Annotated in this window: 52 protein-coding genes, 1 tRNA gene and 6 pseudogenes (2 of these 59 cut by a window edge); 30 read left to right on the top strand and 29 right to left on the bottom strand. The window is 64.9% G+C overall.

The features are described 5' to 3' along the window. Nucleotides 1-102, bottom strand: partial view of an acyl-CoA dehydrogenase C-terminal domain-containing protein gene (locus ACFQE0_RS00830; protein ID WP_378966176.1) — the start only. 1,689 nt of this gene lie to the left of the window's left edge; 102 of the gene's 1,791 nt are visible here — the first part of the coding sequence; it begins with the start codon at nt 100-102; its stop codon lies beyond the left edge, outside the window. Between the two features lie 383 nt (nt 103-485). On the opposite strand from ACFQE0_RS00830, the gene ACFQE0_RS00825 reads away from it, so the two are divergent. Then, nucleotides 486-3,512 carry a hypothetical protein gene (locus ACFQE0_RS00825; protein WP_378966174.1) on the top strand — a complete coding sequence of 1,009 codons (3,027 nt, stop codon included), beginning with the start codon at nt 486-488 and terminating at the stop codon, nt 3,510-3,512. 181 nt (nt 3,513-3,693) lie between these two features. Next, nucleotides 3,694-4,131, top strand: a complete 438-nt coding sequence (locus ACFQE0_RS00820) for a DUF3429 domain-containing protein (protein WP_378966171.1) — start codon at nt 3,694-3,696, stop codon at nt 4,129-4,131. Between the two features lies 1 nt (nt 4,132). Here ACFQE0_RS00820 and ACFQE0_RS00815 read toward each other — a convergent pair whose 3' ends face one another. After that, nucleotides 4,133-4,357: a hypothetical protein gene (locus ACFQE0_RS00815; protein WP_378966169.1), complete on the bottom strand. Its 225-nt coding sequence runs from the start codon at nt 4,355-4,357 to the stop codon at nt 4,133-4,135. Nucleotides 4,358-4,651: 294 nt separating this feature from the next. Then, nucleotides 4,652-5,866, bottom strand: a complete 1,215-nt coding sequence (locus tag ACFQE0_RS00810) for an NADP-dependent isocitrate dehydrogenase (protein WP_378966167.1) — start codon at nt 5,864-5,866, stop codon at nt 4,652-4,654. Nucleotides 5,867-6,039: 173 nt separating this feature from the next. On the opposite strand from ACFQE0_RS00810, the gene ACFQE0_RS00805 reads away from it, so the two are divergent. Continuing rightward, nucleotides 6,040-6,801 (top strand): RNA methyltransferase, encoded by a 762-nt coding sequence (locus ACFQE0_RS00805; RefSeq protein ID WP_378966165.1) that lies wholly within the window; start codon nt 6,040-6,042, stop codon nt 6,799-6,801. Between the two features lie 6 nt (nt 6,802-6,807). Here ACFQE0_RS00805 and ACFQE0_RS00800 read toward each other — a convergent pair whose 3' ends face one another. Beyond that, a complete protein-coding gene (locus ACFQE0_RS00800; RefSeq protein WP_378966163.1) occupies nt 6,808-6,996 on the bottom strand; it encodes a hypothetical protein in 189 nt (62 codons plus the stop codon). Between the two features lie 120 nt (nt 6,997-7,116). On the opposite strand from ACFQE0_RS00800, the gene ccmA reads away from it, so the two are divergent. From ccmA to dnaA, 4 genes are all read left to right on the top strand, one after another. Beyond that, nucleotides 7,117-7,767 (top strand): heme ABC exporter ATP-binding protein CcmA, encoded by a 651-nt coding sequence (gene ccmA / locus ACFQE0_RS00795; RefSeq protein WP_378966160.1) that lies wholly within the window; start codon nt 7,117-7,119, stop codon nt 7,765-7,767. Beyond that, the gene (gene ccmB, locus ACFQE0_RS00790; protein ID WP_378966157.1) at nt 7,764-8,432 is read left to right on the top strand and encodes a heme exporter protein CcmB; all 669 of its coding nucleotides are present in this window, start codon (nt 7,764-7,766) and stop codon (nt 8,430-8,432) included. The genes ccmA and ccmB overlap by 4 nt, the downstream gene beginning before the upstream one ends. Nucleotides 8,433-9,465: 1,033 nt before the next feature. Beyond that, nucleotides 9,466-9,732, top strand: a complete 267-nt coding sequence (rpsT, locus tag ACFQE0_RS00785; RefSeq protein WP_378966155.1) for a 30S ribosomal protein S20 — start codon at nt 9,466-9,468, stop codon at nt 9,730-9,732. 514 nt (nt 9,733-10,246) lie between these two features. Then, complete coding sequence (gene dnaA / locus ACFQE0_RS00780; RefSeq protein ID WP_378966153.1) at nt 10,247-11,779, top strand: chromosomal replication initiator protein DnaA; 1,533 nt, start codon at nt 10,247-10,249, stop codon at nt 11,777-11,779. Here dnaA and ybgC read toward each other — a convergent pair. The 3 genes and pseudogenes from ybgC to ruvB form a co-directional block, all read right to left on the bottom strand. Continuing rightward, on the bottom strand, nt 11,770-12,180 hold the full coding sequence (gene ybgC / locus ACFQE0_RS00775) for a tol-pal system-associated acyl-CoA thioesterase (protein ID WP_378966149.1): 411 nt from the start codon (nt 12,178-12,180) through the stop codon (nt 11,770-11,772). The genes dnaA and ybgC overlap by 10 nt on opposite strands. A 131-nt stretch (nt 12,181-12,311) precedes the next feature. Next, the gene (locus ACFQE0_RS00770) at nt 12,312-13,034 is read right to left on the bottom strand and encodes a DUF4142 domain-containing protein (RefSeq protein ID WP_378966146.1); all 723 of its coding nucleotides are present in this window, start codon (nt 13,032-13,034) and stop codon (nt 12,312-12,314) included. 352 nt (nt 13,035-13,386) lie between these two features. Further along, nucleotides 13,387-14,442, bottom strand: a pseudogene (gene ruvB / locus ACFQE0_RS00765) (Holliday junction branch migration DNA helicase RuvB). Between the two features lie 193 nt (nt 14,443-14,635). On the opposite strand from ruvB, the gene ACFQE0_RS00760 reads away from it, so the two are divergent. Together ACFQE0_RS00760 and ACFQE0_RS00755 are read left to right on the top strand one after the other, a co-directional pair. Beyond that, nucleotides 14,636-14,869, top strand: coding sequence for a hypothetical protein (locus ACFQE0_RS00760; protein ID WP_378966144.1), 234 nt, complete (start codon nt 14,636-14,638; stop codon nt 14,867-14,869). A gap of 94 nt (nt 14,870-14,963) precedes the next feature. Beyond that, nucleotides 14,964-15,353 carry a hypothetical protein gene (locus ACFQE0_RS00755; RefSeq protein WP_378966142.1) on the top strand — a complete coding sequence of 130 codons (390 nt, stop codon included), beginning with the start codon at nt 14,964-14,966 and terminating at the stop codon, nt 15,351-15,353. Here ACFQE0_RS00755 and ACFQE0_RS00750 read toward each other — a convergent pair. Further along, complete coding sequence (locus ACFQE0_RS00750) at nt 15,334-15,546, bottom strand: hypothetical protein (RefSeq protein WP_378966139.1); 213 nt, start codon at nt 15,544-15,546, stop codon at nt 15,334-15,336. The two genes, ACFQE0_RS00755 and ACFQE0_RS00750, sit on opposite strands and share 20 nt — an antisense overlap. Nucleotides 15,547-15,726: 180 nt before the next feature. Between ACFQE0_RS00750 and ACFQE0_RS00745 the strand changes: the two genes are divergently transcribed. Then, complete coding sequence (locus ACFQE0_RS00745; RefSeq protein WP_378966137.1) at nt 15,727-16,638, top strand: GGDEF domain-containing response regulator; 912 nt, start codon at nt 15,727-15,729, stop codon at nt 16,636-16,638. A 194-nt stretch (nt 16,639-16,832) separates the two neighbouring features. Continuing rightward, nucleotides 16,833-17,510, top strand: coding sequence for a LuxR C-terminal-related transcriptional regulator (locus ACFQE0_RS00740; RefSeq protein WP_378966135.1), 678 nt, complete (start codon nt 16,833-16,835; stop codon nt 17,508-17,510). A gap of 105 nt (nt 17,511-17,615) precedes the next feature. On the opposite strand, the pseudogene ACFQE0_RS00735 reads toward ACFQE0_RS00740, so the two are convergent. Next, nucleotides 17,616-18,689, bottom strand: a pseudogene (locus tag ACFQE0_RS00735) (DNA topoisomerase IB); the annotation flags it as partial. A gap of 125 nt (nt 18,690-18,814) precedes the next feature. Between ACFQE0_RS00735 and ACFQE0_RS00730 the strand changes: the two are divergent. The 4 genes and pseudogenes from ACFQE0_RS00730 to ACFQE0_RS00715 all read left to right on the top strand — a co-directional run bounded on the left by ACFQE0_RS00730 (nt 18,815) and on the right by ACFQE0_RS00715 (nt 21,973). Continuing rightward, the gene (locus tag ACFQE0_RS00730) at nt 18,815-19,957 is read left to right on the top strand and encodes a glycosyltransferase family 4 protein (RefSeq protein WP_378966133.1); all 1,143 of its coding nucleotides are present in this window, start codon (nt 18,815-18,817) and stop codon (nt 19,955-19,957) included. A 31-nt stretch (nt 19,958-19,988) separates the two neighbouring features. Then, nucleotides 19,989-20,617: pseudogene (locus tag ACFQE0_RS00725) on the top strand (class I SAM-dependent methyltransferase). Nucleotides 20,618-20,713: 96 nt separating this feature from the next. After that, nucleotides 20,714-21,312: pseudogene (locus ACFQE0_RS00720) on the top strand (NAD(P)H-dependent oxidoreductase). 91 nt (nt 21,313-21,403) lie between these two features. Beyond that, on the top strand, nt 21,404-21,973 hold the full coding sequence (locus ACFQE0_RS00715; protein ID WP_378966130.1) for a cytochrome b: 570 nt from the start codon (nt 21,404-21,406) through the stop codon (nt 21,971-21,973). Nucleotides 21,974-21,979: 6 nt separating this feature from the next. On the opposite strand, the gene ACFQE0_RS00710 is transcribed toward ACFQE0_RS00715, so the two are convergent. Then, entirely contained in the window at nt 21,980-22,900 is a 921-nt protein-coding gene (locus ACFQE0_RS00710; RefSeq protein WP_378966128.1) for an AprI/Inh family metalloprotease inhibitor, read from the bottom strand. Further along, nucleotides 22,897-23,865: a 2-hydroxyacid dehydrogenase gene (locus tag ACFQE0_RS00705; RefSeq protein WP_378966125.1), complete on the bottom strand. Its 969-nt coding sequence runs from the start codon at nt 23,863-23,865 to the stop codon at nt 22,897-22,899. Before ACFQE0_RS00705 ends, ACFQE0_RS00710 begins: the two co-directional genes overlap by 4 nt. A gap of 189 nt (nt 23,866-24,054) precedes the next feature. Here ACFQE0_RS00705 and leuC point away from each other — a divergent pair, with 189 nt between their 5' ends. The 5 genes from leuC to ACFQE0_RS00680 all read left to right on the top strand — a co-directional run bounded on the left by leuC (nt 24,055) and on the right by ACFQE0_RS00680 (nt 28,474). Further along, nucleotides 24,055-25,467: a 3-isopropylmalate dehydratase large subunit gene (gene leuC, locus ACFQE0_RS00700; protein ID WP_378966123.1), complete on the top strand. Its 1,413-nt coding sequence runs from the start codon at nt 24,055-24,057 to the stop codon at nt 25,465-25,467. A gap of 92 nt (nt 25,468-25,559) precedes the next feature. Continuing rightward, nucleotides 25,560-25,644: transfer RNA gene (locus ACFQE0_RS00695), tRNA-Leu, on the top strand. Nucleotides 25,645-25,730: 86 nt separating this feature from the next. Next, nucleotides 25,731-27,317 carry a tyrosine-type recombinase/integrase gene (locus tag ACFQE0_RS00690; protein ID WP_378966121.1) on the top strand — a complete coding sequence of 529 codons (1,587 nt, stop codon included), beginning with the start codon at nt 25,731-25,733 and terminating at the stop codon, nt 27,315-27,317. Between the two features lie 23 nt (nt 27,318-27,340). Next, nucleotides 27,341-27,700, top strand: a complete 360-nt coding sequence (locus ACFQE0_RS00685; protein WP_378966119.1) for a hypothetical protein — start codon at nt 27,341-27,343, stop codon at nt 27,698-27,700. A gap of 312 nt (nt 27,701-28,012) precedes the next feature. Further along, nucleotides 28,013-28,474, top strand: a complete 462-nt coding sequence (locus ACFQE0_RS00680; protein ID WP_378966117.1) for a DUF4145 domain-containing protein — start codon at nt 28,013-28,015, stop codon at nt 28,472-28,474. Between the two features lie 20 nt (nt 28,475-28,494). Here the strand turns inward: ACFQE0_RS00680 and ACFQE0_RS00675 are convergent, their stop codons facing one another. The 14 genes from ACFQE0_RS00675 to ACFQE0_RS00610 all read right to left on the bottom strand — a co-directional run bounded on the left by ACFQE0_RS00675 (nt 28,495) and on the right by ACFQE0_RS00610 (nt 42,041). Beyond that, entirely contained in the window at nt 28,495-28,893 is a 399-nt protein-coding gene (locus ACFQE0_RS00675) for a hypothetical protein (protein WP_378966115.1), read from the bottom strand. Between the two features lie 235 nt (nt 28,894-29,128). Then, nucleotides 29,129-29,371: a hypothetical protein gene (locus ACFQE0_RS00670; protein WP_378966112.1), complete on the bottom strand. Its 243-nt coding sequence runs from the start codon at nt 29,369-29,371 to the stop codon at nt 29,129-29,131. A gap of 520 nt (nt 29,372-29,891) precedes the next feature. Next, on the bottom strand, nt 29,892-31,016 hold the full coding sequence (locus tag ACFQE0_RS00665; protein ID WP_378966110.1) for a hypothetical protein: 1,125 nt from the start codon (nt 31,014-31,016) through the stop codon (nt 29,892-29,894). Next, the gene (locus tag ACFQE0_RS00660) at nt 30,976-33,681 is read right to left on the bottom strand and encodes a transglycosylase SLT domain-containing protein (protein ID WP_378966107.1); all 2,706 of its coding nucleotides are present in this window, start codon (nt 33,679-33,681) and stop codon (nt 30,976-30,978) included. Before ACFQE0_RS00660 ends, ACFQE0_RS00665 begins: the two co-directional genes overlap by 41 nt. Before the next feature lie 678 nt (nt 33,682-34,359). Beyond that, nucleotides 34,360-35,319, bottom strand: a complete 960-nt coding sequence (locus tag ACFQE0_RS00655; RefSeq protein ID WP_378966105.1) for a hypothetical protein — start codon at nt 35,317-35,319, stop codon at nt 34,360-34,362. 28 nt (nt 35,320-35,347) lie between these two features. Continuing rightward, the gene (locus tag ACFQE0_RS00650) at nt 35,348-35,611 is read right to left on the bottom strand and encodes a hypothetical protein (RefSeq protein WP_378966103.1); all 264 of its coding nucleotides are present in this window, start codon (nt 35,609-35,611) and stop codon (nt 35,348-35,350) included. 103 nt (nt 35,612-35,714) lie between these two features. Beyond that, nucleotides 35,715-36,152: a hypothetical protein gene (locus ACFQE0_RS00645; RefSeq protein ID WP_378966100.1), complete on the bottom strand. Its 438-nt coding sequence runs from the start codon at nt 36,150-36,152 to the stop codon at nt 35,715-35,717. Nucleotides 36,153-36,685: 533 nt separating this feature from the next. Then, complete coding sequence (locus ACFQE0_RS00640) at nt 36,686-36,961, bottom strand: hypothetical protein (protein ID WP_378966098.1); 276 nt, start codon at nt 36,959-36,961, stop codon at nt 36,686-36,688. A gap of 411 nt (nt 36,962-37,372) precedes the next feature. Next, nucleotides 37,373-37,984: a recombinase family protein gene (locus ACFQE0_RS00635; protein ID WP_378975179.1), complete on the bottom strand. Its 612-nt coding sequence runs from the start codon at nt 37,982-37,984 to the stop codon at nt 37,373-37,375. A 589-nt stretch (nt 37,985-38,573) separates the two neighbouring features. Beyond that, on the bottom strand, nt 38,574-39,002 hold the full coding sequence (locus tag ACFQE0_RS00630; protein ID WP_378966096.1) for a BRO-N domain-containing protein: 429 nt from the start codon (nt 39,000-39,002) through the stop codon (nt 38,574-38,576). Between the two features lie 166 nt (nt 39,003-39,168). Next, nucleotides 39,169-39,840 carry a hypothetical protein gene (locus ACFQE0_RS00625; RefSeq protein WP_378966094.1) on the bottom strand — a complete coding sequence of 224 codons (672 nt, stop codon included), beginning with the start codon at nt 39,838-39,840 and terminating at the stop codon, nt 39,169-39,171. Nucleotides 39,841-39,987: 147 nt separating this feature from the next. Beyond that, nucleotides 39,988-40,329, bottom strand: coding sequence for a BRO-N domain-containing protein (locus ACFQE0_RS00620; RefSeq protein WP_378966091.1), 342 nt, complete (start codon nt 40,327-40,329; stop codon nt 39,988-39,990). A gap of 312 nt (nt 40,330-40,641) precedes the next feature. Next, entirely contained in the window at nt 40,642-41,163 is a 522-nt protein-coding gene (locus ACFQE0_RS00615) for a hypothetical protein (RefSeq protein WP_378966089.1), read from the bottom strand. Next, nucleotides 41,160-42,041: a hypothetical protein gene (locus ACFQE0_RS00610; protein ID WP_378966087.1), complete on the bottom strand. Its 882-nt coding sequence runs from the start codon at nt 42,039-42,041 to the stop codon at nt 41,160-41,162. The genes ACFQE0_RS00615 and ACFQE0_RS00610 overlap by 4 nt, the downstream gene beginning before the upstream one ends. Before the next feature lie 743 nt (nt 42,042-42,784). Between ACFQE0_RS00610 and ACFQE0_RS00605 the strand changes: the two genes are divergently transcribed. After that, nucleotides 42,785-43,378, top strand: coding sequence for a hypothetical protein (locus ACFQE0_RS00605; RefSeq protein ID WP_378966085.1), 594 nt, complete (start codon nt 42,785-42,787; stop codon nt 43,376-43,378). A gap of 92 nt (nt 43,379-43,470) precedes the next feature. Further along, a complete protein-coding gene (locus ACFQE0_RS00600; RefSeq protein WP_378966083.1) occupies nt 43,471-43,923 on the top strand; it encodes an anaerobic typically selenocysteine-containing protein in 453 nt (150 codons plus the stop codon). 50 nt (nt 43,924-43,973) lie between these two features. On the opposite strand, the gene ACFQE0_RS00595 is transcribed toward ACFQE0_RS00600, so the two are convergent. Beyond that, nucleotides 43,974-44,537, bottom strand: coding sequence for a PepSY domain-containing protein (locus tag ACFQE0_RS00595; RefSeq protein ID WP_378966080.1), 564 nt, complete (start codon nt 44,535-44,537; stop codon nt 43,974-43,976). Between the two features lie 291 nt (nt 44,538-44,828). On the opposite strand from ACFQE0_RS00595, the gene ACFQE0_RS00590 reads away from it, so the two are divergent. The 7 genes and pseudogenes from ACFQE0_RS00590 to ACFQE0_RS00560 all read left to right on the top strand — a co-directional run bounded on the left by ACFQE0_RS00590 (nt 44,829) and on the right by ACFQE0_RS00560 (nt 53,470). Further along, a complete protein-coding gene (locus tag ACFQE0_RS00590) occupies nt 44,829-44,918 on the top strand; it encodes a K(+)-transporting ATPase subunit F (protein WP_378966078.1) in 90 nt (29 codons plus the stop codon). A gap of 22 nt (nt 44,919-44,940) precedes the next feature. Further along, a pseudogene (kdpA, locus tag ACFQE0_RS00585) lies at nt 44,941-46,650 on the top strand (potassium-transporting ATPase subunit KdpA); the annotation flags it as partial. A 245-nt stretch (nt 46,651-46,895) separates the two neighbouring features. After that, entirely contained in the window at nt 46,896-48,980 is a 2,085-nt protein-coding gene (kdpB, locus tag ACFQE0_RS00580; protein ID WP_378966076.1) for a potassium-transporting ATPase subunit KdpB, read from the top strand. Nucleotides 48,981-48,994: 14 nt separating this feature from the next. Beyond that, nucleotides 48,995-49,600 (top strand): K(+)-transporting ATPase subunit C, encoded by a 606-nt coding sequence (locus ACFQE0_RS00575; RefSeq protein WP_378966073.1) that lies wholly within the window; start codon nt 48,995-48,997, stop codon nt 49,598-49,600. A 3-nt stretch (nt 49,601-49,603) separates the two neighbouring features. Next, nucleotides 49,604-52,320 (top strand): annotated as a pseudogene (locus ACFQE0_RS00570) (ATP-binding protein). Further along, on the top strand, nt 52,317-53,018 hold the full coding sequence (locus tag ACFQE0_RS00565) for a response regulator (protein WP_378966071.1): 702 nt from the start codon (nt 52,317-52,319) through the stop codon (nt 53,016-53,018). The pseudogene ACFQE0_RS00570 and the gene ACFQE0_RS00565 overlap by 4 nt, the downstream one beginning before the upstream one ends. 2 nt (nt 53,019-53,020) lie before the next feature. Further along, nucleotides 53,021-53,470 (top strand): PTS sugar transporter subunit IIA, encoded by a 450-nt coding sequence (locus ACFQE0_RS00560; RefSeq protein WP_378966069.1) that lies wholly within the window; start codon nt 53,021-53,023, stop codon nt 53,468-53,470. Here ACFQE0_RS00560 and ACFQE0_RS00555 read toward each other — a convergent pair. The 3 genes from ACFQE0_RS00555 to ACFQE0_RS00545 form a co-directional block, all read right to left on the bottom strand. After that, entirely contained in the window at nt 53,467-53,700 is a 234-nt protein-coding gene (locus ACFQE0_RS00555; protein ID WP_378966067.1) for a hypothetical protein, read from the bottom strand. The two genes, ACFQE0_RS00560 and ACFQE0_RS00555, sit on opposite strands and share 4 nt — an antisense overlap. A gap of 136 nt (nt 53,701-53,836) precedes the next feature. Further along, nucleotides 53,837-54,229 carry a hypothetical protein gene (locus ACFQE0_RS00550; RefSeq protein ID WP_378966065.1) on the bottom strand — a complete coding sequence of 131 codons (393 nt, stop codon included), beginning with the start codon at nt 54,227-54,229 and terminating at the stop codon, nt 53,837-53,839. 3 nt (nt 54,230-54,232) lie between these two features. Next, nucleotides 54,233-54,937 (bottom strand): glutathione S-transferase N-terminal domain-containing protein, encoded by a 705-nt coding sequence (locus tag ACFQE0_RS00545; RefSeq protein ID WP_378966063.1) that lies wholly within the window; start codon nt 54,935-54,937, stop codon nt 54,233-54,235. 169 nt (nt 54,938-55,106) lie between these two features. On the opposite strand from ACFQE0_RS00545, the gene ACFQE0_RS00540 reads away from it, so the two are divergent. Beyond that, nucleotides 55,107-55,171, top strand: the 5' portion of a protein-coding gene (locus ACFQE0_RS00540; RefSeq protein ID WP_378966061.1) for a hypothetical protein. 184 nt of this gene lie beyond the right edge of the window; 65 of the gene's 249 nt are visible here — the first part of the coding sequence; it begins with the start codon at nt 55,107-55,109; the stop codon falls past the right edge of the window.

Here is a 55,171-nt window from a genome sequence, read left to right as displayed (position 1 = left end):
CGTCGCCTCTGCGAAGCCGCTGAGGTTCGACCGACCCTGTAGGCCAAGAACGTCGTTGAGGATGAACAGCGTGTCGTCTACCGGCGAACGGTATTGCGGCATGCGAATGTTTCCTGCCCTTGCGATTCGAATGGCGGTCGAAAAAGCCGCTTTCGATGCACGAACCTTAAACGTCAGCCACAGCTCGCGGCAACGTGCCGACCCTGCCGCAGGACGGGGGACGGCGGACATGCCGCACGATGTAAGTGATTGAAGCGGCTGCGTTCCTCGATCCTCTGCCCGCTTTAGGCGAGAGGTCGCACGCTATAGTTGCAATATCATTGTTCGAGCGGCAGGGGGCAATCCTGAGCCCACCTTAACCCGATGTTTACCAACAAATTTAATGGTTACCGCCAGGCGCCCCACAGGTTGCAGCGCCGGGGGCACGACCCCCGGCTCCAAACCGGTCGGGCGCCACGCTGCTCGCCGATGACGACAGGCCGACGATGAACCGCAACGCGACCTCGCACTTCGATAGTTTCGATCCGGAGGTGATCGAAGCCGCCCGCGATGTCGCGAGCCGCGCCGGCGTCCCTTTGGAGGCGTGGATCGCCTCCGTCGTCCCGCAGCACCTCGCGCCGGTTTCCGGCGCGACCGAACAGCTTTTTGCAGGGGAGCACGGCCGGATGCCTCTGGATCAGGCCCACGGTTCGGGCTCCGAAAGCCTTAAGGCGCTGATGGCACGCCTCGACGGCCTCGATCAGTCCGTGGAAGCCGAACGCCGTGCGGCCGCTCTCGATGAGCACAAGCGGCCCGAGGACATCGCCTTGCGTGTCGATCCGGTTTCGCAGGAGGGCAGTGCCCGTCCGGCGGCCAAGCGCGGCAAGGCCAGCGCCGCCGAAATGCGCGAGGCCGTGCAGGCCATCCGCCAGCGCCAGCGTGAACTCACGGAGCAGTCTCAGCCCGCCGGATCGGTCGCCACGATGCATCGCGACCTCGCCCGCCGCCTCACCACCGACGCTCTGGCCAAGGACGAGAACGGTCTTCCCGCCTACGTGACCGACGAATTGCAGCGCAACGCGGTCCGGCTGCGTGATCTGCTGGCTCCGCTCGCCTCCAACGCGGACGTGCTTGAACTCGAGAACGCGGTCGAGTCCATCGCCGCGAACATCGCTCGTGCGAAATCCGATGCCGAGGCTCCGGCCCTGGCGCTCCCGCTTGCCGTCGTCCGGACGCGGATCGATGAACTGAACGTCGGGGAGACCGAAGCGGCCCATGCGCAGGTCGCCATCGGCATCAAGCGGTTCAAGAACAGGCTCGACGTCGCCACCGCCTTCGAGGAGGCCGATGCCGACCGCGACCTGCTTCACGCCCTCTCGGTCGAACTGGCCGAAATCCGCGCCGCCGCCGACGAATTGGCGAAGCCGGCTCGGCTCGATGCCGTGGCCAGCCGCGTCCAGTCGCTGAGCGAGCAAATCGATCGCCTCCCTCCGGCCGAGGAGGCTCAGCCGGAGCCGGTTGTCAGCGAGGAGCCTGCTCAGAAGATCGAGCTGGCCGACGAGATCAGCGCGCTGGCCGAACGCGTGGACAGCCTTTCCGCCCGCGCCGATTTCGATGCGGATGCGCGCCGTCAGCAGGCGGCCCCCGCCACCAGCGGTGAGATGGCCTCGATCCAGGCGATGCTGCAGAGCCTCGCGGAGAAGGTGGACCGTGTCGGCCAGCGCAATGGGGCCGACGGTCTCGATGCCTTGGAAAAGCAGGTTCTGACGCTCGTCGACAGGATCGAGGCGCCTTCGGCGCTCGATCCGGCTCTCACCAGCCTCGAGCGTACGATGAACGACCTGATGCATCAGGTCGAAGCCCTTCGTGAGGTCGCCCCGAGCGACGCCGTCATCGAGCGCGCGGCCCGGCAGGCCGTCGCGGAAACCCTTCAGGGGGCCAGCGTCAAGGCGGACCCGACCGAGTTCGGGCTGCTCCGAGCGAGCCTCGCCGAGATGCAGGCTCGGCAGATCGCCTCTGACGAGCGGCTGAGCTCGACCCTCGAAGGCGTGCAATCCGCCCTCGACCGGTTGGTGAACCGCCTCATCTCCACCGAGGCTCCGGTCGCGGCGCGCGCCCCGTCCCTCGATGAGCGTCTGATGACCTCGACCAGCGTCGAGGCTCCCCGGCCCGCCCTTCGCCCGGCGCAGCATGAGGAGGCCGAGCCGGCTCCGGTCGCCTATTCCGCGACCAGCGTGCTGCTCGAGCCGGGCTCGCCGCGCCCGTTGCGTGCTCCGGCCGTCGCGGCCGAGAAGCGCCAGTCCGCCCCGAAGGCGCCCGCCCTCGACCAGGCTGCCGCTTCCGATGGCGACATCAAGACGAGCTTCATCGCTGCCGCCCGCCGCGCCGCGCAGGCCGCGCAGGCCGAGCTTGCCGCCGAGACGCCGATCGATCGCCCCCAGCGTTCCCGTGCCCCTCAGGCCTCCGCGCCGACGGTCGGTCCGATGACCCGCCTGCGCTCGGAGATCGACCAGCATCGCAAGCCGCTTCTCCTCGGCCTCGCCGCCATCGTCCTGACGCTCGGCGCCATCCAGGCGGTGAGCGTGAACAAGGACGATGCGGCCCGCGTGCCCCTGCTCGCCACGCCGCCGGGCCCCACGGCCGAAAAGATCTCCGAGTCGGTGAAGGCTGCCGAAGCACCGAAGGCTCCCGCGCAGCAGGCGGCACCGAAGGATCCGACCACGACGCAGACCGTGGCTGCCCCGCGTCCGCCCGAGACGCAGGATCCGGCGAAGCCCGCCGTACCCCAGGTTCCAAATATGGCCGGGCTCGCCAACGACCTCGCCACCGTGCCCGCCAACCTCGCCAAGACCAAGCAGGCCGCCCTCGACGGCGACGGTGCGGCGGTGTGGGACCTCGCGGTTCGCGAATCGGATGGCCGGGGCATGCCGCGCGATCTCGCCGCTGCCGCCAAGCTCTTTGAAAAGCTCGCGAATGTCGGCTACGCACCCGCGCAGTACAAGCTCGGTGCGCATTACGAGAAGGGTTCGGGCGTCGCCCGTGACCTCGCCCAGGCGAAGCTCTGGTACGGCCGGGCCGCCGAGCAGGGTCATGCCCGGGCCATGCACAATCTCGGCGTAATCTATGCCGAGAACCCGGCCGCCAACGGCAAGCCCGATTTCGTGTCCGCCGCCTCCTGGTTCCGTCAGGGAGCCGAGCACGGCGTTCGCGACAGTCAGTACAACATCGCGGTGCTCTACGCCCGCGGCCTCGGGCTGACGCAGGATCTCGTGCAGTCCTACGTGTGGTTCGCCGCCGCCGCCGCCCAGGGCGACGACGATGCCGCGAAGAAGCGCGATGACGTCGCGACGAAGCTCAGCGCGCCCGACCTCGCTCGTGCCAAGAGCCTCGCCGGTTCGTTCAAGCCGCGCCGTCTCGACCCGGCCGTGAACGAGCCCCCGGCCGTGAGCGATGCGGGTCAGGGGCCGGTCAGCCTGCTCGGCGCCCCCGTGCCGACCGCCGCCACAGTTTCGGTCTCGCGCCGACAGATCTGACAGGGTCGCCTCCGGGCGCCCCTCTGCTCTTGCGATCCAGACGAGTCGGGGTGGCTTAGCGACGCGGTTGGCGTTCAGAACTTGACCGCAGGCGCCGGATGCGGGACGCCTCGCTCGCAAGTGCGGTCGGTCCGGCCCGGTTAGGTACGGTCCCATGGCCGGGCATGGAACCGGAGGTTGGATGCCGCGCCTTCCCGCAGTGCCAATGAGCGCGATCGTGCTCGGTGTGGCCGGGCTGATTCCCTTTCTCGGTTTCGCGGCCTTGGCGGTCTCGGGAAGCGATGGCGGCCTCGGCACGATCGGCTTGTCGCCGCGCACCATCCTGTCGGCCTACGGCGCTGTGATCGCCTCTTTCCTCGGCGGCATCCGGTGGGGCGCCGCGGCCGCGCGTGGCGGCAGCGGGGGCGATTACTTCATCGCGATCGTTCCGTCCCTCGTCGCATGGGCCGCAATGGCCGCGCCCGCTCCCTGGGATCTCCGCATTCTCGGCGTTCTGGTTCTAGCCTGGGGGCTCGTCGATCAGGACCTCACCCGGCGTGGCCTCGCGCCCGTCTGGCTCGGGCGCCTGCGCCTCGTCCTTTCGGGAGTGGCCGGAGCGGCGCTCCTCGTTGCCGCCTGATTCAGCGGCGCTCGGACGGACGCGCCAGCGCGCGTAACAAAGAAACGACGGCCGCCCTCTGATCGGGTGCCGTGAGGCAACTGAACAGAAGGGCAGCTTCCGCTCGCTCCTTCGCATCCGGTCCTTCATCGAAAACGGACTGCGCGGCGCGAAAGGCGCTGGGAGGAACGTCGAGAGCGGACGCGATCCGCCTCAGATGTTCCTGGGTCTTCGGCGCCTCGAACACAACATCGCTCCCCTGAGCCGCTGGCCCCTCGAAAGCAGCCTAGCGCACCGATGCCGCGAATGTCACCTGAGGTTGTATGCTGAGCACCGCGTTGCGAGCGCCATGTTTAAGCGCGGCTGCTCTGCGTGAGAGAGATTGTTCCGCAATGTCAGAGTGTTGAATGGAAATCAGTCATATTCCGCTTGGGCGGGCCGCCATGCGACCCATTGCCCGCGATACAATCCCAAAGCGAAAAAGGCGGCGGGTGCCTTAGCACCCACCGCCTTCATCGTGGTTCCGGCGTGAGCCTCAGGCTCAGACGGACATCGCCGTCTTGAGGTTCTGATCGACCTTGTCGAGGAAGCCGGTCGTGGACAGCCACTTCTGATCCGGTCCGACGAGCAGCGCGAGATCCTTGGTCATGTGACCGGCCTCGACCGTGTCGACGCAAACCTTCTCCAGCGTGGCCGAGAATTTCGCCAGCTCGTCGTTGCCGTCGAGCTTGGCGCGGTGCGAGAGGCCGCGGGTCCAGGCGAAGATCGAGGCGATGGAGTTTGTCGAGGTCTCGCGGCCTTTCTGGTGCTCGCGATAGTGGCGGGTCACGGTGCCGTGGGCGGCCTCGGCCTCGACGGTGTTGCCATCCGGCGTCATCAGCACGGAGGTCATCAGGCCGAGCGAACCGAAGCCCTGGGCCGCGGTGTCCGACTGCACGTCGCCGTCGTAGTTCTTACAGGCCCACACGTAGCCGCCCGACCACTTGAGGCACGAGGCCACCATGTCGTCGATGAGGCGGTGCTCGTAGGTGATGCCGAGCGTGTCGAACTTCGCCTTGAACTCCTCCTCGTAGACCTTCTGGAACAGGTCCTTGAACCGGCCGTCATAGGCCTTGAGGATGGTGTTCTTGGTGGAGAGATACACCGGGTAACGGCGGGCGAGGCCGTAATTCATCGACGCGCGAGCGAAATCGATGATCGACTGGTCGAGGTTGTACATCGACATGGCGACGCCGGCCTCGGGGAACTTGAACACCTCCTTCTCGATGACGGTGCCGTCGTCCCCTTCGAACTTGATGGTCAAGCGGCCCTTACCGGGCACCTTGAAGTCGGTGGCGCGGTACTGGTCGCCATAGGCATGGCGGCCGATCACGAAGGGCTGCGTCCAGCCGGGCACAAGGCGCGGCACGTTCTTGCAGATGATCGGCTCGCGGAAGATCACGCCGCCGAGGATGTTGCGGATCGTGCCGTTCGGCGACCGCCACATCTCCTTGAGTTTGAACTCCTGCACGCGGGCTTCGTCCGGCGTGATGGTGGCGCACTTCACGCCGACGCCGTGGCGCTTGATCGCCTCGGCGGCATCCACCGTCACCTTGTCGGAAGTCGCGTCGCGATGCTCGACGCCGAGGTCGTAATATTCGAGATCGACGTCGAGATAGGGGTGGATGAGCTTGTTCTTGATCTCGGCCCAGATGATCCGGGTCATCTCGTCGCCGTCGAGCTCGACGACCGGGTTCGCTACCTTGATCTTCGCCATGGGCCGATTGCCTTCCCGCGCGCTGTCCTACAGGGGGCACGGCATGCAAGTGCCGTGCGGACGCGCCCGGCGACATAGCAAGGGGGCACCGGGAGCGGAAGGCTCGCGCTGTCATTGAGGCGGTGTCGTAACTGCCCCCTCGACGGGCCACCGGGCCCGTGCGAGAGGGCGGCATGACCCGCACGTCCGCTGAAAAGGAACTCGAACTCCCGCCGGGCACGGCGCCCGTCGTGATCCTCGTGGAGCCGCAGCTGGCCGAGAATATCGGCATGACGGCCCGCGCCATGGCGAATTTCGGCCTGTCGGAGCTACGCCTCGTCAACCCGAAGAACGGCTGGCCGAAGAAGGGTGTGCGCGAGGCGGCCTCCGGCGCCACGCACGTGCTCGACGATGCACACATCTTCGCGAGCGTCGAGGAGGCGATCGCTGATCTTCATTGCGTGTTCGCGACCACCGCCCGTGAGCGCGGGCAAATGAAGCGTGTCTTCGCTCCGGACGAGGCCATGGCGGATCTCGTCGGACGCGAAGGTCAGCGGTGCGGCATTCTTTTCGGACGCGAGCGCGTCGGGCTCACGAACGACGAAGTATCGTTGGCCGATGCCATCATCACCTTCCCCGTCTCGCCGGATTTCCCCTCGCTGAATCTCGCTCAGGCGGTGCTGCTGGTCGGCTACGAGTGGCGGAAGGCCAGCGGCCGGGCGCGCCTCCCGTTCTCGGGCGAGATGCTGTCGCCGCCCGCGACCCGCGAGGCGATGGTCGCCCTGTTCACGAACCTGGAGGCGGCGCTCGACGCGGCGGGCTTCTATCCGCCGGAGAAGCGCGGGGGCATCACGCGCAACATGCGCGACATGCTTCACCGCATGGCCCTGAACGAACAGGACGTGCGCACCTTCCAGGGAGCGCTGCGAGCGATCTCGCGGGCTATGAAGTCCTAAACGGACTTACGGGTTTTGCGGATCCGGCGGCTTGCCGCCGCCGAAGCAGCGGCCGACCGCTTCCCAGAAGGCGTTCTGCTCTTCCTTCGTGCAGCGGCCGACCCGCGCTTCGACCATGGCGAGGCCTTTCACCGCATCGTCGCTGGTGGCCACCTCCGCCTCGGTGGGTGAGGTCTGTCGATCATCCAGGCTCATGAGAATCCTCCCGGTGACGACAAGTGCGTGAGCCGCCTGTGCTGTTCCGTCGAGGGCTGCAATCGGGCATGGAGGCGCGCCGGACGCGTCCCGCGAGCCCGGTCCATCCTTGGGGGATCTGTGCGGCTCGACGTCGACAACCTCGCCTGCCGCCGATCCGGCCGCCGGATCTTCGCCGGCCTGACCTTCTCCCTGGGGGAGGGCGGGGCGCTGGCCGTTACCGGCCGCAACGGCGCGGGCAAGTCGAGCCTGCTCGCGATCCTGTCCGGGCGCCTCCGGCCGGATGGGGGGCGGATCGCCGTCTCCGATGTCGGTGAGTCGAGCCTGCCGGAATGCCTGCATGTCGTCGGCCACCGGGATGGGCTGAAATCCGCGCTGACCGCCGGGGAGAACCTGATCTTCGCCCGCGATCTCCTCGGTGCGCCGCGCCTGATGCCTCACGAGGCGCTCGAACGCCTCGGCCTCGGCCATGTCCACGACCTGCCGGTCGCGTATCTCTCGGCGGGACAGAGGCGGCGCGTGGCGCTGGCCCGGCTCCTCGTCTGCGCGCGGCCCCTCTGGCTGCTCGATGAGCCGACCGCCGCCCTGGACGTCGCCTCGCAAGACGTGCTGGCTGCGCTCATGGCCGAACACCGGGCCACTGGCGGCCTCGTGATCGCCGCGACCCATCAAGCCCTCGGTCTTCGAGACGCAATGGAGTTGCGCATCGATCGCGCGGCCGAGGCACCCGCAGCCGCCTCCGAGGCGGCCGACGCGGAGGAGTGGATATGATCCGCGCCGGTTACGCCCTCGTCGCCCGAGACCTGCGCCTGGCCGCCCGCGTCGGCGGATCGGGCACGCTGTCCCTCGTCTTCTTCCTGATGATCGTGGCGCTGGTGCCCTTCGCCCTGGGACCGGACCTCAACCTTCTTTCGCGCATCGGGCCCGCCATTCTCTGGCTCGCGGCCGTGCTCGCTACGCTGATTGGCCTCGACCGGCTGTTCCAGGCGGATGAGGAAGACGGTTCCCTCGATCTGATGACCGGCGCGCCTGTGCCCCTCGAAGGCGTCGTGCTCGCCAAGGTGCTCGCCCACTGGCTCACGACTGGATTGCCGCTTGCGCTTGCGAGCCCACTCTTCGGCCTCCTCGTCGCCCTCGACGGCACGGCCATGGCCGCGACCGCGCTGACGCTCGCGGTCGGTACGCCCGCCCTGAGCTTCATCGGCGCCGTCGGTGCGGCCCTCACCGCCTCGATTCGCCGGGGCGGCCTGATTCTCGCGGTGCTGGTTCTGCCGCTGATGATCCCGACGCTGATCTTCGGCGTCTCCGCCGCCCAGGCCGCGACGGGCGGGACCGTGCCGTTCCTCGTGCCGCTGGCGGTGCTGACGGGCCTTACCCTCATCGCCGCCGTCGTCGGAACGCTCGCGGCGGCGGCGGCGCTGAGGTGGCCGGAGTAGTTCCATAAACCTACTTAGCACCCCAGCGAGTTAGATAGCCGTGAACGAAAAACAAAGCGCTCTGGCTATTTTATATCATTGCAATTACATGATTAATCCAGGCTGTTTTCGTTTAATATCTTCAGAAGAAACTCAAATCCGCCATCAATGTCTTCATTGCCACAGAATGTTGACACTTCAACTTGATGGTTCTCAAAACATTCGATTTCAAGACGCAAGCCGTATAATGTTGCATCTACCCTGATGCTGTCAGGTCGCGATCTATTTAAGGTAAAAGAAATTCTTTTATCCTCTGGTGTATGCAACACATCGTAAATCGACTTATTTATCATGTGATTACCCTTCATTTCTGAAGGCGATTGTCGAATAAAAGCTTGTATGCTTTCCTTGCGCCTGGCTCGTTTGCCTGAGCGGCGGCTTTGAGATCAGAGACATCTCGGTCCAGAAACTGCTTTGGGAACTCCCGATTAATTTTTCCACGATAATTTTCGGATATATACTCTTGGCATGTTTCCGCTATTTTTACATAGTCTTGATGCGGCTGTGACGAAACTGATTGATTAATCCACTGACCGCCATTTGGTTGTCCAGCTGGTGCGCGGGGCTGAGTGGGTAAGTACTTAAATTGAACGACGTATTCCAGCTTTAGAAGCTTTAGATCTAGGTTGAGGCTCGCTACTAACCCGCGTAAGGAGTTCACTTCGTGCAGTAGGGGTGAGTTGGGTGTCACGGTCCGGCCTTTCCATGCTGCACTCACTGATAGGTCTTATATCTTATTGCAGGCATAATATCAAGGATTTTGCACGCTTGTCGAATGTTCTGCGAACTTGAGGGTTCGGAGCAGTTCGAGACCATCCCCATCATTCTACCGCGTTGACGCCGCGTGCCGCCGTCTCTATAGGAGGCGCTTCGCTGTGAGGCCGCGCTTTCGCGTGCGCATCCTCTCGGCCATCGCCTGACAACCTTATGCGTTGACCGATCCCCGGCCGTGCCGGCCCGTCGGCATCGCCCGACGAGAAACACGAGGACTTACATGGCCAATACCGCTTCGGCCAGGAAGATGACCCGCAAGATCGCCAAGCGCACGGCGATCAACAAGTCCCGCCGCTCCCGCATGCGTACCTTCGTGCGCAAGGTCGAGGAGGCGATCGCTTCCGGCAATCAGCAGGACGCCCAGGCCGCCCTCCAGAGCGCCGAGCCGGAGATCATGCGCGCTGCCCAGAAGGGCATCGTCCATAAGAACAATGCCTCCCGGAAGGTGTCGCGCCTCGCCGCGCGCGTGAAGGCCCTCGCGGCCTGATCGCACTCCACACCGTCTGACGGTTCGAAGCCCGGCCCTGTGCCGGGCTTTTTGTTGCCCGCTTTCCGGCTGTCCCCGAGCCCCTGTGCGGTCGATCCGGATCGAGCACCAACGCTCTCCGGCCCGCATACCAGCCGTTAACCCTCCTCCAGAATTTGCTGCATTGCGGAGTTCACTGGCCGCGTGTAGCTTAACAAAACGTCACCTGACAAAAGCAAAACACGCTGATTCCGGGACTCTCGCGAATCATGTGTCGGCGCAAGACTCTAGCTCTTGTCCGAACGCTACGCCGGAACACTTGCCGTTGGGAATCCACGCCGTCCCCACAAGTCCCACTGTTAAGGGAACCATAGGTCTTTGTTGATAGGCTCTTCCAATCGGCAAAAGTTCCTCGTGTCAGTCTTGACTCGACATATGGAATCAGTCTCGCGCGGTAGTTGCGAGGCGCTGAGGGCGTGAAGCGTGCGTACGCGCCGCGGGCGGATTTTCGTCGGCGACGTGGGGAGAGCCAGTGATGCGTGTCGACGGAACAGTGGCGAACGGCGACGAAGAGGGGCGCACCCAGGACGGTGGCGCCCATGAGACGGTCACTCCCGATTACGGTGCAGCCTGGTCGCGCGTGAAGCGCCGCCTGCGCGCCGAACTCGGTGAGGACGTGTTCGCGAGCTGGTTCGCCCGCCTCGAACTCGAAGGTGTCGCGTCCGGTGCGGGCCGGCTCACGGTCCCCACGCGCTTCCTCAAGAGCTGGATCGAATCCCACTACATCGACCGGGTGCTCACTACCTTCCGTGCCGAGGCGCCGGAAGTCGACCGGATCGAGATCGGCGTGCGCGGCACGGCAGCGCCTGCTCGCCCGGCTGTCACTCCGCCGAAGCCGGTCAGCCCGACCAGCGGTCCGCTCGCCCGGCTGCACGCTTCGGGCACCCCGGCGGCCATCGCCCCCGTGGCACCGGTGCCGGAGCAGGCCCGCACCGCTGCCTCGGCCACGGCCGATACGGGCAATGATTTCAACGGCACGCCGCTCGATGCCCGCCTGACCTTCTCGAGCTTCGTGGTCGGGCGCTCGAACGCACTGGCCCATGCCGCCGCCGAGCGCATCGCCCGCCATCAAGGCGAGGGCGCCCTGTATAACCCGCTGTACCTTCACGCGGGCGTCGGTCTCGGCAAGACGCATCTGCTGCACGGCATCGGCCATGCGGCCCGTGAGGCCGGGCGCCGGGTGATCTACCTGACCGCCGATCGCTTCATGTACGGCTTCGTGAACGCCCTTAAGACGCAGTCGGCACTGGCCTACAAGGAGCGCCTGCGCGGTATCGACCTGCTGATCCTCGATGACGTGCAGTTCATCCAGGGCAAGTCGATCCAGGCCGAGTTCGGCCACACGATCAATGCGCTCATCGATGCCGGTCGTCAGGTCGTCGTCGCCTCGGACCGGCCGCCGACTGAACTCGAAGCACTGGAGGAGCGGGTTCGCTCGCGCCTCGCAGGCGGTCTCGTGGTGGAGATCGGCAGCCTCGACGAGCAGCTGCGCGTCTCGATCCTCTCGGCCCGGCTTGCCGCCGTGCGCACCTCGCATCCGGGCTTCGACGTGTCGCCGCAGGTGGTGAACTACGTCGCCCGCTCGATCACGGCGAACGGCCGTGATCTCGAAGGTGCCGTGAACCGGCTGCTGGCCCATGCCACGCTCAGCGGTACGGCCGTGACCGTGGAGACCGCCGAGACCGCGATCCGTGACCTCGTGAAGAACCGCGAGCCGAAGCGGATCAAGATCGAGGACATCCAGAAGCTGGTGGCCAGCCGGTACAACGTCTCTCGGTCCGACATCCTGTCGGAGCGTCGGACGGCGGCGGTGGTGAAGCCGCGCCAGATCGCCATGTACCTTTCGAAGGTCCTGACCCTGCGCTCGCTTCCCGAAATCGGCCGCCGCTTCGGCGGGCGCGATCACACCACGGTGCTGCACGCCGTGCGCAAGATCGAGAAGCAGATCGGCGAGGATACCGTGCTCGGCGATGAGGTCGAGCTGCTGAAGCGGATGCTTCAGGACTGATCTGGAGTGAGCAGGGCGCGCAGGCTGTCCGGTAGACGGACGGCCCTGCCATCCCTGACGCAGGCTACAGTGACATCGGCGGCGACGAGGATATCCTCGCCACGCCGCACCTCCTGTGCGAGCGTCATCGAGGCGCCGCGCAACTCGCGCGTCATGGTCCGTACGACGAGCTGGTCGTCCATATAGGCGGGCTTGCGGAAATCGATCGCCATCTTGCGAACGACGAAGACGAGGCCGCGTGCCTCGCGATGCAGATCGGATTGGTCACCCGCGAGGCCGCGCAGCAGCTCGGTCCGGCCGCGCTCCATGAAGCGCAGGTAGCTCGCGTGGTAGACGAAGCCGGAGAAATCCGTGTCTTCGTAATAAACGCGCAGCGGCAGCGCGTGTCCCGCTTCGTCCATCGTATCCCGTCCGCGAAGCCGTGCCCGTGGCATCGCGCCCGCGTCTACAACCGATTGCCCGAAGCTAGAAGCGGCGAAGGCCGCCCCCGGGGGAGGGGACGGCCTTCGCGTGAGCCGAAATGCGACCCGGATCAGCCGCCGTAGCGGACGGCCAGGGTCGAGGACTCGGCGTGCTCCTGAGCGATGTAGGGCAGCGCCTCGTTGGCGAATTGACGGCCCTGGGCGTTATTGCCGCCCTTGGCGTAGGTGTCATAGAGCGCCAGCGTCTGGGCGTCCGCGCGGGCCTGCTGACGGATGAAGGTCCGGTCGAAGGCACGGCCGTTCGGCGCGGCCTGCAGCTGGGCGAGGCGGGCCTGACCACGTTCGCCGAGGGCGACGCGACGACCGGGCTCGGCCGGGTTGTTGTCCACGAGGCCCACGGCGCCGAGGGTGCCGCCGACGATCGACGTGCCGATGTTCGCGGCGATCGTCACCGGAGCGAGGATTAGACCGGCCGGGTTGCTTAGGTCGGTGCGGATGCCCTGGTTGTCAGAGACGACGGTGCCGTTGCGGTTCAGAGAGGTGCCGGCGGGCAGCAGCGCGTTGGTCGTGGCCTGGCGCGTCTCGATCACCTGATTGGCGTAGGAACGGACGCGCGGGTTACGCGAACGCTCGAGGGCCATGCGGCTCGCCTCGATGCTGGCCGCATCCGAGCGGAGCGCCTCGGCGCGGAAGGCCGGGGTCGAGGTGGTGGCGACCGGGCCAGCGTCGGCCGGGGTCGGGAAGATGCGGACCGGAAGGGCGTCCTGGGCCATGGCCGGCGTCGCAATAGCGGCGACCGAGAAACCGAGGGCGGCGAGCGTGGTCTTCTTCATGAGTGGGTGAAATCCCTCTCTTGTGTTGATGGGGAGGCCCGGGCCGAGACCAGCCCGGCGGGGCCTGACGTCTGGTCCCGCTGTGAGGACCGGTCGGGCGCTCAACCGAGGCGACAGGCCGCTGTTCCACGCTTGTTGCATCGCGAACGCGTGATCATCGGTGGCTGTAAGAAGTCCGGGATTACGCAGTCCGGATCAGCAAGGCTGCCAAATAGCCAGCTATGGCAGTGATTTATTGGGATGATAGGCTACGTAATCGGCTCAACGGCCAAGCTTGTCTTGACCGTTGCGTTATGTCGCAGGCGATATGCTGTTCAGAGCGTGATGCATGGCGCGCAATGTTATTGCGGCGTCACGCCTCCTCGCCATCCTGGAACAGACCGAATTGCGAGGCGGGATCGCGGCGCGGGATCGCAAAGCCCATGTGCCGGAAGGCGTGGGGGTCAGCACGCGCCCGCGCGGCGTGCGCTGCACGAAACCCTTCTGGATCAGGAAGGGCTCGACGATATCCTCGATGGCGTCCCGCGGCTCCGACAGAGCGGCGCCGATCGTCTCGATACCTACCGGCCCACCACCGAACGAGGTGGCGATGAGGGTGAGGTACTTCCGGTCCATCACGTCGAGCCCGGCGGCGTCGACGTCGAGCAGTTGCAAGGCCCTGTCCGCGATGGCGCGCGTCACGGTCTCCGCCTCGGCGACGATGGCGAAGTCGCGCACCCGGCGCAGCAGCCGCCCGGCGATACGCGGCGTGCCGCGTGCGCGCTTGGCGATCTCGTTCGCACCCTCGGGTGACATGCCGAGGCCGAGAACTCGCGCTCCACGGGTGACGATCTTTTCCAGCTCGTCGATCTCGTAGAATTCCAGCCGGATCGGGATGCCGAAGCGGTCGCGCAGCGGCGTCGTGAGAAGGCCCGCGCGGGTCGTCGCCCCCACCAGAGTAAATTTCGGCAATTCGATCTTCACCGATCGGGCCGCTGGGCCTTCGCCGATGATGAGATCGAGTTGATAATCCTCCATGGCAGGATAGAGAATTTCCTCCACCGCCGGGTTCAGGCGGTGGATCTCGTCGATAAACAGCACGTCGCGTTCATCGAGGTTCGTGAGCTGCGCGGCGAGATCGCCCGCCTTGGCGATAACCGGGCCGGACGTGGAGCGGAAATTCACCCCGAGCCCCGGGCCACGATCTGGGCGAGCGTGGTCTTGCCGAGGCCAGGGGGCCGACGAACAGGACGTGGTCCAGCGCCTGGCCGGTCTTGCGCGCCGCCTCGATGAAGATCTGCATGTTCGCACGCGCCGCGCGCTGGCCGATGAACTCGGACAGGCTCAGCGGACGGATCGACTGGTCGGCATCCTCCCCGCGCTTCTCGGCGGAGAGCAGCGGGTTCGTCGGGGGCTTCGGCTTGGTCATGAACCTTTCGGCGCCTGCGCGTCCGTGATCGCACCTCCTACCGTGCGCGGGTGGGGAAGTCTAAGCCGTGGAGCGCTTTCCCGGCTGGCGCGAATCGTCGTGAAGTTGCAACCTTGGCCATGCAACCAAATCGGGTCGACGGGCGCTTAACGAAGGCGCCGTGCGCCGATCACTGCACCTGCCCAGGACCGTCATGTTTCGCTCGCTCTTCCTCGGCGCCGTTTGCGTCGGCCTTGGGGTCGCCTCCGCTCAGGCGCGCTCGACCCGCTCGGCTTCCGCTGAGCAACCGGCCGTACAGGAGACCTCGTCGGTCAGGCCGGTCGCGGTGATCGAGAACGAATCTCAGCCGGTCTGCACCCACACGCGGCGACGCCTCTGGCTCGAAGGCGAGGGCTGGGTGGTGCGCAAGATCGCGACCTGCCGATAGGACGAGGTACGCAGTCCGCGCGGCTGGCGCGTTCGGGTGGATCGGAACGACATCTTGGGCGACCCGTTCCCGGTCTGACACCGGAGCCCGTACGATGCGTCTGCGTTCGATCACGATCCTCGCCGCCCTCGCGGCCATTCCCGTCTCGCTGCCTGCGGCGGCGGAGGGCTATTATGGTCGCCCGTATCCGGCTTACGAAGTCGGTAGCTCTCGTCTGTCCTACGGACGCGGCTTCGCGCAGCCCTTCATTGCTGGGGAGTATATCGGCGCACCGCTGACGCGTGTGCCGCGGCCCAGCCAGATCGTCCCGACGCCCTGGAGCTACGGCACCTACGGCGTCCCGACCGTCTCCGGCATCGCAGCCCCGCCCACCGGCGCCCCGACGCTCACGGTCATCAATCCCGGCACGGGCAGGAAGAGCGGCCGGGGTGGACACGAGGCGGGCGACGTCCGGGTCGTCAACGTCAGCGTTCCCCGCCGCTGATCTCGGCGTACCAGTCGGCATAGGGGGTCGTGCGAGCCATGTGACGGTTGAGGTCGGGCGCCCCGTCGTCCCACCAGACCGCTCCGCGTTCGCCGAGGGCGATCTTGGCGTCATTGACGGCGGCGCGGGCCGCTTTCATCGCGTCCGCGTCCTCTTCGCGTTTGGCCTGCCCGACGGCGCGGCGTGCATCCATCAGCTCCGCGACGAGGGCTTTCCGGCGCGGTTCGGGCAGCGACGGATTGGCGCACCGCCATAGGCGCCCCCGAATGACAAGATACCGGCCATCCGGAGTTGTGAACGCTTGTCGATCGGCCGTTCGCATCAGATTAACTCATTTAAGTTGTCGTGACTCCCGGGTTCAACCGGGGCTGCAATGCAGATCGTCGTCGTCGACTCGAGCCAGGTCGTTCTCCGGATCATCGCGTCCCTGCTCGAAGCGCGCGGGCACACCGTTCATGAGTTCACGGAGTCCGACGCCGCCCTGGAGTTCATGACGCACGCGCCGGAAGTGAGCGTGCTCATCACCAGCCTGGAAGTGCGGCCCATGAACGGGCTCGAACTGTGCTGGGCGGTGCGCTCGCGGGCCGAGGACCGGCGACCGATGCACATCATCACGATGTCCTCCGCCAACAGCGTCCACAACCTCGCCGAAGCGCTGGACAGCGGCGCCGACGACTTCATCGAAAAGCCTCCGCGCGCGGAGGAGTTGCATGCTCGCCTGCGCGCCGCAGAACGTATGGCTCGGCTGCAGGAGGAGTTGATCCGCCTCGCCGACACGGATGGATTGACGGGTCTGTTGAACCGGCGTGCCTTCCGAGAGCGGATGGACGCCGCCGTCGCCCGCGGTTTCACCCTTCGCCCGCCCGCCCTGATCTTCGTGGATATCGATCACTTCAAGCGCATCAACGACCTGTACGGGCACGATGTCGGCGATCTCGCGATCTGTGCCGTGGCCCGGCTGCTCGACGAGAACGGCATCGTCGGACGTCTGGGTGGCGAGGAGTTCGGAATCTTCCTGCCCGAGCGCGATCTAGACTCGGCGATCTTCCACGCGGAAGGGCTGCGAGTCCGTGTGCGCGCGTTGCGCGTGCCCTGTGGCGACGCGACGGTGGGGCTCACCTGCAGCTTCGGCGTCTCAACGTGGTCGGGCGAAGATTCGGTCGCCGCCTTGCTGAAGCGCGCCGACGTCGCGCTCTATGCCGCGAAGGCCGCAGGCCGAAATCGCGTGATGGTCGAGACCAAGCCAGACCTCTTAACCGGTTCGGCACGCCATAGCGTCTCGTAACGGCGCGCGAAAATAATTACAATTTTATGCAATCTCTTTTCGAAACACGCGGCGAGACGAGACCCCCGCAAAACGCCCCCAAATCAGCCCAGTAATCATTAATTTCCGGGCTTTCGGGGTGGAACGGTTCTTGGAGCTACTTCGTACGACTTGGCTGGAATGTCCCGGCCAGGGAATTCGAGGGTTCGAGAACCATGACCACGCCGATCGGCGTTCTCATCTTGGATGAGCCGGAGGATCTGAGCGCGACCGTGCGCGCGAGCCTTGAACACATGCCGGAATTCTCCACCATCGGGGAAGACGACTTAGCGGTCGGCGGAGGCCCCGCCGTTGCGCTGGTCTTCCTCGACGAGGTTCGCCTGGCCGATGGCATCGCGCGGATTGTCGATCTGAAGGAGCGTCAGCCGTCGTTGCGCGTGCTCGTGTCGTTCAAGGCTCTCACCGCCGACGACCTGCGCGCTGTCCTCGCAGCGGGAGCCGATGCCTTCGTGGCGCGCTCGAAGTCCCCGCGTGATCTCGGCGCCGCCATGGTGGCCCTGGCCGAAGGGGCCGACTGCCTCGTGCGGATGGAGCCGGTTCCGGCGGCCGAAGTGATGGATGGGCAGGGCCTGACGCCGCGCGAGGCCGAGGTGCTGCGCTTCTTGAGCGCTGGCTTCAGCAACAAGGAAGTGGCCCGGCGTCTGGCACTCAGCGTGCGCACGGTGGAGACCCACCGCCTCAACCTGCGGCGCAAGACCCAGACCGGTCGTCTGAAGGATCTGGTCTCGCTGGCCCGCCAACTCGGCCTGTCCCCCGTGGTCGATGCCGAGCCGGTGCGCCGCACGAGCGAGTCGCGCTCCTCGCAGCAGGAAGATCACTCCTCCCGCCACTGACAAGCGTTCAGGCGGCTTCGGCCGCCGAACGCCGTTTGTGACGACCGCTGGTCTTGTTCGCGCTCTTCTTGCGGTTGGCGCTGGCCTTGTCCTTCATGTCCTTGCGAACACGGGCAAGGCGTGATTGCAGCAGCCCGAGCACCGCTGCCTCCTCGGCCCGCAGTTGGCCGGGATTCTCGGTGGCTCGTTCTCTACGGCGCCGCGCATCTGATCGAGTAATGCCCCCTCAAGGTAGCAATCCAGCACCTCGGGATGGATGTAGCATTTGCGGCAGATGGTCGGCGTGTTGCCGAGGCGCTGGGCGACGTCCTCAATGGCCGTCCGCACGTTGCGCTTGGCTCCGGCCTCGCTGTCGAATGCCTCGAAGGCGCGCAACGCCAGGGCCGCCAGCACCGTGCCTGCCCAGGTGCGGAAATCTTTGGCCGTGTAATCCTCGCCCGTGATCTCGCGCAGATACGCGTTCACGTCCGAGGAAGTGACGTCCCGCTGGATTCCCTCCTCATCGACGTATTGGAACAGTTCCTGGCCCGGCAGGTCCTGGCACGCCTTCACGATGCGGGCGACCCGCTTGTCCTTGAGCGAAACGTTCCACTCCTTGCCGCTCTTACCCTTGAACTTGAAGGTCAGTTCCGAGCCCGACACCTTCACATGCGGGTCACGTAGCGTGGTGAGGCCGTAGCTGCGGTTGGTACGGGCGTAATCGTCGTTGCCGACCCGGATCAGCGTCGTTTCCAGCAGGTGCACGACGGTGGCGAGAACCTTCTCGCGCGGCAGACCCCGGCGCCGCATGTCGGCATCGATCCGGTCGCGGATCTTCGGCAGGGCATCGGCAAAGTTCATGATCCGCGAAAACTTGTCGGCTTCCCGCGCCTGCCGGAAATCCGGGTGGTAGCGGTACTGCTTGCGGCCCTTCGCATCGCGTCCCGTGGCCTGGATATGGCCGTTCCGGCGGGGACAGATCCACACGTCGACATAGGCCGGTGGGATGGCGAGCTTCTTGATGCGCTCAAGCGTCGCTGCATCACGCACCGGTGACCCCTTCGGATCGCGGTAGCTGAAGCCCTTGCCGCTCTTTCGGCGCGTGAGGCCGGGGCGGCTGTCATCGATATAGATCAGCCCCGCTTCTACGGCGGCGTTCTTCAACTCGCCGCCGCGCACGGCGCTTTTGACCGCGGCCATCGTCTTAAACCTCCCTGTGCCGGGACGAGAGGCCCGGCCTCCGACAACTTGAACGGCGATGACGCGTTCCGGGGAGAGGGCGGTTGCCGCTTTCGTTTCCCGCCCCGCCGGTGCAGGACCGCCCGATGGAGAAACCCGATTCGCCCCGCCGCCTCGTCTTCATCGCGACCGAGGACTGGTTCTTCGCCTCTCACTTCCTGCCCATGGCGCGGGCAGCGGTGGCGATGGGCCTCGAGGTCAGCGTGGTCGCCCGAGTGCGTGACCATGCCGACATCATCGCCGCGACGGGCGCGCGGGTCGTGCCCTTCGAGGCCGAGCGGTCGAGCCTCAACCCGATGGCCGCGGGCTACGCAGCGGGACAACTCGCCGCGATCCTAAAGGCGCTGAAACCGGACATCGTCCACTGTATCGCCCTGCGCTCGATCCTGGTCGGTGGCACGGCGGCGGCGATGGCAGGCATCTCGGCTCGCGTCTTCGCCGTGACTGGCCTCGGCCTCATCGGCGCCCGGCAGGACCAGATCGGCCGAACCGGGCGTTTCGCCTTGCGGGCCCTGATCCGGGGGCCGCTGGCCTCGCGCCGCACGCGCTTCCTGTTCGAGAACCCAGATGACGCCTTGGCCCTCGGCCTCGACCCGTCCGACCGCACGGTGACGATCGTCGGCGGGGCCGGAATCGACTCGGCGTACTATGGGCCACAGCCGCTCCCGGCGCAGCCGCCGCTCCGCGTCGCCCTCGTCGCGCGGATGCTCTGGTCGAAGGGCGTCGATATCGCCGTCGAGGCGGTGCGCCTCGCCCGCCGGAATGGGGCAGCGGTCGAGTTGTCGCTCTATGGCGCCCCCGATTCCGGCAACCGGCGTGCGATCCCGGAATCGACCCTTCGGGAATGGAGCAACGAGGGAATCGTCTGGCACGGGGCGACGCAGGATGTCCCCTCGGTCTGGGCCAGGCACCATGTCGCCTGCTTGCCCTCGCGCGGCGGTGAAGGCCTGCCGCGCAGCCTGCTGGAAGCCGCTTCCTGCGGCCGGGCCTGCCTCACCACCGATGTGCCGGGGTGCCGCGCCCTGGTGCGGGACGGCATCGAAGGTCTCCTCGTGCCTCCCGGCGATGCGTCCGCGCTTGCAGAAGCCCTCACCCGGCTCGCCGCCGATCCCGCCCTGGTGGCACGCCTGGGCGAGGCAGCCCGTTCCAGGATCGAGACCGGCGGCTTCACAGAGGCCGCCGTCACGGACGCGACCTGCCGCCTGTGGCGAGACCTGCTGGACGAATGACGATGCGCCCCCCGACGATCCCGAAGGCTTCATCCGGGCCAACACCCGCCTGCTGCCGGTGCCTCACGCGCCGGAGATCCACCTCCATGTCGCCGACGAGGCGACGGGCTCTGGCAACGGACGGAGGAGGAGTTGCAGGAGATCGGCCTTCCGCCGCCCTTCTGGGCCTTCGCCTGGGCAGGCGGGCAGGCGCTGGCGCGTTACATCCTCGACAATCCGAGCTTAGTCGCGGGCAAACGCGTGGTCGATTTCGCCTCGGGTTCCGGCCTCTGCGCCATCGCTGCGGCGAAGGCAGGCGCGGCCCACGTGCTCGCCAGCGACCTCGATGGCTTCGCCCTGCACGCGATCCGTCTCAACGCGGAGGCGAACGGCGTCGCGGGTCTCATCGCGCCGACACAGGCGAACCTGATCGGTGCGGCCTTCGACGCCGATCTCGTGCTCGCGGCCGACGTGTTCTACGAGATGGATCTCGCTGCGTCGGTCACGGACTGGCTGACGGGTCTCCGGCGCGCGGGCCGCGATGTGCTGATCGGCGATCCCGGGCGCACCTATTTGCCGAAGGACAAGCTCGACTGCCTAGGCACCTACACCGTGCCGGTGATGCGCAGCCTGGAGGATGCCGAGGTCAAGCGTAGCCATGTCTGGCGGTTGAAGGACTGACCTGCCACACTTCGTAAAGCGGCGAGAGCGCACTACTTCAGCATTGCGGCCCGAACCTTGCGCTCGAAGCCCCACCTGACCCAAAGGTGTACCAACGTGACACTCACGCCGCGCATTCCCCGCGTCGTCGCCTTCGCCGCCAGCGCCAAGCGCCCCGCACGGTCGCGCTTCCTCGTTGAAGCCGTGGCGGCAGAGCTCGCCCGCCTGCGCCGGATCGACCTGCGGGTCTACGATCTCCTCGATGCCGGTCCCGGCCTCGGCGCAACGCAGCGAAGCGAGCTGACCCTACCCGCCGCGAGGCTGGTGGATGCCGTCGAGAAGGCGGACGCGCTGATCCTCGGAACGCCGGTCTATCAGGGCGGCTATGCCGGTCTGTTCAAGCACGTTTTCGACTTCATCGAGCCCGCAAAGCTTGCCGGGCGCCCGGTGGTGCTGACGGCGACGGGGGTGGCCTTCGCCATTCGCTGGTGGTCGAGCATTCCATGCGGCCGCTGTTCGGCTTCTTCGCCGCCCATGTGGCGCCGACCTCGGTCTACGCCGGACCTGACTGCATCACCCATGATGCCGTCACCGATCCCGCCATTGCCGCACGGATCTCGTCAGCGGCAGCCGAACTCTCGGCCCTGATCGATGTCGCCCGCGCGGGTGCCGCGGCGGATTCCTCGCGACACGGCTTTGAAACGTCCGCAGGTTAAGACCGATACACAGCCGGATCCCGGCCCCGAACGCGAGAGAGGTCGCATGTCCGCATCCCCGTTGTCGTCCGGTCGGTCGGCCGTTCCTCCCTTGCCGGCGACTTACACGACGGCCTCGGGCCTGCCACGTTACAATCCTCTCTCACAGGCCCTGCACTGGCTGAGTGCCCTGTTCATCTTCGCCGTTCTGCCGCTCGCCTGGGTCGCGATCAGCCTGCCGAACAGCGAGCTCAAGGGCACGATGTTCGTGCTGCACAAGTCGGTTGGGCTGACCATCTTCGCGTTGGTGGCCGTGCGCATCATCTGGCGGATGATCCGCCCGGCTCCGGCCGATCCCCAGGCGCCCAAGGCCCTGGAAGTCATCGCCCGCATAAACCACTGGCTGCTCTACGCGATCTTCCTGATCATGCCGGTCAGCGGTTATCTGCTCAGCGCCCTTTCGGGCCGCTCGACGCCGTATTTCTGGCTCTTCATCGTTCCGGGCTTCGAGAAGAACGAAGCCTTGGCCAAGACCTTCCAGGCCGTGCACGTGTTCGGCCAGTTCGCGGTCTACCTGCTCGTGGCCCTGCACATTGCAGGCACCGTCTGGCATCTCGTCATCCGCCGCGATGGCCTGCTTGAGCGCATGCTCCCGGTACAGGACGGTCGCGGCGGTCGCTAAGACGCCTCAAGGCGTCGCCCTGCGCAGAACCAGGGTGACGCCCGTTTCGGGATCGCGCCGCCAGCCGCCGTCTCCATTCGGGACGAAATCGATGCTGTGGCCGCGCTTGGCCACCATGGTCATACGGCCATCGGCGAAGCGCCAGCTTACCGGATTGAAGACCTCCATGCCTTCATCCCGGCAGCCCGGTAGCAGACGTACCGTGCCGTCCGCCGCGAGGCCCAGGCGGCACGTCCCCTGCTGGCGCAGCCGATCGATCCGGTAGGTTCCGGCCTGTTGGGCCAGGACGGGGTTCGGCGCGACGACCGGCTCGACCGCGGGCGGAGCGGCCATCGTCATCGGGGAGGGTACCGCCGCGACCACCGCCGCCGTCTCGGCCGGGGGCGGCTCCGCGCCCGGCGGGCGCATCGCCGCGATGTCGAGCGGCACGAGGCTGTAGGTCTCACCATTCTCCGTGGCGGCATAGCTGCGCCGGTCGGGACGCCGTTTGAACGGCAGCACCGGGCGGACATTGGCATCCACCAGCCGCACCGCATCCTCGGAATAGAGCCAGCCCGCGACGTTGCCCATGAAGGGGAGGGCGCGGCGACAACCTGCGGGGAAGTTCACCTTCTGGCCAGCTGTGCCTTTGTCGCGCAGCAGCGTCATCACGCAGCGCCGGTTCGTGCCGTCGCGGGACAGATCCCACGTGCCCGGCACCTCGGACACCTTGGTCGGCAGCGTATCCTCCGGGAAGGCGGGCATCGCCGGGGTGAGCGGCGGCTGCGGCGCGGGGGCCGGGTCGGCTGACGTGGAAGGCCTGAATTCAGGCTGCGGCGGTAAGTCCTGCGAGAAGCCGAGGGCGGGGCTCGCACCATCCTGCGCCGAGACCGTCACGGAGGCGAGCGCCAGCGCGGCAGCGAGGGCAGCTCGACTGACAGACCTCACGTCCGTTCGCTCCACGGCGTTTCGGCCACGGGTGTGATCGGCCCGCGCCCCTCGAACCAGGATAGGACGTTATCGACCACAAGTTGCGCCATCGCATTGCGCGTATGCTCGGAGGCCGAGCCGACATGCGGCAGCAGCACCGTGTTGTCCTGGGCGATCAGCCCGGCGGGCACATGCGGTTCGTTTTCGAAGACATCGAGCCCTGCGCCAAGGATTGTCCCCGTGCGCAAGGCTTCAATGAGAGCCGCCTCATCGACGACGCTGCCGCGCGCCACGTTGACCAAGATGCCCTCCGGACCAAGCGCCTCCAGCACGGCGGCATCGACGAGACCCTTCGTCTGCGGCCCGCCCGGCGCCACGACGATCAGCACATGGACCGCCCGAGCGAGGCCCACGGGGCTGTCGTGATAAGTGTAGGCGACGTCCGTCTGCCGGTTGCGGCCATAGTAATCGATCTGGACCTCGAAGCCTTCGAGCCGCTTGGCGATGGCGCGCCCGATCCGGCCCAGCCCGAGGATGCCGACCCGCCGCCCGCGGAGCGAGGGGGTGAGCGGGAAGGGCGCCTTCGGCCAGTGGCCTTCGCGGAGGTAGCGGTCGGCCTGCGGCAAGCGGCGGATCGTCGCGAGGACGAGGCCGATCGCGAGATCCGCGACCTCGTCCGTCAGCACGTCAGGCGTGTTCGTCACGATGATGTCGCGTTGCGCGGCGGCCTTCGCGTCCACCGCATCATAGCCGACGCCGAAATTCGCGATGAGTTCGAGGGCGGGGAGCCGGTCCATCAGGGCTCCGTCCACCGCTCCCCCGACGCAGAGGCCGCGGATGCGGGGCCCGACCTTGCTCAGCAAGGCATCGGGATCGGCGGCGCCTTCAAGGCGATGGACTGTGAAGCGGCTGTCGAGCGTGCGCTCGATCAAGGGGTGCATCCCGCGCAGGAGCAGGATGTCGGCGGGCTCTGCTCCGGTCATGTCGTGCGGGCCTCGTCACAAGTTCGCGCTGCCGATCGACCAGCGCAGGAAGGCCATACGCCCAGGCGCCCCGGAGAGGCTAGCTGCGCATGCGCTGCCTCTTTCGAAATCGGCCGCCGAACCTTACTAAGGAGTCTCGGGCAGAAGCGACAGCGCTGAACCGAGGCCATCTCCGAAGACAGCAAGACCATGACCAGCCCACGCACCCTCTACGACAAGATCTGGGACGACCATGTCGTCGATGTCCAGCCGGACGGCACGAGCCTCCTCTACATCGACCGTCACCTCGTCCACGAGGTGACAAGCCCCCAGGCTTTCGAGGGGCTTCGCGTCGCGGGCCGCAAGGTGCGTGCGCCGGGCAAGACGCTGGCCGTGGTGGACCATAACGTCCAGACCACGGACCGCTCCCAGGGCATCGACGATCCCGAGAGCCGCACGCAGCTGGAGGCTCTGGCCGAGAACGTGCGCGATTTCGGCATCGAGTTCTACGATGCACTGGATCGCCGCCAGGGCATCGTCCACATTATCGGGCCGGAGCAGGGCTTCACCTTGCCGGGCCAGACAATCGTGTGCGGCGATTCCCACACTTCGACACACGGCGCCTTCGGCGCGCTGGCGCACGGCATCGGCACGTCCGAGGTGGAGCACGTCCTCGCCACGCAGACGCTGATCCAGAAGAAGGCCAAGAACATGCGCATCACCGTCGACGGCAAGCTGCCGCCGGGGGTGACCGCGAAGGACATCATCCTCGCCATCATCGGCGAGATCGGCACCGCGGGCGGCACCGGCCACGTGATGGAATATGCCGGCGAGGCGATCCGTGCCCTCTCGATGGAGGGCCGGATGACCATCTGCAACATGTCCATCGAGGGCGGTGCCCGCGCTGGCATGGTCGCCCCGGACGAGATCACCTTCGCCTACGTGAAAGACCGGCCGAAGGCGCCGAAGGGCGAGGCGTTCGAGAAGGCGCGGGCCTACTGGGCGAGCCTCGTCAGCGATGAGGGCGCACATTTCGACCGCGAGATCCGGCTCGATGCCGCCAACCTGCCGCCGATCGTCGAGCGGGGCACGAGCCCCGAGGACGTGATCTCGATTCAGGGCCGCATCCCCGACCCGTCCGAGATTTCGGACGAGAACAAGCGGCAATCCAAGGAGAAGGCGCTGGCCTATATGGGCCTGACGCCCGGCACCCGGATCACCGACATCGCCCTCGACCGGGTGTTCATCGGCTCCTGCACCAACGGGCGAATCGAGGATCTGCGCGAGGTGGCCCGCGTGGTCGGCGATCGCAAGGTGCACCAAAGCGTCTCGGCCATGATCGTGCCCGGCTCGGGTCTGGTGAAGGCCCAGGCCGAGGCCGAGGGGCTGGACAAGATCCTGAAGGCTGCGGGCTTCGATTGGCGTGAGCCGGGCTGCTCGATGTGCCTGGGAATGAACCCGGACAAGCTGCGGCCGGGCGAGCGCTGCGCGTCGACTTCGAACCGCAACTTCGAGGGCCGCCAGGGTCCGAAGGGCCGCACGCACCTCGTCTCTCCTGCCATGGCGGCGGCGGCGGCTGTGGCGGGTCGTTTCGTGGATATCCGCGAGTGGCCGCAGGGCTGACGCAAAGAAAAACGCGGCGCGGTGGAATCGCGATTGACGCAGGCCCCCGCGCCGCCTAAACGAACCCCGTCGACGGCCAAGGCCGCCGGCGAGCCCAGGTGGCGGAATTGGTAGACGCGCTGGTTTCAGGTACCAGTCTCGCAAGAGGTGAAGGTTCGAGTCCTTTCCTGGGCACCATCAGCGGCCTTAATCGCTGATCCGCAATAAGTATCCTACGATCAAGGGTTTAAGCGAGCACCGTCTGTTCAACAGGCGTGTTCAACATGACCCTCCAGATGCCCCGGCCGATGAAGCGTAAGGGCACCTCCAATCATCAGCTTGTGCAACGTATCCCGGCCGACATTCTCGGTAAGGTGATCGGCTTGTCGCTGACGATCCCCTTAGGCGACACCTCCGTTCACAAGGTCATCTCGGCCAGGGACAAGGACGTTCGCGTCTCCCTCCGCACCAACGATCCGCAGGAAGCCAAGGCACGCCAAGCGCAGGCAGTGGCCTACCTCGAAGCGGTGTGGCGTTCAGTGCGTGAAGGGCCGCGAAGGCTCTCGCACAAGGAGACGCTTGCGATTGCGGGCGAGGTCTACCGGGCGCTTGCCGAGACCCTTGAGGATGATCCGGGCGAAGCCGCGAAGTGGGCACGGATCGAGGCTGACAACGCTCGCGCTGAGATGGGTCAGTACGGTCGCGCTGCATTGATGATCCTCTCCGATGAGGACCGACGCATCAGAAGCATCGAGGAGAGGGTAGGGGGCTTCTCCGACAGCTTCCTAAGCCGCCGTAGCCTCGTGATCGATCACGACAGCCGCGTCAGACTGAACGAGCAAGTGCTGACCGCTCTTCGGCAAGCCAACCTCGTCCTCATGAAGCGTGCCGAAGGGGACTACACCCCCGACCCTCAGGCAGGACGCTTCCCCAGCTTCCCGGAGATGAAGACGGGAGAGAAAGGCGTCAGCCTCCTGACCCTGTTCGACGGATACGCCAAGGAGCGGCGTCCCGCCCAAAGCACCGTGGACCAGTGGCGGAAGCATTGTGAGACCTTCATCGGCTTCATGGGCAAGGACGATGCGGGACAGGTGAGCAAGGCCGATGTCGTTCGATGGAAGGACAGCCTTGTTGCCGCTGGTGGTGCCCCGAAGACGATCAATGATGCCAAGCTCGCGGCTCTAAGGGTCGCTTTCGAGTGGGGCGTCAAGAACGTCCACGTTGCCACCAATCCAGCGGCGGGGGTCGCTGTCGCGCACCGGAAGCGCCCCGATGAGCGGATGTTGGGGTTCACTGACGCAGAGGCCGAAGCGATCCTAAAGGCGGCATCGAGGGAGACACGTCCAGCCATCAGATGGATACCGCTGCTCTGTGCCGCCACAGGCGCCAGGGTAGGGGAGATGGCACAACTTCGGGCTGAGGATGTGGTCGTGCAGGATGGCATCCACGCCCTACGCATCACAGCTGAGGCGGGGTCGCTCAAGAACCTGGGTTCCGAGAGGGTGGTGCCCATCCACCCGGCGCTCATCGAGGCGGGCTTCCTGGCCTTTACCGGCGCAGCTAAAGGGCCGCTTTTCTTCAACCCTACGCGCCGCAAGGCTGACGCGAAGAAGCCCCCGCACAAGATCGTTGCGAAGAACGTTGCGGCGTGGGTTCAGGGGCTTGGGTTGGAGGTCGGTAGGGCGCACCGGAAGGACCCGTCCCATGCCTGGAGACACCGCTTTAAGACACTAGCTCGTGCGGCTAGGATCAATGATAGCGTTGCGGACGCCATCGTTGGACACGCCGCTGACAGTGTGGCCAAGGCGTATGGGACGGTGACGCTTGAGACGATGAAAGAGGCCATCGAGAGGATGCCTTTACCTCGATGAGGCCCGTGTTAGGGAGTATGGCCATGTTCAATTTTTACCAAGCCGTTGAGCGTAGGGTAAAAGAGAAGGCTGCTGAAGCGAAGAGGTTGAAAGAAATCCAAGAAAAAACGGATGATACTGCCATTCAATTCTACCAAGGCATCGAAAGTTATGCCACCAATACGGGTAAAGCTACTGTAACACAGCGTTACAGGACGATAACTATAACCAAGCCGGACGAAAGCTACATGAATGTTGTGATCTCGGAGGGGCCAACGTTCCGGCGTGAGGTCGGTGGGGGAGCAGTTAAGCGTTCCATCGTAGATGACGTAAGAGATGGCACACCAACCACTTCCGTCCGAGAAATTGAGGATGCGGTCGTTGATTGGCTTGACACCCCCTGAGGGGGGGACAGCAGCCTTCGCCTCCAGCTCGGCCCAGCGGTCTATGATCGCCGCACGCAGCTCACCCTCGTAGCGTTCGGCCCAAGCGCGGGCGGCCTCGGCGGGGTTGGCGAAGTTCGGAAGGGCGGGCTTGGCCTGCTCCAGCTCGCGCCGCCGTCCTTGGGCGCTGCGCAGTTCAATTGTCCACATTGTAGAGCATATGCAGCACAAATCTGGTACACTGTGCGAGCGATCAAAACGAATTTCGCAACAATTGACTGTGATACACTGGATGTATCACGATGCGCTCACTGTAGGGAGGTCGCCTATTGGTTGGACGCTAAGCTCATTCAGCCCCAATCATACAACGCACCGCCCGCGAACGTTGATTTAGATGAAGACATAAAGAGAAACTACGCGGAGGCTGCGTCTATTGAGCAGCTTAGTCCAAAGGGTGCTGCCGCCTTACTGCGTCTATGTGTTCAGCAGTTATGCAAGCAGCTTGGTGAGAGTGGTAAAAACATAAATGCTGACATCGCTGAACTCGTGAAGAAGGGCCTGCCAGTTGAGATACAACAGGCCCTAGATGTTGTTCGCGTAGTTGGCAACAACGCCGTTCACCCAGGTGAAATAATTCTGGAGGATCAGCCAGATACTGTCGCGGCTTTGTTTACGTTGCTTAACGCAATCGCGGATCGAATGATAACCCAACCAAAGAAGATCGCCGCGCTATACGCTGCTCTTCCAGAGAGCGTTGTTGCCGCTATAGATAAGCGGGACCGGCCAAAGGCGTAAGGCAGATCGAGAACTATTCGTCAACGCGAGGCCACCACTCTCGATCTGCGTCTCTGGCCATGCTTCTTCTCTGCGGCGTCACGTGCTTGCTTCCGCGCGACCTTGTGAGCAGTCCAGGCTTCGACATTCTTCTTGGATCTGGGCATGGCTTCTTGCCACCGGCTGATGTGAGCCCGCATTCCCGCCTTGGTCGCGGCTGACAGTCCGTCCATGTCCCGCAGGCGGTGGCGAACCTCATCCACCACTTCACCGAAGCGTGCTCGGCGGTAATGCTCCAGAGCCCATGCGGCTCGGTCAGCGGCATCGCGGTGGAGGTCCATTCTGCTCTTCATGGCCTCGTCGTACCGCTCCAGCGCCTCACCCACGGCGTTCAGGACGCTCTCGGGTATCGCAATCAACACGGTCGGTTCGGTCGTCATGGTGCTGAGCGGTGTACCTGATGGGGAGCTAAACTCGAACTCTATTGTCGAGCTTACCGTTGCAAGGCGCGCCCCACAGGCGTCGTTCGGTCCACCTAAGGCCAGCTCTTAGTGGCCGTTCCTGATACGGAGGTGGTCGCCAAGAACGGCCGAGAATTGAAATTGGCCACCGGAGTAGCTGAACGCAGAAACGGCCCCCTGTGAAGGAGACCGTTTGGAAGTCGTGAAGGTGTCGTTAGGCAGACTGACGCTGTTCGACTATTCTGTCCAAAAGGCTGAGATAAAGGTCTGCAATGTCGTGCGCCTTCAGCCCTTTCAGGTCATTGTAGAACTCATTCATTCCAGCATCACCCTCGCTACGAGGCAAATTCCTGAGCTTTTCCACTCGGCGCAAGTCATCGGCAAGATGTAATCCAACCTCGTCATCGCCGTTATCGAGATCGAAAGACAGTCCAGCGATACTTACATTGTTTGACATAGTATGACCTCTGAATTTGTGTTTAGTGAATGAGAAGCTGCGCGTTAGATGGCCTGGAGCTGCACCGCCTTGAGTGTCCTGCGGATGGCCATAAACAGTGATGGGTCAAGCACCAGGCGTCGCTTACCGAAGAACAGCTGGATGGAGCTGCCCTCGAATAGGTAGTCGGCCCACCAACGACCATGGACTACGGCGTGTCTCTCGAACCACATCTCACCAAGGAACGGCACACGCGAATACGTAGTGCCGCCGCCCGTGTCGATCTCACAACCCAAGAATTTCTTAGCAAACATCGTCCGCCCCTGAGTACCCACAAGCGTTGGTGGATGTAGGCACTAATGAATCAAGTCCAATTTGGGGTCAAGTGGGTTTTTACTGTCCACCATCGTAATGGATTTCAGCTTTGTACATCCGCAACGTTTCCTCCAAGACAGGTGATTTCTGCTAAGATGCCAGCCAGTAATAAAAAACAGGAGAAGCCCCCTCGGAACTCCTCCTGTGTCTCTTGTTGTCATCCGGCCTACTGTGCGGGGAACGGTGCCGATGTTGCGTTGACCATCTGGACGAAGCCGGGGAAGTTGCCGAGGATGGTGAGTGCCCGACGAACGTCACCGCTGGTCAGGTGACCATCTGGATAAGCGGCGGTCATCAGCCCCCTCGTGGCCCCATGGATGTTGTCGATGAGCCCCAAGGTGGGGTTTGCAGCGAGACCCTTCGTAGGCTGCTGAGTGCTCCGCGTATCGAACAGCGGATCAAGTCCGATCATCCCGGTACCGAAGTCCCACATGCCGGGGATGAGCGACGAGGCCCCTGCCCTCTGGAAGCCCGCCATGGCGATCTTCGCGGGGTTGAGGCGTTCCTCCAGGGCCTTCTTCCGGTCGTCCTCGTTCTGCCCCAGGATGTTCAGGTTGGTCTGGACGGCGTAGGCCATCGAGCCGAACATCATTGAAGCCATGAAGCCGAAGAGGTCGTTGGCCTCGTGAAGGTGTAGGGAAGAGAGGGTCTGCTTCGACCAAGCGCCGATGGTGAAGGTGCGGAACTGGAACAGGAGCTTGGCGAAGGGCGAACCCATCACCGCGTTCATCTGCCCGATGTCGTTCTGCTGGATCGCCCTCCGGGTCCACGTCGAGATCGCGTGCTCGAACGCAGAGCGGGTCTGGGGCTCCCACTTCTCCAGGCCGAGGATGCGGACCTTCCGGCCGTTCTCCCCGTACACCCAGCTGTCGTGCTTCTTGATCTCCTGAAGGACGCGCTTCTGCATGTCGGCATCGAGGCCGATCACGCGCATACGCTTCTCCGAGAGAACCTTCTTCTCCATGTTGTCGGCAGCGTCACGGAACTTCGAGATCGCAGCCTTCATCGCCCACCGCTCCTGAAAGGTCGTCAGGGGCGCCAGGGACATCGAGGAGACCACACGGGTGGCCTGCTTCGATGCAGCCTCAATGCGGTCCAGACGGCTCGACGTAGAGGCACCGTCGTTCATCGCGGAGGCAACGTCACCGCCCTTCCACGACCCACCAACACCACGAAGGTGATCGGTACCGGCCGTGAAGTGGTACTCCCAGTCCTCCAGCTCGTCCCGCAGGAGCTTGCCGGTGCGGGCGTCACGCATGAAGTCCCTGAAGCCAGGGATGGTCTTCAGCATGTGCCTGACACCGAACTCGCCCATGGACTTGCCGAACTCGGCCACGGAGGACCAGCCAGCCTGGGACATGAGGCGGACGAAGTTGACGTTCTGGACGATCCGCATGGCCTGCCCGAGGCGGGTCCGGTCGATGTCGTTGGGGACACCTCGGATCGCATCGAAGGCGAACTTCAGATCGCGCAGGCTCGGCCTCGGCCGTCTTCAGGCGGTCGTCATGGCGGATCACTGTATCGTGCGCCCTGATCTTCCCTTCCAGGGTCTTCCAGTCGCCCTCGGAGTGGAGGCCGTCGATGATGTACCGCTCGCTCGCGGGATCACCGACCTTCCACCGAGGGTTCTCAATCCGCATCTGGGCGAAGGCCACAGTCGAGGACATCTGGCGGTTGTAGGCGTTGGAGATCGCGTGGAGGTTGTCCTCCCACAGCTCCGCTACCTTCACCTCTCGTGACCCGTTACGACCACTGAGCTGCAGCGAGAAGTTCTCGTCCATCAGCGTCCTGCGCTTCTGGCGAGAGGTCATGGTCTTGCCACCGCTCTGCGAGGCGCTCTGATCGAGCTGGTAGAGGGCACGGTTCACGGCGTCGTTGTCGAGGCCGTAGTTGACCAGATCACGACGAAGAGCCTCCATGTCAGACCCTGACAGGGCCTTCATGGTGTTCATCTCCTGGCCAGCCTCCACGCGAGCCAGACGGTCGTAGTAGTAGCCGCCGAGGGTGTGCGCGAAGTCCGCGTCGAGGTCGGGGTTCTTCCTGGCGATAGCCTCACCGAGGAGCCTGCGGAGATCGTTGCCGAACTCCCCGTTCAGCTCGTTGAAGCGGTCCCAGTTGGTGTACCTCGGGAGGTAGTGAGGGTTCTTTTCCAGGGTGTCGAAGCCAGGGACGGGACGGAAGGTCTCTCCCAGATCGCGGCCAGGGTTGGATGCCAGGGAGTGCCACTCTTCGGCGTTCTTCCTCCAGGCGTTGGCCCATCGCTCCACAGCGGGGTCGAAGGTGGTCGTGGGGCTCTCGTTGCGGACAGCCTTCGATGCCTCCCGCTGGAACTGCTCCTTGACCCCACCGAACTCCCAGGCGTGGTAGCTGATGTTGTTCCTCTGCCGGAAGTCATTGGACGCAGCGATGTACTCGCGGTCCATGAAGACATCCTGCTGCTCCTTCATGTGCCGAGCCCTTGTTTCCAGCGACCGACTGACAGCCTTGGAGGTGTCACGGTTGCCGATAGGGTCTTGCACGAGATGGTCAGCGACAGCTGCGATCAGTGAGTTCTCCGAGTTCTTGTGGCGAGCCGTATCGAACCGGAATCGGTCCATCCAGGCAGCACCTGACTTCTCCGTCTGGAGCCCTGCGACGCCCTCGATGTCCGACCTGACCGCGTCACGGTAGCCGGCCACCTGGGCGGCACCGGCAGACTGGGAACCAAAGGTACCGTTCTCCAGGCTCTTGCGGGTGTCGTAGAGGCCCTTCACGGCGCCTTCCATCACATCGTCATGGCCCCTCCCCGCCCACATGTGGCGGTTCAGGAGGGCGTACCCAGCGGTGCCCGTGATGCCAGCCCACAGGGCCTGCTCGGGCTCGTAGCCGGGCTTGTTCATGAGCGCCGGGACTTCGGTCAGGTAAGAGCCGATAGCGGCATCGGAGACACCAGCCAGGAGGGATGCTGAACGAGTGGCTCGTGCGAGGTTGGCAGCGAACCCAGCCGGGGCCACAGCGGCCAGGGCAATGCCTGCCGGATCGGCCATCCCCACAGCCATACGGAGGTAGGGGTGGTGTGAGAGGCGCTTCTCCACCTCGGCGTCCTGCTGTGCCCTGGACACTCGGAAGTCCAAGTCCTGCTGGCTCATCGCCTTCGAGAGGTACGGGAGGTAGCTCGGAGGCAGTGCCTTGATGTCGTCCCGCTTCAGGGTGTCGGGGGTGACGCTGAAACCGGGATCGTAGACCACCTTCCCCTGCTGCTTCAGCAGGTTGGAGACCATCCAATCCTGGGAGATGGACGCTCTGGTTGCCTCAACGAGGCTGTAGGCTTCCTTCTCGCGGTCGATCTCCTGCTGACGCTTGTCCTCGAAGGTGAAGGGGACACGGGTCTGGGTGCTCGCAAGGTCCACCTGCGTCCCCATCCGCTGGGCCTTCTCGGCCAGGGAGGAGTTGCTGACGGTGTACGAGGCGCGCTCACCAGACGAGGCCATCTTCTTGGCCGACCAGTTGTAGAGGTCCCCCACGGTGCGAATGTTCTTGAACACGGCACGGTTAGCAGCGATGGAGGCCGCATCGACCACCTGCTCCACAGGAGTGTCCGCAGAAGCCCCTAGAGCCCTCGCAGAGCCCACCGGGCCGAGGAACCATCCGAGGTAGCTCTCGGCATCGTCAGGGGCTCTCCCGAGCTTCCTGTGCAGGTTCTCTTGGATCTCCTTCATGTAGTAGGGGGCAGCTCGCGCTTGCTGCTCGGCGCTCATCTTGTTCGTGAGCCCCAGCTGGGAATAGCGGGCCGCCATACTCCCCCAGGTGCTGTCGAGGAACTGGAAGAGGCCACCAGCGGTCGAAGTGGTCGCTCGGGCGTTCGGGTTGTTGCCGCTCTCCCTGCCCGCGATCTTGCGCATGAGGTTCGCATCAACGCCTGTCGAGGCGGCCGAGCGTTCCAGCTCCCGCTCCCACCCGGCACCCGAGATGGGCACCGGGGGAGCCTCCCTCACAGGCATCGCCGGGGGCATGATGTCCACGGCCCGTTTAGGCGCCGTAGAGGGCACGCTAGGGGCCGGGGGGATGGCCATGGAGGGTTGAGCATGGCCATCGGCCTGCGGCCTTGGCTTGGGAGGCGTAGAGGCCGCTGGAGGGGCCTCCTGAGGTGTGGCAGGCACCACTGGTTCCGGGGCCGTTACGGTGACTTCGGGGAGTTGGACGGAAGCGGGCACGGGTGAGCCTTCGCTCTCGCCCTGGTTGGGGACGGGATCGTTCATGGTGTTCTCGCGATGTGGGAGGGCTTTGGTTAGGGGCGAAGGTCGGTTGGTCTACGGTGCCGGTTGGTGGCCACTTCGCGCTCTGGCGTCCAATTTACGCCGCGCGTGATGCTGTGTCCGTCCCGCGCCAATGGCGATTAGACGCCGGAGTTGGGGAACATCGGGCAGGCCGAGCATGTGCGATGATCGTCGCAGCTTTGACACCCGGTGAAATGGGCGAGCCGTCAGGCATGGTGAACTTAAGGATGTCGTAGACGAGGTGGTTCTGTTGCTCTGGGGTCATGGATTGGTCTCGGCTGTGGGTGTGGAAATGGAAACGGCCCCCGTGAGGGAGCCGCTGAAGGGGTCGTGGAGGGGGTCTGCTGAGTTTCCAGCACACCTTAAAGGTTCTGGGGCTTACGCCCCGCTGACCCTGATGAGGCCCTCTCTCAGAGCCGTCCGGTACGTCATCGGCATCTTTCCGGGGATGTTTACGAGAACCTGCCCCTTGACCTTGGTAACCGTGACACCGGTACTGGATTGGGCCTTCATGACACTCTCCGGGTCATGCTCGGCCATCGAGGCGATGTACTCGCGGACCATGGGCTCATAACCCTTGGTGCTGCGCTCCATTACCTGGGTTCTGCCAGCTGCCCGTAGATCGTTGGGGCGGTGCTGCTGTGCCCACTCAATGAAGCCTTGGGGATCATCGGAGCCGTAACCCACGACAGCCTTGAGGGCCTGTGCCTCGAACCCCTTGAGCACACCGTCGAGCCGCTGCTGCATTTCACCGGGCTCGATCCCAGCCTCACTGGCAGCACGGTTCAGTGTGGTGGTGTCAACCGCCCCTGCGGAGATGATCTCCTCAACGGCAGCGACTTGGAGGCTGGGGGACACGGCGGAGCACAGGTCGCCTAAATCGGCCTCTACTTTGGGGTCAGCCAGTCCCTCAAGCTGTTCCTCCCGCTCCTGACGCTGGTTCTCGGCATCAGCCCCGGCCTTCGCCTGCTCTACGCCTCCGGTGGTCTCGACGTAGCGACCCATAACGTCCTTGTGGACCATGCCCATGGCTTCGGCGGTCGCCACCGACACCTCCATTCCCTGGACGGTCACGATGTCCTTGGCCGTGATGGGGCCTAGGCAAGGGCTACCCATGGCCGTCTTGGCGGTCGCCAGGATGCCGGTAGCAGGCCCTGAGGGGGCAGCATTGGCGGTGTTGTAGCTCCGGGGGGTGTTGAAGGAGGTGGAGCCGTCAGCGTTCACCGACAGGGCACCCGGCTGGTCGTTGTAGGTGACCTTCGGGGGGCCTTCGGGGATCAGGTTCGAGGTGCTGGTGGGGTCGCCATCGGTGGCGACTTGATAGGACTGGTACGACATCGGAGGTTCTTTCGGTTCTGTCGGGGGTTCAGGAGGATGCGCGAGTGGCGCGCAGCATGGCGGAAAGGTTCGCAGGGTTGCGGCGTGCGGCCAGGTAGGTCCGCCGGATGCCGACGAAGGTGCCCCACTGGCGTCCCGATAGAGACACGACCCCGCCCTCTGGGTTGTCAGCGGGTCGGATGGCGGCTCGGTGGTAGTGAGCGAGGGCGCGTAGATCGCGTGGAGTCAGCCCATAGAAGACGCCGTCGATGAGCATGTCTTCGACGTCACCAATGAAGTTGGCGACGTTCATTCCCGCTTGGTGTAAGCGGCGTTCCACCTGCCGGGAGACTTCACGAACTTCGTAGGTCTCGAGAGGGTAGCTACGGGGACTGGGGAGGATGTGTTGGTCTTCTTCAGCCACGAGCGATCCCCTTGCCGGTGGGGATCATCAGGTTGGAGAAGCGGCTCGGCCGACCACCCCGCCCCTTGTCATGGATGAGGTTGGCGTTGCGTAGGTTCAGCGGGTTGCCGTCGCGGTACCGAACGCCGGTCTTCTCGAAGTCACCGGCCACCAAGCGAGCGACGTTCAGCTTGTTGTTTGACTGACCCGGAGCACGGAAGCGGACGTAGAACAGCCCCTTTCCATTGCCGCTCACGGCCCACACGGGGGTGCCGTACTGCTTGATGATGCGGAGGTAGTCCGTGAGGTAGAGCCAAGCCACCTTCGAGCGGTTGGAGAGGCGAACACCGACCACATCTCGGCCATCAGGGTCGGTGGCGTGGGTCAGTTCGTGGGGGATCTGGGTTTTCATGTTGTAGGTCTCGATCAATGTGATGCCCTTCAGGCGCACGAAGGCGCACCGCTCGCGGCTGGCGAGGGTGGCGGTAGGCGTCAGGGAAGGGCGTTGAGGTGGTTTGGGGTGGTCTGGGAGGGGCTACGGGCTCTCGGCCGCTGGTGAGCTGACCCTCGGTGCTGGAAACGCCTATCGTGCGTGATGGAAGATGTCGGTGTGGCGGGACTGAAGGCCGAGACCGTCAACGGGTGCTGGAGGCCGAGAGGCGTTCCCTACGGTGGAGCGAAGGAGCACCTGATGGGAGCCTCGATGGAACACCTCCAGAGGCTCACTACGAGAAACACCTTCCTCCAGCAGGGCAAGGGCAGCGGAGAACAGTGGATAGTCAGAGGTAGCCAACAGGCGGTCGCCTAGATGGACATGGTGGCGCCCATTCTCGGCTGGGCTGACGATGAGTTGCATGGGCTTGGTCCTGTGATGGTGGTGGGAGGTTAGGCCCGTGGACGGGCGTTCGAGGTTCAGGGGTGGTCACGTAGCTTCCCAGGGCTCGCAGCCGTTGGTGAGCTGACCCTCAGTGCTGGAATTGGCGCTCAAGCAGTGATGCTCGGGCCGGGACGGTAGCGACGGAAGCCGAAGCCTCGGGCGTCGTCCTGAACGGTGAGGCGAGCTGCTGTCCCGACTGTGGTCCTCATGCAGATCGCCTCCGATCCCTCATGGGTCATGGTCAGGGTTTCTTCTCCCGAGACCCCTTCCTGCAGAAGGATGCGGGCAGCGGAGAACAGGGGGGTGTAAGAGGTCGTGATAAGGCGGTCGCCAAGGCGTGCGTGATGCTTCCCTCGGCCCGATGGGCTGATGGTCAGGTTCATGGTCTCGAATGTGGTTGAGGTGCCGACATTAGCCGGCTGGAATGGGTCCGCGTGATGCGGACGCGGGGATGCCCAGCAGCTACGGGGGTATGAGCCGTAGACGGGCGTTCGATAATTCAGAGCAGGTTGGGTGCCGGAGGGTTTCACGGGCTTCCTGGCGCGTACGCACGGTGTCGGAAGCAGGGTCGTGAAGGGGCTGGGGACGAGGCCTGAGATTTCAGGTCTCCTCATCCAGTCATACGAAAAAGGGAATGACGCCCTTTCTCTAGTGGTGGCCCGAAAGGGTCGTGAAGGTGTCGGGGAGGGTCTCCCCAGTCATACCTTTTGGCATTGATACGCCCCGCCTGAAGCGGACGCGCATCATTTCCCTGGTGGTGGCTGTCACTTACCTAAAGGTCCGAGGAATGGCCCTTAGGCGACCCTCTTGGCCACCTTAGCGACCGTCGCCCGGCTGCACCCGGTAGCCGCCTGGACCTGGGACCATGACATCCCACGGGCCAGCATGTCAGCGATGCCAGCGTTGCGCTTCACATCCTCTTGGCGGCCCTTGTACCGACCCTCGGCCTTAGCCGTAGCCTGACCCTCTGCCTGTCTGCGCCGCCTGTCGTCGTAGTCCTTGCGGGCCACGGCAGCGAGCATGTCCAGCATCATGCCGTTGATGGCCTCGAACATGCGGGCGGTGAAGGTGTCAGTGTTCGAGGAGGCCAACTGCCAGGACGTGGGGAGGTCTAGGGCGACCACCCGAACCTGTCGGGAGGCAATCTCGGCCTTCAGCTTCTCCCAGTCGCCAGCGGTCAGGCGAGACAGCCGGTCCACCTGCTCAACCAAGAGAACGTCACCGGGGTGTGCATCGGCCAACAGCCGGAACAGCTCTGGACGGGCCAGCTTCGACCCGCTCTCGTTCTCGGTGTACCAGCAGGCGACGTGAAGGCCTCGCTCCTGTGCGAAGGATGCCAGGGCATCACGGGCACGGTTGGCGTCCTGATCCGAGGTAGAGGCACGAAGGTAGGCCCGCACGAACATCACGACACCATCAGTCTGGTTTGGATGGTCTGGTGATAGTCGGTCTGTTTGGGATGGTCAAGTGGACTATGTTGAACCAGTCTGGTGATGGTTCACTAATGGCATACTGAACCAGACCAGCACTCGACGCATGGGGCAGGCCAGTCGGCAGGCGTCATCCACCCCCTACCGGCACCTATAGCCACCATCCCAGCCAGCCTGGGGCTCATCTACCCGTGCGCATGGGCGTTCCTCATCCCGTGCGCTCTTGCGCGATACCACGCGGGATACCGCATGCGGTCGCGAGGGGGCATGGGGGACATGGGGAAACTCGAATTAGTCGATCCCCCTTCACATTTTTCTGTCAGACGCGATGAGGTTGGTGAGGGTGAGGAGACCAGAGAGCCTGACCCCTTGGACAAACACGGATGTTCAGGCCGAGCCCTCTGGTAGTCGTAGAGGACGCCTTAACAGGCACCTTTAGGATGTCTTAGAGGTGATACTGATGGTGATGACCATCTTCAGTACCTCCTATACGACACCTTACCTCAACACCTTACCTAACAATGTTTAGTACACCTTAATGTATCTCTCTCCCCTAGTGGTGGCCCTAATTGGCTGTCAGGGGTTCTTTTTGCAATGCCAACAATGGGTTGGTCGATCCCGTCCATGCGTCGTTATTCGGGTCCAGCTTCTCCTCGCCCTGGACGTACATGCCGTCCTTGCGGATCGCGGGGAGGACGGTGCCGGTGACCCAGTTCTGGAACTCCTTCGCCTGCGGCTTATCGGAGCGCATGGTGAGGGTGTAGAGCCCGCTCTCCGAGATGACTGCCGACTTCTGCGGGCCGCGAACGGTGTGAAACGGATACACACCCTTCTCGGCATCATCGAGCTTGCGGATGTGGACCGTGGCGTTCTTCCGGGTCAGCCCGAGAAATTCACACACGTCAGCTGCCGAGAACCACGGCTTGCCCTCAATGGTGATGCTGCGCAGCTCCAGGCCAGCGAACGAGAAGGTGTTGGTCTTGGTGGTCTTCAACCGAAGGGGAGAAAAGCTGCGAGGCGCTTGAGACGCCGGTATGCCCGGCCTACGCGATACGGGAGTGTACGCTCCTCTTCGACAACGGCTCTCGGCCTCTTAATCAATGCCCACTCAGCAATCAGAGAGACAACTTTACCGATAAGTATGGCGGGCAAGGAAACGATCACGCAAAACGCAATGAGCGCGACCACGATCCAAAAGGCTGCTGGAAAGGTTCGGGCGAGAATAAGCAATGCGTCCATACGCTCATCCTCTCTGCTTTCGACCATTCCGTAAATACCTGCGGTCGATTGCGGAACGATGCCCCCTCAGTCCAGGTGAGGACTGCCACTCGGGTGCCCTTTCCGTACCGGAGGGGGCGCCGAGAACGGCCGAGTGATGCTCGATGGTAGGTAGGGTGCGGAAACACGCTACCGGCCGCTGGCGCTCTTGACCCGTACTGTTCCTCCAGCCACGCGACAGCGGCTTCCTCAGGGTCCGTGAAGTTGGGGATGAGGGGCTGGGCCGGGACGAGCTTCCCGTGGCGCCAAGCGGTGAACACCTTGATGACCTCAACGGTGACCGTCTGGGCCGTGGGGGTGTTGGATTTGAGGGTGATGTACAGAGCTTGCTGCTCGTTGAGCCAGTACGCCATGGAGGGGCGACCACCCTTCGCACCGGGGTTTTCCACGCGGTGTGGCAAACCCCCAAGTGCCAGAAGCGCGTCCATGTGTCGGGCAATGAGTTGGCGGATTGCGCTCGGCTTCTCGTAGCCTAAAGCGGCCCCCAGGTCCGTATCGAGGATGCGTCCCTCGTTCTCGATCTCGCGCACGGCGAGGGTCGTGATCGTCGTCATTATGTTCATCGTGTCGGGCTATGAGTTGGCGGGTGGGTACCGACTACCCACAAGACAGAGTGCAGCGTTTGTCTGATAACTGCGCCACGTCCCAACCCACTGACGAAGTTTGGGTTTGTCTCGATTCGTTAGAGGCAGGCGCCGCTACTAGGCGAGCGTGTCGAGCCACCGCCGGAAGGCCCAGGACTGACGCTCACGGGTGCGCGTGATGGTGGCCTTCAGGCCTGCGAGGGAGACGAAGCGCAGCAACTCCCAGCCCCTCTCTGTAAGAATGTTCGCATAGCCCCAGGCGTAACCAGGGAGCCGCGTGGAGAGGTGCGCGGTCAGGGTTCCGTAGGACCAGCCGAGTGCAGCTTCGGCATCCTTCGAGAGCAGCCAGAGCGATCCTTCCCACCGCAACACCCTGACAGGGAAGTAGCGGCTGATGCCTTTGATCTGGGGGTTGAAGTTCAGGACGGTCAACGTCGGGTCGTAATCGGGTTTCTTCATGCGGCTCCTATGTGGAAGGTAGATCGGTGGATTGACGGCAAGCTCCATCCCGTTCATCGTCACTGTTCAACAGCGGCGTGACGGTGGCTCCAAAAACCCTTGTGAAATCAACGGTTACTACCTGCGTGCCCCCAGTCCTTTCCTGGGCACCATCAGCGGCCTCAATCGCTGATCCGCAAAAACTTCAGATATAGTCGAAAGAGCCAACATCGTCTTCGAAGCAGACACGTTGTGCATGAGCGCTGGCGATGTCGCGCTCTGTGTTCGGTTGCTAAGGCTGCTGAAAACCTAACCGCCTCACGCCCAGCTCGCTTACGTGGGTGACTGTGCCAGGCGTCGTAGCTCTGCCAGAACGTCCTCCGGCCACGCGTTGCAACGGGCGGGGATGGTGAACCTGACGGCAAGCGCTACGGGTTCGGCCGAACCTTTCAATGACATGACGTCGAATGTTCGCCACGCCACATCCAGAACGCTCAGGGCGGTCGGCGCGAAGTGGCCGCCGATGACCCATCCGCGATAGACGTAGAAGACCCGGTCGTTTGCGTCGCGGGGTGCGATCAAGGCGCGGTCACGACCATGGGGCAGGGGTTCGGCGAACTCCACCGGTATCGGGTCCTTGCACTCGCTGACTAGGATCTCGGGCGGCATCGATACGCTGCGACGGAGGATCGTTCCTCCGCCGAGCTCGACGAGACCGATGCGATCACCGTTCTCCGCCCTGCTTCTCACTGCGTCGCCCGTGAGGACGCGCAATGCCACGGCGGTCAGAAGCATCAGGCTGAGCGCGGTCAACGCGATCCAGCCGGCCGATCCTCGTTCACCGGAGCCCGTCATGCGCTGCGCTCGATGCGGATCATGATCGGAAGGATCGACGCGGCTGCCGAGGCCAGCGCCACGATGACCGAGCCGGTTCCGTCGTGCCAGTACAGATAGGCGTCCCGCGAAGGCACCATCGCCAGGACGCGGCCGATGTTGATCGCCACGACGAGAACCGCACTGACGAGAAGGGCGATGAAGGCGCCTCTGTCAGCGCGATAGGTAGAAATCTTGAGCACGCATAGCCAGAGAAGCGCCGCCAGCGACAGATTATGAAACGCTGAGCATCCCTCCAGCATGATGACTGACCAGTCCGCCTGGGTACTGAGGACTGAGCCCGTGGATTGAAGGTCAGGAAAGATCCACCGGCCTACCCGCGCCATGAGGCTCACTTCGTAGGGCTCGATGACGAGGTAGAACATCTTGAAGGCGAGCTTGCCCCAGAGCTGCGAGAGCGAGAGGGCGAGCCAAACCTGCGCGATGTCCCGCAGCATCGAGGCTCGCGATCGCCCCACCAGCAGCCAAAGCCCGGCCAGGGTCATGCCGAGATAGACGGCATGGGATTCCGGCAGGATCCAGGACAGCGAGCAGAGAACGAGCACCCCGAGATCGAGGCGCGAGAGGCCGGATGGAGCACGCGGCTCCGCAAAGAGCAGCGATAAGACGGCCGCCGACGCGAAAGCCTCGCCGAGGTCGAGTTCCACAAGGCGCTGCGTGCCCTGATAGGGGTCGAGATGGCGCTGGAGCCCCGCCACCACGACTGTGCCGATCGTGAACACCAGTACCGCCCACGTGGCGGCGTAGTTCGGCAGGCAGGCCGCGATTCGATCGAGCCACAGGCCACGTGGACCGGGTGCGTTCGACTGTTCGGGTGCGGTTGACTGAGCCAATGTCACCCTCAGGCCATTGCCGCCTTGCGCCGCATTCAATTCGAGCGTCAGATCGAAGACTGCCTCAACGCTTTGGCCCCGTCCAATCCAAACGTGCCGTAGGCCAAAGCAATCGTTATGGTCGGCGGTCGGCATAAACGATCCGATCCTCGCGGCTATTTGTTGCCATGCGAAGATCGAGCCTCGCTCATGAGAGAATATGATTGTCGAACTTCGATCACGTGCCGAATCGCGTGCCGATAAATGGATTTGATGCATTCGAGCAATAAGGGGTCTGGCAATAGCTGGCACAGGTGTATGACAGCGCTAACCCGATATGAGACCATCTGGATCATTCTTGGTCTAAAATCGATGTCTTGATGTCATTGTTGCAGTCGTGCGGGGTCGCTAAACACTTCGCCGATGCCCCTGAACAAGGATGCTCTGATGAGGTCGATTCACAAAGATGGGCAATATCTTGCTTAAACATCTCACCATGCGGGGCGGCCTCCAATCTTCAATTCTAAATTGCAGGCTATGAAGCTGGTTTTCTGCTTAGTTGCGAAACAACCAAGATCGGTAAAATTTTAATCATATGCGGCTATCATTTCCACACATTGCTTTCTGCGGGCGCTAACCACTACAAAATTCTCGCTTACGTAGTTTGATGACTTGCGTGATTGTGCATTGCGGTAGAAGGCTTAAGCCCTCTTAACCAATGCCGGGAGCAAGCCGTGCAGCGCATAATTCGTGCTTCTACCGCATTGCTCGTGTCATTTGCTGTCGTCCTCCCCACCATCGAGGCTCCGCAGGCGCGAGAAAGCAGGAAGCCCGCCGCATTGGAGCGCGATGCCAACAGCGCGGCGGATACCGCTTTCATCGATCGTCAGCAGAAGATGTGGGGGCGGCTCTCCGCCTCGATCTGCTCGGGCTGCATCACGGCGACGAACCGCGTCGCACCAGTCAACTACGACCGGCCCGGCACCGCCCTCGTGGCCGCGGTCAAGACGTCACCCGCCAAGCTCGAGACCGTGCAGACGGCAGTCCGGACGGCGGCGGCACCGCGCAAGTTCGTGGCGCTGAAGAAGCGCTATGCGAAACACCACCGTCGCGAACGCCTCCGGCTCGCCGCGCGGGCCCGGCAGCGGGCGGCAATGCTGGCGAAGAAGCGGGCGGTGCACGTGGCTCTGTTGCGGCGCCGGCATCATCACGTGCCGGTTCGCGCCACTTTCGTACCTGCCTACGACGTGCGCTCCGTGGACACGGTCTATCGCATACCGGCCGGGTTGCCCGCGACGCCGCGCGATGACGGCCGGTGGCACGAGACGATCCTTCCGGTGGCGACGCGCCTGCGCAGGGGCTGAGGCGCCAGGCGGGCGAGTTGCCGCGCCGAGGAACCGGCCCGGCGGTCTTCCCTTGTCCGGAAGACCGCACTGACGCGGACGGAGCCCTTACGATGCGACTTCACCCGGCGGCTGCCTTTGGGCTGGCCTTCACCTTCTTGCCTGCCGTGGCCATGGCGCAGGGTAAGCCCCTGCCGCCGGCATCGACCGACGTCATGCCGCCGATCGCGTTGACCATCACCATGGAAGACGGGAAGCCGGTCTGCGCGCCTGCCGAATTGCTGGTGCCGGCCAACACCAATGTCGCGATGAACGTGACGAGCCAAGCGAATGCGGACGTGACGATCACGATCCCGGACCAATTCGCCAATGGCCTCGTGCTGCACGCCGATGGCGACCTCGTGCATGTTGCAAGCGAGCACGGCTACTTGGTGAAGCGCAATGGGAAGGGCACGCTGAAGTTGCGCACCGAGGGTCCGGGACAGGTGAAATACGCCTGCACCGCCACGACGAACCGAAGCCAGCCCTTTACGGGCGAATACATTCGCAAGGCGCCTGCCGGCTGAGGCAAAGCGGTGGCCCCGGCACGAGGCCGGGGCCATTCAATGCTTAAAAATCAGTCGATGACCTTGCCGTCCGGGCCGACCTTCACGGTCTGGTCCTTGTCGGCGCCCGCCACCTTGATCTGGTACTGCACGGCCTTGCCGTCCTTCGAGACTTCGGCCTCATAGGCCTTGCCGCCGCCCGCCTTGGTCTCGGCGATGGACAACGCGTCCTTCAGGGTCGTCTTCGCTTCGTTGAAATTCTGCGGCGTCAGGAAGGTGAAGTAACGCTCGATCGGCTGGTTCTCGGTTTTGTAGACAGCTCCCGTATCGGCATTGATGCCGTATTCGACCAGCTTTCCGCTCGGATAGACCACCTTCACGGCGTAATGCACCGGGTCCTTGCTGTCGGCCTTCTCGAAGTCGGCGTCGATGGCGCGTCCGCCCTTCTCGTCGCCCTGCTGCTCGGCAGTGGTGATCGCCTGCGGCAGGCCGATCTTGGCGGTCTTGGCGACCTGCCACTCCTTCATGTCCTTCATGTCGCCGGCGGTGGCAGTGGTCTCTGCGGGTGCCTGGGCGAGGGCGAGGCTGCTGCCGAGGACGAGCAACCCGGCGGTGGCGGCAAAGGTCTTCAACATGGCGGTGTGTCCCTGTTCTCTGTTTTCGCCGTCATGAACGCCCCAGGCACGCGCCCGTTTCATCGATCCTGATGGGATCCTTATGGGAAGCGCCCGCTCTCCCTCTCGAACCCTCACGCGGTTCGCGGCCAGATCCGGACCCGGCGGTGATCGGTCGCGGAGAGTCCGCGTCGGCCCGCCGACCGGATCGCATGACCATGCTCGATGTCGTCTTCATCGCCGGGGGGCTCGCCTTCTTCGCCGCCAGCGCGGGCTATGCCGCGCTGTGCGAGCGTCTGTGAGGAGGCGGCCATGACCCTCGATTTCGCCCTCGGCGCCCTCGTGACCGCCGGACTCCTCGTCTACCTCACCTATGCCCTCGTCCGCCCCGAGCGGTTCTGAGCGGCGTGCCGGACTGACACCCATGACCCTCAATGGCTGGATCCAGATTGCGCTGTATTGCGCGATCGTGCTGGCGCTCGTGAAGCCGCTCGGTCTGTACATGACCCGCGTCTTCGGCGGGGAGCGCACCTTTCTCTCGCCCGTGCTTGGCCCACTCGAGCGCGGTCTTTTTCGGCTCTCCGGCATCGATGCCCGGCAGGAGCAGACGTGGCTCGCCTATGCGGGCGGCGTCGTCGTTTTCCACGTGTTCGGTTTTCTATTGCTCTACGCGATCCTGCGGCTGCAGGTTCTGCTGCCGCTCAACCCGGCGGGGCAGGGGGACGTGGCGCCCGATCTCGCCTTCAACACGTCGACGAGCTTCATCACCAACACCAACTGGCAATCCTACGGCGGTGAGACGACGCTCTCGTACCTGTCGCAGATGCTGGGGCTCACGCACCAGAACTTCCTCTCGGCGGCGACCGGCATCGCCGTCGCCGTGGCGTTAATCCGCGGGTTCAGCCGCGCCTCGACGCGTACGCTCGGATCCTTCTGGGTCGATGTCACCCGCGCGACCCTCTACGTGCTGCTGCCGCTCTGCGTGATCTACACGCTCTTCCTGGTCTGGCAGGGCATTCCGCAGACGCTCGGCGCCTCCGTCGATGCGACGACGCTAGAAGGCGCAAAGCAGACCATCGCCCTCGGCCCCGTGGCGAGTCAGGTGGCGATCAAGATGCTCGGCACCAATGGCGGCGGCTTCTTCAACGCCAATGCCGCGCATCCCTTCGAGAACCCGACCGCGCTCTCGAACTTCGTGCAGATGATCTCGATCTTCGCGATCGGCGCGGCCCTCACCAACGTGTTCGGCCGCATGGTCGGGGACGAGCGTCAGGGCTGGGCCATCCTCGCCGCCATGGGCCTGCTGTTCCTCGCTGGCGTCGCCGTCACCTATTGGGCCGAGGCTCAAGGGAGTTCCGTGCTGAACGGGCTCGGGCTCACGGGCGGCAACATGGAGGGCAAGGAAGTTCGCTTCGGCATCGTCGCCTCGGCGCTCTTCGCGGTCGTGACGACCGCCGCATCCTGCGGCGCGGTGAATGCCATGCACGACTCCTTCACCGCGCTCGGCGGACTGATCCCCCTCGTCAACATGCAGCTCGGCGAGGTGATCATCGGCGGCGTCGGCGCTGGCCTCTACGGCATGCTGATCTTCGTCCTCATCGCGATCTTCGTGGCCGGTCTCATGGTCGGCCGCACGCCGGAATATCTCGGAAAGAAGATCGAGGCGAAGGAAGTGAAGATGGCCATGCTCGGCATCCTCTGCCTGCCGCTGATGATGCTGGGCTTCACGGCACTCGCCGCCGTTCTACCCGCAGGGCTTGCCGGTCCGGCGAATGCGGGTCCGCACGGCTTTTCGGAGATCCTCTACGCCTACACCTCGGCGGCGGCCAACAATGGTTCGGCGTTCGGCGGACTCACGGCCAACACCCTGTTTTACAATTCGACGCTCGGCATCGCGATGCTGGTCGGCCGGTTCTTCGTGAAGATCCCGGCGCTGGCCATTGCGGGGTCGCTCGCGGCGAAGAAGACGGTTCCGGCTTCGGCGGGTACCTTCCCGACCCATGGCGGCCTGTTCGTCGGCCTGCTCGTCGGCGTGGTCCTCATCATCGGCGGGCTGACCTTCTTTCCGTCGCTGGCGCTGGGACCGGTGGTCGAGCACTTTGCCGGTGCTGCCGGGCAGACCTTCGGAACGGGGGCTGAGATGGCGCGCCATCACCTCGCGTTCCACCGGCCGCCACGTGCCCTCCGCGGTGGGCCCCAGCCGGTGCGGGTCTCGGACCTGATCCTCGCTTTCCTCTCGGTCGTGCTGCTCGGCGGCTTCGCCATGGCAGCCGCCATCGTCCTGACCTTCGGATCTATCGGCTGAAGCATCCCGCCGTCATTGCGCGCCCAGCGAAGCAATGACGGCGCGGGCTTCGCGATCTTCAACGGACATTTCCCATGTCTCGCCCATCCTCATCCCTGTTCAGTCCTGCCCTCGTCGGCCCCGCCTGTCTCGGCGCCCTCGCCAAGCTCGATCCCCGCGCCATGATCCGCAACCCGGTGATGTTCGTGGTCGAGGTGGTGGCCGTTCTCACCACGATCCTGTTCGTCCGCGACCTCGTCGCGGGCGGGAGCAACCTGTTCTTCTCCGGGCAGATCATCCTCTGGCTGTGGTTCACCCTGCTCTTCGCGAATTTTGCCGAAGCCCTGGCCGAAGGGCGCGGCAAGGCGCAGGCAGATTCGCTCCGCCGCACGCGAACGGAGATGACCGCCAAGCGCCTCACCGGCACTGGCAGCTCCTACGAGACCGTGCCCGGAACGTCCCTGAAGGTCGGTGATCTCGTTCTCGTCGAAGCAGGCGACCTCATCCCTTCGGATGGCGAGGTGGTGGCTGGCGTTGCCTCGGTGAACGAAGCCGCGATCACGGGTGAATCCGCTCCGGTGATCCGCGAATCCGGCGGCGACCGTTCCGCCGTGACCGGTGGCACGCAGGTTCTCTCGGACGAGATCACGGTCCGCATCACCGCCGCCGCCGGGTCCACCTTCGTGGACCGCATGATCGCGCTGGTGGAAGGCGCCTCCCGGCAAAAGACGCCGAACGAGATCGCCCTGAACATCCTGCTCGCGGGTCTCACCATCGTCTTCGTCTTCGCGGTGGCCTCCATCCCGAGCTTCGCGAGCTACGCGGGTGGAAGCATCCCCGTGGTGGTTCTCGTCGCCCTGTTCGTGACGCTGATCCCCACGACGATCGGCGCGCTTCTCTCGGCTATCGGCATCGCGGGCATGGACCGGCTGGTGCGCTTCAACGTGCTCGCCATGTCCGGCCGGGCAGTCGAGGCGGCGGGCGACGTCGACACGCTGCTCCTCGACAAGACCGGTACCATCACCCTCGGCAACCGGCAGGCCACGGAGTTCCGCCCGATCCCCGGCGTGTCCGAGCAGGACCTGGCCGATGCGGCGCAACTGGCCTCGCTTGCCGACGAAACGCCGGAAGGTCGCTCCATCGTCGTGTTGGCCAAGGAGAAGTACGGCATTCGCGCCCGCGACATGGCAAGCCTGAACGCGACCTTCGTGCCCTTCACGGCGCAGTCGCGGATGTCGGGTGTCGATCTGCAAGGCACCTCGATCCGCAAGGGCGCGGTGGAGGCGGTGATCGCCTCGCTGACTGGCCAACCCATGGCGTCTCGCGGTTCCAGCACCGCGCTCGCCTATGGTGGCGAGCCGGTGGCGGCGGCGGCGATCCGCGCCATTTCGGAAGAGATCGCCAAGGCGGGTGGCACGCCTCTCGCCGTCAGCCGCGACGGGCGCCTTCTCGGTGTGGTTTACCTGAAGGACATCGTGAAGGGCGGCATTCGCGAGCGGTTCGTGGAACTGCGTCGGATGGGCATCCGCACGGTGATGATCACCGGAGACAACCCGATGACCGCCGCCGCCATCGCCGCCGAGGCGGGGGTGGACGACTTCCTCGCGCAGGCCACTCCGGAGGACAAGCTCGCGCTGATCCGCCGGGAGCAAGCCGAGGGCAAGCTCGTCGCGATGTGCGGCGACGGCACCAACGATGCCCCCGCCCTGGCGCAAGCCGACGTCGGGGTCGCCATGAATACCGGTACAGTGGCCGCTCGCGAGGCGGGCAACATGGTCGATCTCGACAGCGACCCGACGAAGCTCATCGAGATCGTCGGCATCGGCAAGCAATTGCTGATGACGCGCGGTGCGCTCACCACCTTCTCCATCGCGAACGACGTGGCGAAGTACTTCGCCATCATCCCGGCGATGTTCCTGACGCTCTATCCTCAGCTTCAGGCACTGAACGTGATGGGCCTCGCCTCACCTCAGAGCGCGATTCTCTCGGCCATCATCTTCAACGCGCTGATCATCGTCGCGCTGATCCCGCTCGCCCTGAAGGGCGTCGCCTACCGCCCGGTCGGCGCGGCCTCGCTGCTGCGGCGCAACCTGCTGATCTACGGCCTCGGTGGGGTCATCGTCCCCTTCCTCGGCATCAAGGCCATCGACCTCGCCGTCATGGCTCTCCACCTCGCTTGAACCCGGGAAGTGTCATGAAGACCCAGCTTCGACCCGCCCTCGTCCTCCTCGTCGGCCTGACGGCGATCACAGGGCTCGCCTATCCCCTCGCGATGACCGGCATCGCCGGGGCGATCTTCCCGGCCAAGGCTGCCGGAAGCCTCATCGAGCGCGACGGCCATGTCATTGGCTCCAGCCTGATCGGCCAGAGCTTCACGACGCCCGGCTATTTCCACGGCCGCCCCTCCGCGACCACGGCGGCCGATCCGGCCGATGCCAGCAAGACCGTTCCCGCCCCCTACAATGCCAGCAATTCTGCGGGCTCGAATCTCGGGCCGACCAGCGCCGCCCTGGCCGAACGGGTGAAGGGCGATCTCGATACGCTGAAAGCGGAGAATCCCTCCGCCGCCGTGCCGGTGGATCTCGTGACCGCCAGCGGCTCCGGCCTCGACCCCGATATCAGCCCCGATGCGGCTCTGTTCCAGGTGCCGCGCGTCGCCAAGGCGCGCAACATCCCCGAGGAACGCGTCCGAGCGCTGGTGACGTCGCGGATCGAGGGCCGTACCCTCGGCCTGCTCGGCGAGCCGCGCGTGAACGTGCTGGCCCTCAACCTCGCCCTGGACGACCTCGCACGCCCCTGATCCATGCCCGAGACCGGCCGAGACCCGAACCGTCCATCCCCCGACGCGCTGCTCGAAGCGGCGCGACGGGAGGAGCGCGTACGCGGGCGCCTCAAGGTGTTCCTTGGCGCCGCCCCCGGGGTCGGCAAGACCTACGAGATGCTGACCATCGGCCGCGCGCGGCTGAAGGCCGGGGCCGACGTGGTGATCGGCGTGGTCGAGACGCATGGCCGGGCCGAGACAGAAGCCCTGCTCGATGGGTTCGACACCATCCCTCGGCGGCGCGTGCCTTACCACGGCGCAGTCCTCGAAGAGATGGACCTCGACGCGCTGCTCGCCCGGCGGCCGGGCCTCGCGCTGGTGGACGAGCTGGCCCACACCAACGCGCCCGGCTCGCGCCATCCAAAGCGCTACCAAGACGTGGAGGAACTGCTCGACGCGGGCATCGACGTGCTGACCACGCTCAACATCCAGCATGTCGAGAGCCTCAACGACGTCGTGGCCTCGATCACCCGCATTCGGGTGCGCGAAACCGTGCCCGACAGCGTGCTCGACCGTGCGGATGATATCGAGGTGGTGGACCTCAACCCGGACGACCTGATTCAGCGGCTGAAAGACGGGAAAGTCTATGTGCCTGCGAACGCCGAGCGGGCGTTGAGGCATTACTTCTCGCGCGGCAATCTCACGGCACTCCGCGAGCTGGCCCTGCGCCGCACCGCCGAACGGGTCGATGATGAACTCATCAGCCACATGCGGGCCAATGCCATCGCCGGTCCCTGGGCGGCTGGGGAGCGCGTGCTGGTCTGCGTCAACGAGGATCCGCGCGCGGGCAACCTCATCCGCTCGGCCAAACGCCTCGCCGACCGGCTGCACGCGCCCTGGACGGCTTTGGTGGTTGAGGGGCCGCGCTCGGCCTCCCTCGACGAGGCGCAGCGCGATCGCATCGCCGAAGCCCTTCGCCTCGCGGATAGGCTCGGCGGCGACGCGGTGACGGTGCCCGGCGGGCGCCGGATCGCCGAGGACATCCTGTCCTATGCCAGATCGGCTAACGTGAACCACATCATCGTCGGCAAGGCCGCGCGCTCCTGGGCGTTCGAGTTGATCAACGGCTCGGTGGTGCACGATCTGGTGCGCCTGTCGGGCGCGATCAGCATCCACGTCGTGCCCGGAGAGGCGATCGCGCCCGAGCCCGCCAAGAAGGGTCGAAGCGTCTCCGCGCCGTCAGGCCAGGGGGCCGGCGTGGGGGCCTATGCCCTCGCCCTGCTCGTCACCGCCATCGGCCTCGGCCTCGCGCTGCTGGCCCAGCCCGCCCTCGGCACGGAAAATGCCGACCTGTTCCTGCTTACGGGCGTCGTCACGGTAGCGATCCGCAGCGGGCTCGGGCCATCCCTGGCGGCGGTGCTGGCCGCGTCGCTGGCCTACAACTTCTTCTTCCTGCCGCCCCTTTACACCTTCACCATCTCCGATCCGTCGAACGTGGCGGCCTTCGTGCTGTTCACCATCGTCGCCGTGCTGGTCTCGAATCTGGCGGCGCGCACGCGTTTGACGGCGCTGATCAGCCAGTCGCGGGCGCGGGCAACGGAGCGGCTCTACGGTTTTTCGCGGAAGCTCGCCGGATGCGGCACGCTGGACGATGTGCTCTGGGCGACCTGCGCACAGATCGCGGCCATGCTGAAGGTCAGGACCGTCCTGCTCCTGCCCCAGGGCGATGCTGTGACCGTCCGCGCCGGGTACCCCCCGAGGACCGGCTGGAGGAAGCCGATCTCGCCGCCGCCCGCTGGGCCTTCGACAACGACCGCCCGGCAGGACGAGGCGCCGATACGCTACCCGGCGCGCGGCGGTTGTTCATCCCCATGCGGACGGGGCGGGGGACGCTGGGCGTCGTTGGCCTCGACACGGACGGGACCGGCCCGATCCTTACGCCGGAGGACCGGCGGCTCCTCGACGCCTTGGTGGATATGGGCGCCCTCGCGATCGAACGCGTCCGCCTCGTCGAGGATCTTGACCGGGCCGAGCGCGCCGCCGAGACGGACCGCCTGCGGCAAGCCCTGCTGACCTCGATCAGCCACGATCTGCGCACGCCGCTCTCCTCGGTGCTCGGGGCGGCGAGCACCCTGCGCGATCTCGAAGATGTCCTGCCAGCCGGGTCCAAGGCCGAATTGCTCGGCACGATCATCGAGGAATCCGAACGGCTGAACCGCTTCATCGCCAACCTACTCGACATGACCCGTCTGGAGGCCGGGGCGGTGGCGCCGAACCTCGCCCCGCAGGATGTCGGCGAGATCATCGACACGGCCCTGCGGCGGGTCGAGAAGGCACTCGGCGGTCACCATGTCGTCGTGGATGTCGAGCCCGAGCTTCCCGCTCTCCGGCTCGATCCGGTGCTGTTCGAGCAGGTTCTCGTGAACATCCTCGACAACGCGGCCAAATACGCCCCCGAGGCCTCGGCGGTGACGGTTCGGGCGCGACGCGAGGGCGCGAGCGTGCGCATCGACCTGATGGACGAGGGCGACGGCTTGCCGGAAGAGGATACAGAGCGGGTGTTCGACAAGTTCTACCGCGCTCGCAAGGGCGACCGGGTTCGGGCCGGGACGGGACTCGGCCTCGCTATCTCGCGCGGATTCGTGGAGGCGATGGGCGGGACCGTCACGGCGGCCAATCGGCGCGATCGTTCCGGCGCCTGCTTTACCGTGAAGTTGCCGGTGCCTGCTGGACGGAGCGTGAGGGACATCGCGGCATGAGCGCCACCGTCCTCGTGATCGACGACGAGCCGCCGATCCGCAAATTGCTGAGAATGGGCCTTTCGACCCAAGGCTATTCCATCTTGGAGGCGCCGGACGGCCTTACCGCCCTCGACGTGCTGAAGCGCGAAGGCGCAGACCTCGTGATCCTCGATCTCGGCCTGCCCGACATGCGCGGGCACGATCTGCTGCGGACGATCCGTGCCGATCATCCCGATCTGCCGGTGGTGGTCCTGTCGAGCCGGGACGATGAGGGCGGAAAGGTCGAGGCGCTCGATCTCGGTGCGGACGATTACGTCACCAAACCGTTCGGCATGGCCGAATTGCTCGCGCGGCTTCGTGCAGCGCTGCGCCATCAACTCGCCACCCAGGGCGAGCGGCCGATCTTCCGCGTGGAGAACCTGACCGTCGACCTCATTCGCCGCATCGTCCGCGTGAACGATGCCGAGGTGAAGCTGACGCCACGGGAATACGATTTCCTGCGCGTCATGGTGCTCCATGCGGGCAAGGTGCTGACCCATGCCCAGTTGATGCAGGCGGTGTCCACCTCGTCCGATCCGCAATATCTGCGGGTGTACATGCGCCAGCTGCGCCAGAAGCTGGAGGCGGATCCGGAGCGCCCGCGTCTTCTCCTGACGGAGACCGGCGTCGGCTATCGCCTGCGCGCCCCCGATGACGAGACCTTACGCTCGCGATGACGATGGACGAGATTTTCGCGGCCGAGGATGTGCTCGTCGGCCTGCGCGCGCCGAACAAGCGGGCCCTGCTGGATACCCTGGCCCGCCGTGCGGGCGCGGCGTTGGGGCTCGATCCCGAGATGATCGCCGCCGCCCTGTCGCACCGCGAGGAGCTGGGTTCCACCGGCGTCGGGCAGGGCATCGGCCTACCCCATGCGCGGCTCGATGCAATCGCAAGGCCCTACGGCATCCTGGTGCGGCTGCGTGAGCCGATCGCCTTCGACGCCATCGACGAAGCACCTGTCGACCTCGTGGTCCTACTGCTTCTACCCGTTGATCCCCAGAGCGACGGCTCCGCCGCACTGGCGGACGTCGCACGGCGCCTGCGTGACCGGGAGCTGGCGGCATCCTTGCGCGGTGCGCGGGATGCCGCCAAGCTCCGTGCGTTGGCGTGTGGCTGGAACGCGCCTTAAGCTCGCAGCTCGATCAGGCCGCCTGCGACGGACACGGCGTCGGGCCGCCGCCCGGTCTCGGCCGCAGCATAGTGCCACGCAGCCTGACGATCTCGGAACAGGCCGCCGCCGCGCCCGTGGACTTCCAGGGCGACCCAGCGCCCGTGGGCATCCTGGCCGATGACGAAGCGGTTTTCCTCAAGCCCGGCAGAGCGGGCGCGGAGATCGCTGACGGTAAGGGAGGGCAACATCGTCTGAGGGGGTTCGCGCGGTCCTCGATGGGGCCGCACCCATAAGCTGAGGCGAACACCGTGAGGGTTCGAGGGAGGTAAAGCCTGCGCCGCATGAGTAAGCCGTGAGGAAACGCACGTTCCGCGCCCCCGCGGTTCAGAGTGCCCGTTCCGGCTTGCTGCTGGTGAGCCGCAACCTCAGGGGACGCCCGGCAATGGCCCCGCCCAGACCGTCGGTGATGTCGGCGGGCAGGCAGCGCGATACGGCGCCGAGCGCCGCGCCGATGAAGGAACGCTGATCGTCCTCGCTTCCCAAGAGTTTTGAGTGCGCAATCCGGGGCTTGCCGTTGAGCGAGCCGTCGCGCTTCATGCTGAACAGCACCGTCACCTCGGACCCGGCCGCCCCCGGCGACGCGCCCTCGATCTTCACGCAACTGCCGAGATAGGCCCACAGGGCCTTCAGATTATCGGCGGGGGCGCTCCGTGCCGCCGGGGCATGCCCCACGACACAGAACGCCATCGCGAGCGCCGGAAGGTAAGCCCGGCGCATAGCTCAGCCCCTGTTGCTCGTGGCGGTCTGCCCGAACATGATCTTCTTGGCGTCCTCGCTCATGGTCTTCCCGAAATCCGGGTTGATCTTCGGAGCATGCGCGTAAGCCGCCTTGGTGCCGGGTCGCTCGGCAATGGCGTGGAACCACCGCTTCAGGTGGGGGTGCTCATCGAGGTTCTGCCCCTGCTTCTCCCACGGCACGATCCAGGGATAGGAGGCCATGTCGGCGATCGTGTAGTCGGCGCCGGCCATGAATTCCCGGTCGGCCAAGCGCCGGTCAAGGACGCCGTAAAGCCGGTTGGTCTCATTCACGTATCGCTTGATCGCGTAGTCGATCTTTTCCGGCGCATATTGGCTGAAATGGTGGTTCTGGCCGAGCATCGGGCCGAGGCCGCCCATCTGCCAGAATAGCCATTGCAGGGTCTCATACCGCCCGCACATCTCCTGCGGCAGGAACTTCCCGGTCTTCTCCGCGAGGTAGAGCAGGATGGCGCCGGATTCGAACAGGCTCATGGTCCCACCGCCCTTGGGCTCGTGATCCACGATGGCCGGCATCCTGTTGTTCGGCGCGATCTTGAGGAAGTCCGGGTTGAATTGCTCGCCCTTGCCGATGTTCACCGGCTTGATCGTGTAGGGTAGCCCGGCCTCCTCTAAGAACATCGTGATCTTGTGGCCGTTCGGCGTGGGCCAGTAATACAAGTCGATCATCGCACGTCCTCGCTGCAGGCCCTCGATCCGGCCCGGCTCCTGACGCGGGGGAGGTGGGACAGAAGGCGGCCTGGATCAAGCGGGCCGAACCGAATGCGCTCGAGGGACTTTCTCCTGTCGTCGCGGCAACCCGCCACCCGGCGGACCCGCGACTCGAGGACAAGAGCCCATGCCGTGGTACGCCGTGAGTCCGCGTGACCCCGCCGATCCGCGCTGGCCCCTGCCGGGGCGTGA

The organism is Methylobacterium komagatae (genome assembly GCF_042661665.1).
GTDB lineage: Bacteria > Pseudomonadota > Alphaproteobacteria > Rhizobiales > Beijerinckiaceae > Methylobacterium > Methylobacterium komagatae.
The sequence above is the reverse complement of the archived record's forward strand: the minus strand, read 5'-3'. Positions and strand labels throughout refer to the sequence as shown.

What these genes read in the sequence shown, in the direction of transcription:
- ACFQE0_RS00755 (WP_378966142.1), top strand. Translation starts at nt 14,964, where the DNA reads ATGCGTCTGCGTTCGATCACGATCCTCGCCGCCCTCGCGGCCATTCCC.
- ACFQE0_RS00635 (WP_378975179.1), bottom strand. Translation starts at nt 37,984, where the DNA reads ATGTTCGTGCGGGCCTACCTTCGTGCCTCTACCTCGGATCAGGACGCC.
- ACFQE0_RS00770 (WP_378966146.1), bottom strand. Translation starts at nt 13,034, where the DNA reads ATGAAGAAGACCACGCTCGCCGCCCTCGGTTTCTCGGTCGCCGCTATT.
- ACFQE0_RS00730 (WP_378966133.1), top strand. Translation starts at nt 18,815, where the DNA reads ATGGAGAAACCCGATTCGCCCCGCCGCCTCGTCTTCATCGCGACCGAG.
- ACFQE0_RS00670 (WP_378966112.1), bottom strand. Translation starts at nt 29,371, where the DNA reads ATGTCAAACAATGTAAGTATCGCTGGACTGTCTTTCGATCTCGATAAC.
- ACFQE0_RS00555 (WP_378966067.1), bottom strand. Translation starts at nt 53,700, where the DNA reads ATGTTGCCCTCCCTTACCGTCAGCGATCTCCGCGCCCGCTCTGCCGGG.
- rpsT (WP_378966155.1), top strand. Translation starts at nt 9,466, where the DNA reads ATGGCCAATACCGCTTCGGCCAGGAAGATGACCCGCAAGATCGCCAAG.
- ACFQE0_RS00740 (WP_378966135.1), top strand. Translation starts at nt 16,833, where the DNA reads ATGACCACGCCGATCGGCGTTCTCATCTTGGATGAGCCGGAGGATCTG.
- kdpB (WP_378966076.1), top strand. Translation starts at nt 46,896, where the DNA reads ATGTCTCGCCCATCCTCATCCCTGTTCAGTCCTGCCCTCGTCGGCCCC.
- ACFQE0_RS00560 (WP_378966069.1), top strand. Translation starts at nt 53,021, where the DNA reads ATGGACGAGATTTTCGCGGCCGAGGATGTGCTCGTCGGCCTGCGCGCG.
- ACFQE0_RS00760 (WP_378966144.1), top strand. Translation starts at nt 14,636, where the DNA reads ATGTTTCGCTCGCTCTTCCTCGGCGCCGTTTGCGTCGGCCTTGGGGTC.
- ACFQE0_RS00575 (WP_378966073.1), top strand. Translation starts at nt 48,995, where the DNA reads ATGAAGACCCAGCTTCGACCCGCCCTCGTCCTCCTCGTCGGCCTGACG.
- ACFQE0_RS00805 (WP_378966165.1), top strand. Translation starts at nt 6,040, where the DNA reads ATGACCCGCACGTCCGCTGAAAAGGAACTCGAACTCCCGCCGGGCACG.
- ACFQE0_RS00745 (WP_378966137.1), top strand. Translation starts at nt 15,727, where the DNA reads ATGCAGATCGTCGTCGTCGACTCGAGCCAGGTCGTTCTCCGGATCATC.
- ACFQE0_RS00750 (WP_378966139.1), bottom strand. Translation starts at nt 15,546, where the DNA reads ATGGATGCACGCCGCGCCGTCGGGCAGGCCAAACGCGAAGAGGACGCG.
- ACFQE0_RS00600 (WP_378966083.1), top strand. Translation starts at nt 43,471, where the DNA reads ATGCGACTTCACCCGGCGGCTGCCTTTGGGCTGGCCTTCACCTTCTTG.
- ACFQE0_RS00595 (WP_378966080.1), bottom strand. Translation starts at nt 44,537, where the DNA reads ATGTTGAAGACCTTTGCCGCCACCGCCGGGTTGCTCGTCCTCGGCAGC.
- ACFQE0_RS00800 (WP_378966163.1), bottom strand. Translation starts at nt 6,996, where the DNA reads ATGAGCCTGGATGATCGACAGACCTCACCCACCGAGGCGGAGGTGGCC.
- ACFQE0_RS00675 (WP_378966115.1), bottom strand. Translation starts at nt 28,893, where the DNA reads ATGACGACCGAACCGACCGTGTTGATTGCGATACCCGAGAGCGTCCTG.
- ACFQE0_RS00640 (WP_378966098.1), bottom strand. Translation starts at nt 36,961, where the DNA reads ATGAACCTGACCATCAGCCCATCGGGCCGAGGGAAGCATCACGCACGC.
- ACFQE0_RS00825 (WP_378966174.1), top strand. Translation starts at nt 486, where the DNA reads ATGAACCGCAACGCGACCTCGCACTTCGATAGTTTCGATCCGGAGGTG.
- ACFQE0_RS00685 (WP_378966119.1), top strand. Translation starts at nt 27,341, where the DNA reads ATGTTCAATTTTTACCAAGCCGTTGAGCGTAGGGTAAAAGAGAAGGCT.
- ACFQE0_RS00625 (WP_378966094.1), bottom strand. Translation starts at nt 39,840, where the DNA reads ATGACGACGATCACGACCCTCGCCGTGCGCGAGATCGAGAACGAGGGA.
- ACFQE0_RS00650 (WP_378966103.1), bottom strand. Translation starts at nt 35,611, where the DNA reads ATGAACGTCGCCAACTTCATTGGTGACGTCGAAGACATGCTCATCGAC.
- ACFQE0_RS00545 (WP_378966063.1), bottom strand. Translation starts at nt 54,937, where the DNA reads ATGATCGACTTGTATTACTGGCCCACGCCGAACGGCCACAAGATCACG.
- dnaA (WP_378966153.1), top strand. Translation starts at nt 10,247, where the DNA reads ATGCGTGTCGACGGAACAGTGGCGAACGGCGACGAAGAGGGGCGCACC.
- ACFQE0_RS00690 (WP_378966121.1), top strand. Translation starts at nt 25,731, where the DNA reads ATGACCCTCCAGATGCCCCGGCCGATGAAGCGTAAGGGCACCTCCAAT.
- ACFQE0_RS00810 (WP_378966167.1), bottom strand. Translation starts at nt 5,866, where the DNA reads ATGGCGAAGATCAAGGTAGCGAACCCGGTCGTCGAGCTCGACGGCGAC.
- ACFQE0_RS00550 (WP_378966065.1), bottom strand. Translation starts at nt 54,229, where the DNA reads ATGCGCCGGGCTTACCTTCCGGCGCTCGCGATGGCGTTCTGTGTCGTG.
- ACFQE0_RS00620 (WP_378966091.1), bottom strand. Translation starts at nt 40,329, where the DNA reads ATGAAGAAACCCGATTACGACCCGACGTTGACCGTCCTGAACTTCAAC.
- ACFQE0_RS00705 (WP_378966125.1), bottom strand. Translation starts at nt 23,865, where the DNA reads ATGACCGGAGCAGAGCCCGCCGACATCCTGCTCCTGCGCGGGATGCAC.
- leuC (WP_378966123.1), top strand. Translation starts at nt 24,055, where the DNA reads ATGACCAGCCCACGCACCCTCTACGACAAGATCTGGGACGACCATGTC.
- ACFQE0_RS00590 (WP_378966078.1), top strand. Translation starts at nt 44,829, where the DNA reads ATGACCCTCGATTTCGCCCTCGGCGCCCTCGTGACCGCCGGACTCCTC.
- ACFQE0_RS00565 (WP_378966071.1), top strand. Translation starts at nt 52,317, where the DNA reads ATGAGCGCCACCGTCCTCGTGATCGACGACGAGCCGCCGATCCGCAAA.
- ACFQE0_RS00665 (WP_378966110.1), bottom strand. Translation starts at nt 31,016, where the DNA reads ATGCTGAAGACCATCCCTGGCTTCAGGGACTTCATGCGTGACGCCCGC.
- ACFQE0_RS00615 (WP_378966089.1), bottom strand. Translation starts at nt 41,163, where the DNA reads ATGACGGGCTCCGGTGAACGAGGATCGGCCGGCTGGATCGCGTTGACC.
- ACFQE0_RS00820 (WP_378966171.1), top strand. Translation starts at nt 3,694, where the DNA reads ATGCCGCGCCTTCCCGCAGTGCCAATGAGCGCGATCGTGCTCGGTGTG.
- ccmB (WP_378966157.1), top strand. Translation starts at nt 7,764, where the DNA reads ATGATCCGCGCCGGTTACGCCCTCGTCGCCCGAGACCTGCGCCTGGCC.
- ACFQE0_RS00655 (WP_378966105.1), bottom strand. Translation starts at nt 35,319, where the DNA reads ATGTCGTACCAGTCCTATCAAGTCGCCACCGATGGCGACCCCACCAGC.
- ybgC (WP_378966149.1), bottom strand. Translation starts at nt 12,180, where the DNA reads ATGGACGAAGCGGGACACGCGCTGCCGCTGCGCGTTTATTACGAAGAC.